Here is a 56,142-nt window from a genome sequence, read left to right as displayed (position 1 = left end):
CCGCACCCCCGGCCTGCTCCGCGACATCGCCTTCCGCGGCGACTCCCAGTCCTGGCGCGACTGGGCCCAGCGCGAGGTGGTGCTGAGGGGGTATTAGGGTACGCCATTAGACCCGTCGCTCGCCGCGTTGACGGAGTCCTGCGAGCAATCCAGCACTCAAGGCAGGCACAGCACCATCCCCGAACCGCGCAACACAACCCCCTCCCGGCCAGCCCGGGAGGGGGCGACGAGAACTGCTCGGGCTGTCAACCCGGAGAGGGGAGCTAGGCGACCCGTGGAAGGAACCGTGAAGCGCCATCGAAGTCGGTCCCGAACACGAAGTTGAAGAACCCCGTCCCAGAAAGGGCTGCCGGGTCGATGAACCGTGTGAACCGTACCCGATCCTGAGCCTCGCCCGCCTCGCACTCGAGCACTCCATGCTCGGCGAGTACCTCTTCGCCTCGTCGGAAGGTCACTGCGAAGAACGCCCGACCACGAGGGCCGACGATCGGCGAGTCGAAGTCTACTTGAAACGTCGCATTGCATTGCTTGGCCTTGAAGGACACTACCGCGAACAGCTCACCGCTCTGGCTGAACAGCTTGCTGAACGCCACTGCATCGAATGGGAACGTGGTCTTCATCGTCATCTCCTTGTGAAGGGCTTGGTGGCTTGCGTGACGGCTGTCACCTCACCAACAAAACCGAGGCTCTCCTCCCGCCTGCACGGCTCTTTCGGATTCCGTGACACTTTCACGATCGAAGGCAGGCTCCTCGTCCTCGTCGCCGCCCTCGCTGCCTGACGAGTCCTCTGTGTCTTCCTGAGAGGTACCGACGAGCGAGTCCTCGAACTCACCGAGAAGCGCAAAGAGCGTGTTGTGACATTTTCTACACCGCGACTGATGCACCTCCACCGCACTCATCTCCGGCTCAGTGAGCCCACCTCGCAGGTAGGCATCGAAGACGGCGCGGCAGCTTCCGATACATCCGGTGTGGTCGAAGACGAAGGCGGAGCCCTCCGCAAGAGGGCGTGACAGGTCGGCTACACGGCGACCCTGCCGCCACATCGAGTGGCCATCGTGATCGTCGTTCTGCATGGACTCGTTCGTGACCATTGTGTGCTCCTGACTCCTTGGTTTCTCGTGCGCTCTCGAATCGCCGTTACGCGTGGCGATGCGCCTCAAGCTTCTCTCTCACTCGCTGACCTATGGCTTGGACGCGACGCCGGCTGCAGCCGATGGCTTCGCCGATGACGTCTTGGCGGCATCCCTCACTCTCCATTCTCCACACCCAGAACTCATCCGGAGTGAGCGCGTGTCGAATCCGTTCCGCGTGATCTCTCGTCTCTACGTCGTCCTCCGGATTCTCGACCGCCGCAGACTCAATCCCGCTTTCCCCTCCGCCGTACTTACGGCTCAGCGCGGTGGATGTCAGCACGGTTCTCATCCTCAGATACTTCATTAGCTGACAGGCTCTAAACGGCGCAAACTGGTTCTTGGAGTCTCGAAGGATGTCCGCAGGCACGACGCGATACTTGCCGTTTTCCGACACCCGCTTCTTACGCGCGATCGTTAGTACCATCGAGCCTCGTACCTGGCACACCATCAAACCACCGCAGACCTCGGCAGTTGTTTCGGCCGGTGGCACTTTGCCACCATGCGTATACGCACCAGCGATTCGGAGGACGTGCTCGATTATCCGTAGTCGGAGATCTTCGAGCCGTTGTCTATTGCCGAGGGCCGATACGATGTCGGTGTCTTCAAAGCTGCTGGTGCGCGGGTTGTTCGTTGGCATTGACGAGCTCCTGGTCAAGACCCCACAAGCTGCGAGATGCGGCTGAGAAAGCGACGATGCAGTGATTGCGACGCCAGACTGCGGGTTGCTTGAGCGACTTCCAGTGCCACTCGAAGACGCAGTACATTGGCAGCGACGATGGATGGTGACGGGCTTGGCTGGCGGTAGACCGCCGCGATTACGGCGGCGCTCTCCAACCTCTCCGACTCCACGGCGACAACCGAGAGCCCAAGACCGCGGCGTACGTTGCGATGAAGGCTCGCCCGAAGCTGGGCCCTCGCCATGCGCTGCAAGAGCGCAGGCGCTCCCGTCCCATTCGACGCGACCAGGTTGCGAAGACCGAACTGTGCCTCCGCACGTGACGCTGCAATGTTGATCTCGGCCGCAAGAAACTCGTCTATCGCCAAGATGGCTTGCCGATTGGCACGCTTCGTGACGAGGCCGCCACTCGGAGTAAGCGGGTGCTGCAGGGCAGCCAACGCGGTCGCTCGATCGAGGAACAGGTGGGCTCTGTTCATTGTCATGCCTCCTTCCCTAGACCGAGCTGGATGGAGTCCATGCACCCAATTCCGGCAAAACGCTCCGAACTTGGCCCCCGACCCGGGCGTGATGTGTTTCTTGCCATCACCTGGTATGGGTTACCGCAAGTCCAGGTATGACAACAGCCTGCGCCGCGCATCGGTGCGCCGCGCAGCGGTTGAATCCGCGAATCCTCGCGACTCGGCGGAGATTCCAGTTGTGCTTGCAGCTATTTGTTACTAGCCTGCGCCCACCTCGTGAGGAACCGCTTTGTGACGGACGTGCTGACTTCGGACCAGTTTGAATTGCTCGTCAGGATCATCGTGAGCGGCCGATTGTGGAACTACGAGTTGGGTAGACAGCTGACCGTTGACGGCAACCACGGCGACGATGCCGGGCTTCCCGGTCACCGACGCGGCATGCCGGTACGTCCAGAGCCGATTCCGTCAGTGATTGTCCGGTCAGGGGGAGCCCGTTCAAGGAAACTCAGACTGCTCCTGGAGAAGAAATACATCGAGATCTGTGGCATCGAACCAAGTGGGAAGGGCAGGGTCTACTACCAGGTGACGCCCGCTGGGAGGCTCGCAGTCGCCCAGCTGATCGCTACAATGAAGGATCGAGTCTTCCGGGGCGAGAATGCACTAGACGCGAGCAGCCACGTCCAAATCGCCTCGAACTCGCGCCTGCTATCGCAGGGGATACGAGACAAATGAACGACACCAACGTGCGCACGGCCAAGCACTCTGTTTCGTCAGCAGGCGAGGGGACAGCCACCGCGTGGGGTGCCGCAATCGACAGCCTTCCGGCCGCCTCGGAGATTGCTCGGTTGCTCTGGCCCCGCAATCGAGTGCTGAGCGAGCACGGACTGAAGCGACTTTCACAGGTGCTACTCGATCCAATCGACCGCGTAGAGTTTGTTGACGACGTCCACTGCATGGTGGAGCACTTCGCGGAGCTCGGCGTCGACGTTCTGCCGCTACGCGAGGCCGATGCAATTCTGGAGAACCTTCGCGAACGGCTCGCGATCAAGAGCTCCCACGACTAACGGCTCTCTTGGGCTTCTCAGGTCGTAACCGTTGTCGTCGGCTCATGATGGCCTGGTTTTCGCTCGCCCGAGCCCAGCGCTGGGTCTGCATTGGAAAGCGCTGTACCCACCTGTCCGTCATGGATCACGAGCACCGTTAGCTGGACCGCGCCCTCCGGCTCCGCACCGCATCCCCCTGACGTTCTTCACCGCCTTCCAACGCCGGAATCGTCTCGCCCTCAACCGCCCAGCGGGCCACGCGTCTTCTGTGGGCTCAATCGGTGGCGAGCGTGGACAAGACGGGAAGCTAATGCCACGGACGTCGCTCCAAGCGTCGACTTCGCCGCGTTTTGCGCCGCCCCCAGCGCAACCTTGCGTATTCCTGCGGGAATCCGTTGACTATTCGAGTCCAGCCAAGCCCATTCTCTCACACCCCGTCACGTCGCATTGAAACGCAAGTCCCCGCGCTGGAGCTACTGCGCGATTCACTCGCTTCGAGATGACGGTTGCTGACTTCGCTTCGCCGGGCGAGAGCCTCCGCGCAATCAACGTGGGCCGAGCCCCGATAGCGGGCGAGCCGCTATTGATGTGGCAGGGCCTTGGTGCTCCCGCTCTGGGTCGCCGCCCTCTTGATTACATCTGCCACTTCGGGCGCGCGAGAGATGTAGACGGAGTGGCTCGCCCCGGCAAGCTCGGTCGTGTCGCTCCCGGCGCGCGCGGCGTACCACCGCTCGAGGTCCGGGTTGATGGTCTTGTCGCTCCCGGCGACGATCATCCAGCTCGGCCTTGTCTTCCACGCGGGTGTTGTGATGATCGCGCCGAAGTTGTCGGCGTGGATCAGCACCTGCGAGTGGGCGTTGAAGGATGCTTCATCCTGCGGCAGGTCCGCCGCGAAGTACTCGTGGAACTGCGCTGGCTCGAGATAGAGAAAGCCGTCGGGGGTCCTCCGGACTGCACCGGACTTGCTCAGCTCGCTTGGGAACTTCTTCCCGGTGAACGCCTCGCTCTCGCCAGTATCGGGCATGTGCGCCGCGACGTACACTAGGCCGACGACATTCTCGTGATTCCCAGCTTCGGTGATCACCGCCCCACCGTAGCTGTGCGCGACAAGAAGACATGGCCCGTCCTGGAGCGCGAGCACGCGCCGAACAGCAGCCACGTCTTCCGTGTAGGATGTGAGCGGCGGTTGCACAATGCTGACGCTGTAGCCATCGGCCACAAGGGCATCTCGCACACCACGCCAGCCGGAGCCGTCGGCCCACGCGCCATGTACCAACACGATGTTCCTGATCGGTGAGAGGCTCCTACTGGTTGACACGTCAGCGGTGTGTGTCGGCTGCGTTTGGCAGGCAGCGAGCAGTGAGGTCAGCGTGACGACGAGTATGGCTGCTGTCCTTCGCACGGTCGAACTCCTTCGTGCCACGGCCGGCCGCAATGTCGAATGGCGCACGCTACCCGATTGTCGACTTCGTCGCCGCTATAGCAGGTTGTTGAAAAAACCGAGCCGACGGGGCGCAACCGATCGACCGCGGCGTGCGCAGATGGTGGTATGCGAGGCACACCCGAGCGTCAAGCGGCGATCTGCCACACGTTCAACGTCGAGGACCTGATCGAGGCGGGGCACCCGCTGCGGCCCACCAAGCGGATGGTGGACAGAACCCTGGCGGGCATATCCCGCACGTTCAAGGCGGCGTACAGAGAGGTGGGCCGGCCGGGCATCCCGCCCGAGACGCTGCTCAAGTCCCTGCTCTTGCTGTGCCTGTACACCATCCTGGTCCGAGCGGGAGCTGTGCCGGCAGCTCAAGACCGACCTGCTCTTCCGCTGGTTCCTCGATCTCCAACCCTCCGACGATGTCTTCGACCATTCGGTCTTTACGCACAACCGGGATCGTCTGGCCGAGCACGGGATCACGCAGAAGTTCTTCGACTCGGTGGTGAGGCAGGCGATCGAGGCGGGTCTGAGCAGCGACGAGCACTTCACGGTGGACGGCTCGCTGATCCACGGGGTGGTGATGAGCGTGCGGGTGGACCAGGCCAGCGGCACGGCCGAGCGTGAGAGCACGCTGAAGATGCTCGACCATCTGGAGCGTCGCCACGGCGTGCGGCCGCGCACGCTGGGAGCGGACAAGGGGTACGACTCGGGGCCGTTCCTAGTGGAGCTGGAGCGTCGCTGGATCGAGCCGCACGTGGCGTCAAGGCCGGGCGCATCGAGCCCCGCGACGACGGCTCATGGGCCCGGCGGTTCGTGCGGAGTGAGCGGCACCGGGCAGCATTCAAGAAGAGCCAACGACGGCGGAAGCTGGTGGAGGAGTTCTTCGGGTGGGCCAAGACGGTGGCCCTGATGCGACGGGCCCGTCACGTTGGACGCGGCACGATCCGGCAGTGCTTCGAGATGGCCGCCGCGGCGTACAACCTGGGTGCGGATGAAGAACCTGCTGGCTGCGTAGCCCACGATCACCACCAAACCCCGAGCCTCCCGAGGGGAGATCCCCACGCGGGTACCGCTCGCGCCTATTCGCCGCCATTCTTCAACGGCCTGCTAGAGCGGGCATCACTTCTTCTCCGGCTGCCACTCGATCAAGCCGGATTGGCCGGGGTGCGACGCTTCATCCTTGTTTCGCCACTCAAACGACACACTTAGCGGCAGATTCATCGCCTTGGCAAGGTTGAACGCCCGCTCGCAGGAATGATTGGAATCGCATCCCTGGATGGACAGATCGGCCTCGGGCAGGTACCGGTAGCCGTCGGACTCGAATCGGCCCTGCTTCAGGTTCGCACCTGATGACTTACGCACCGCCTCGAACGATCCGAGTTGCTTCCGGGCCATGATGTGCATGTCGCGCAGCAGGCTGTTCCAGTCGGGGCGATGAAACTCAGTGCCGCCGACGGTCGCCGAAAGAAGGCGGGTATGGGTGAGGTCTCGCGTGCCGACGGAAAGGCGAACGACCTTGTCGCTCGCTCCAGCATGGCCGTTTCCGAAATGCTTGCCGTTTAGAGAGATGCCTTTCCGTTCGAGCAGCAAGTCCAAGGCACGCGAGGCCACCGAATCCTCCGTGTCCACAAACGGCTCTGCGGCGGCCTTGAGTTTCGCATAGGTCGTGTCGGAAAGCGTGATTGTCGGCACGGGAATGCTCCGGCGTTCGTACAATGCGTACACAACGCACATACCATACCATGCATTCACGGCGATTCAAGTTCGTATCGTCAGTATGCGCATACGTACTGCTATACTTGATCTGTTCGTTATTTGGATGGATATTCGGCACATCTGCTATGCGACAGCGCCGAACCGTGAAGGGCACGCGACGTCCTACCTGCGTAACACAGGCCTTCCGCGTTGCTCCAAGAGCGTGCTGCTTCATACCACGACGGTGCAACACCGCATTGGCGGTTCGTCGGTCGGCCACCCGGCGGGTCGAGCACCTAATCGAGGACGCCGCTGGTCTCGGTGTCCCCCGGGGGAAGGGTCGGGGCGGCGCCCGAGGACGGGCCCGTCCCGTTTCGGCGCTTGATCTTGAGGCCGACGCGCCGGTTCTCGGCGGAGAACCGCAGCGGCGCGACCTGCTCGAGGAGCGCCGATTCGGCCGTGGGGCCGGGGGCCTCGGCGCCGGTGCCGAGGAGGGTTCCCGAGACGGGGGCGAAGACGGCGAGCTTGGAATCGATGCCCTTCTGCAGGTCGTCGGTCGTGAGGACGACGAAGGCGATCGCGACCAGGTCCCGCTTCTTGAGCTGCTCGATCAGTTCGGTGGGGCCGGAGACCTCGACGTCGCGGAGCAGCGGCTCGGTCACCTGGACGTCCCACTCCCGGCCCTCGGTCGGCGGGAGGGTGATCCAGACGGGGACCGGGGGGAGCTGGAGCCGGTCGATGGTCTTGCGGAGGCGGAGGGTGATCCGGACGGTGTCCGGCTCGATTCGCGTGAAGTCTGACTTGTCCAGCGGCGCCGGCGGGCGGACCCGGACCTTGACGGTCTGCTGGCCCTCATCCCGGAGCTGGGCGATGTCGTCCGGGGTGAGCGAGGCGACGGCGAAGGCACCCTCCTCGAGCTTGGCCACATCCGCGGACGAGGCGTGGATCGTGACTTCGGAGGGGACGATGGTGTCGGCGATGGCGGAGCCATCGGCGCCGAGCGCGCTCAGGTCGGCCCGCACGGGCAGCCGGACCGCGGCCAGTTTCGTCACGCCGACGGTGACGGTCGAGGGCTCGACAAAGACAACGCTCACGCCGGTCCTGGCCAGCTCGGAGTTCTGACGCAGCAGGTCCGCGGTGCCCAGCGTGTGGTCTCCCGCCTGGCCGGGGACGCCGCCGACCCCGGGCGTCAGGCGGAGCGAGCGCCCGAGCAGCCGCTCGGCCTCATCGATCGCCGCCGTTGTCCCCTCGAGCCGGACACGGAACGTGTCGGCCGACTGCGGCTCGATCTGCCGGATCGCAACGTCGTCGCCCTGTGCTTCGAAGACAAGGCGGGTGGTGACGGTGGTGATGCGGACGCTCTCGGCCTCGGCCCACATCCAGATGAGGAGGGAGAAGGCGGTGACGACGGCGATCATCTTGACTCGCTGGAGCACGGTCAGGCCCCCTTCTCGCCGGCGGCGACGCCCTCGGCCCTGGACTTGAGGAGTTCCTTGGCGGCGCCGTCCTTGGCCCCGTTCTTGCCGCGGAGGCGGTCGATGCTGTGTCCGATGGCGGAGAGTTCCTGCTGGACGTCGATGCCGTGCCCGCCGCGGACGCGGGCGATGATCTCGTCCTTGAGGGCCGCGGGCGTGAAGCCGCGGTCAAGCCGGCCGCGCTCGGCGATGCTGAGCATGCCGGTCTCCTCGCTCACCACGACGACGAGCGCATCGCACTCCTTGCTGAGCCCCACGGCGGCCCGGTGCCTGGAGCCGAGGGAGGCGTCGGGCATCTCCTCGGGCTCGGCGAGCGGGAGCTGGACACCGGCGGACTCGATCCGATCGGCCTTGATGACGACCGCAAGATCGTGCAGGGCCGAGCCGGGGAAGAAGATGGTCTGGAGCAACCGGGCCGATACCTCGGCCCCGACGGTGGTGCCGCCCTCGATCAGGCCCTTGAGGCCGATCTCCCGCTCGATCACGATCAGGGCGCCGAACTTGGCCTTGCTCAGGAACGCGCAGGCATCGACGATCGCGGAAGCCGTCGCCTCGATCTGCGTCGGGACCCGGCGGAACACCTGGGCCTCGCCGAGGCGGATCAGGCCGCGCCGGAGTTCGGGCTGGAAAACGACGATGAGGGTGATGGCGAGGAGTGTGAGGAAGTTGTCGTAGAGGTACCGCAGCCGCTGGAACGCCTCGGTGCCGCCCAGGACGCGGACCATGACCGTCGCGATAACCAGCAGGAGCAGGACGCCGCGAAGAGCCCCAACGGCGCGCGTCCCCTGGACGAAGCGGACGACCACGTAGACGACGATCCAGATGATGCCCACCTCGATGAGCACCTGCCAGAGCGGGTACGCCCCCAGCCGTTCCGCGAGTTGTGCGATCCGCGCAAACATCACCGCTCCACGCCCGCCCACCCGTCCAGAACCTGTCGGCGCCGCACCTCTTGTACCCGACGCCCCATCGGGCGATCCGCAAACGCGCCCGGCTGGACCCTGATTCCCGTACAACGAGTCTAACACCGTACCTCGCGCGGGGCCGCCGGTATGATCGGCTCCCCGCCGGCCGACCGGCCCGGAGCGATCGTCGCATGCCCTACGCCGTCACCGCCTTTGAACCCACGCCCAACCCGCTCGCGCTCAAGTGCGTGCTGGACCGCACGGTGGCGTCACCCCCGAAGTCGTTCCGCACCCGGCCGGCCGCCGGCGTGGCGGGCGATCCGGTGGCCGAAGCGCTGTTTGCGATCGAGGGGGTCGAGGGGCTGTACCTGTGCGACGACTGGATCACGGTTCGCAAGGCCGAGTCGGCCGCGTGGGACCGGATCCGACCGGCCGTCAGGGCGGCCCTCGCCCGGGTGCCGTAGCCGGCCGCCAAAGGAAAGGGGCCGGTCCTTTCGGAACCGGCCCCGACACGAACTCATGCTGTAAACCGGCACGACTCAGTTCGCGAACCCGGCCTTGAGTCTCAGCAGCAGCGCCCCGATGGTCGGCCCCTGCACGCCGCGACGCATCTGCTTCGCGAGGGCGACATCCGACTCGGAGATCCCAACGCTGGGATCGGGGTAGCCGGAGGTGATGGTCCCGGTCTGGCTGTAGCTGGGCTGGCGGTTGCCCGACCGGGCGAAGGTGCCGCCGCTCCCGGGCCACTGGTAGACACGGGTACCGACGAAGCTGACGCCGGTGACACCCGAGCCCGGGTCGGTGTGCATCTCGACGGCGCACGAATCGGGGTTGCGGGCGAGGGGGCCGCTGGTCGGCCCCTTTCGGGCGATGACCAGGTTCTCCACGGTGCAGCTGCGGACGTTCTCGAGCCAGAAGCCGACGCCGCGGAGATAGGACGGCTGCCCGTCACGGATGTTGGTGCCGTCGAGTACGTAGGTGTTGCGGACGATACCGGTGACACCGCCGGGGTATCCCCCTGGGGTGTCGGTGCCGGTCGCGGAGCCCATGCGGGGGCCGATGGCGCACCGGGTGATGATGCAGTCCTCGATCGTTCCGCCGGCGCGGAGGTCCGGGCCCATGCACCCGCCGTTGGAGACGAGGTTCTTGCGGAAGATGATGCCCGGGGCGGTGTCCTGGCAGTACACCGACTGGCTGCGGATGCCGGGGATCGATCCGGGGCGGATGTCCGGGTGGTCGCCGCAGCGGTCGATGACGCACTCCTCGATCGTGACGGGGGCGTGGGTGAGGGCGATGTAGAAGCCGGAGTTGGCCTCGTTGTCGCCGTTGTTGCCCGGGCCGCCCATGTCGATGATCGAGCGACGGATCACGAACCCGTCGTTCATGTCCTGCAGAACGATGTTGAGCGTGCAGTGGTGGACGTGGCAGTCCTCGATCAGGACGTTGCTGCCACCGCCAACCTGCCACTGGATCGCCGCGGTGTGGCGGCTGGTGTACCCCGAAATCTCCAGTCCGGAGATGATGAGGTTACCGTTGGAGTTGCTCCGCTCGAAGATGCCATCGCGGGTCTTGGAGGTCGGCTGGATCCGGGGGCGGGGGCCGGTCCCGTACGAGCCGATGACCATCCGCTCGCTGGCCGAGCGGCCGGTCTTGCCCCAGCCGGGGAACTCCTCGGTCCAGACGTCGCCGCACTGCAGGAGCATCTGGTCGGGGAACGTGTTCCGCAGCAGAGCGTAGCCCGCGGCGAGGGTTCGCACGGGGCTGGACGGGCTGAGGCCGGAGTTGGAGTTGTTCCCGGCCGACGAACTGACGTAGACGACCCGGGCGCCCGCGGCGGGCGTGAGGTCGGTCCAGCCGACGTTGCCACCACCACCGGTGCCGTTCGCGACCGCGTCGTACCACGCGCTCGAGAAGATGGCAACATCGGTCGGCGTCAGCAGCCCATCCGAGTTGGTGTCGGCCTCAACAGATCCTGTGGATATGCCGGACGTCCACGCGGCGACGTACGTCGCGATATCTCGGACGTCAACGGTCCCATTGTGGTCGAAATCCGGATCGACCGCCCCATTGGTCAGACCGGCCAGACCGGTCACGACGAGCAGCGTTGCCGCCGCTTTCCACACAACTTTCATCTGTGCCTCCATCCGTGAACGGAAAAACGCTGAACGGACTCCATGGTCCTGCGACGGCGCGGTCCAACCACGCCGCCGATCATGCCTGGGACGAACAAACCCCCGAACACAACCCCCGCGAGGATCCCCGGCGGCAAGCCGCCCGAGATGTGTGGGCTTCCCCCCCACCCACCCGCGCCCGGCGTTTCCACCGGAATACGAACCCCGCCCCACTCCCGGCGGGCAGGATCGCCCGCGATGATCACCCGATATTCACAACCGGTTGCACCCCGGTTCCTCGCTAACAGGAAGACGAGAAACAAAATTCTGCAACCGATTGGTAAATGCGTGCGCCGGCGGGAATAGTGGCCGAATTCGGCGCGTTCCTTTGATGTACGATGGCCCGATGAAGCCAGCGAGGCCTCGCGAACGTTCGGCAAAAAACCTCGAGAATCGCAGTGTTTCGCGCGAGGTCGAGTCGTGGTTTTTGCGCGCTGCAAGGCCGCTGCCGTGGAGGCGATCGCCGCGCGATCCGTACCACGCATTCATCTCCGAATCCATGCTCCAGCAGACGCAGGTGTCGCGCGTCGTCGATCGCTTTACCGAGTTCGTTGGCCGCTACCCGACCGTCGAGGATCTTGCCGCGGCGGACGAACAGGACGTGCTGGCCCTCTGGTCTGGTCTGGGGTACTACCGGCGCGCCAGAAACCTGTTGGCGGCAGCCCGCGTCATCGCCCGTGAGCACTCTGGCCGCATCCCCCCCCGGATGCAGGACTTACTGCGACTACCGGGGGTCGGCCGGTACACCGCCGGCGCGATCGCGTCCATCGGACTTGGCCAGCGGGTCCCGATTGTTGATGGGAATGTCTCAAGGGTTCTCCTCAGGCTCCACGGCAAGGCCGCTGACCCATCTAAGCGGGCGACGGTCGAGTGGACGTGGAAAGCCGCGGAGGGCCTGGTCGCGGCGGCGGGGGATCCCGCATTGCTCAATGAGGGGTTGATGGAGCTGGGGGCTACGGTGTGCACGCCGAAGTCGCCCGCGTGCGGCGGTTGTCCGCTCGCGGACTGGTGCGTGGCGAGGCAGCAGGGCGTGACCGGTGAGATCCCTCGACCGAAGCGGCGGCTCGCGGACTCGGAGAAGACCGTGGTGCGGTGCCTCAGCGCGGTGATCGTGGACCCGGAGTCCACGCGGGTCCTTGTGGAACGGCGTGCGACGAGCGGTTTGTGGGCGGGCCTGTGGCAGGTGCCGACCCTGGAGTCGACAGGCGTGCGTCCGACTCGGGTGGCGCTTGCTCGGTCGCTGGGCGTCAGATTGCAGGCGGTGGGTGTCCGCCCGATGGCCAGGTTGGAGCATCACACGAGTCACCGCCTGATCAACGTGGCCGTGTATCGGGTCGATCACAATGCGACGTTCGGGGAACCCAGGCGATGGCTCGGTATCGGCGAGGCTCTGCGGCTTCCGCTGTCGAGCCTGCAGGCGGAGATCCTGCGCATGGCAAACCGCGTCTTGGAGGAGCTGGCTGAAAGGCCCGCGGTGACTTAGAGCGAACGACCAGAGCCACGGCGATGACGCGCTTCGATCGCACGGTCCAGCACCTTTCGGCAGCAGTGCAGCGCCGTGTTCAGATCGGCCTGAGGCCCGCTCAGGAGATCCGAGTAGTCGTGCTCGATCGCCTGGATGTGGTGCGCGAGCCTCTCGACCTGCATGAACAACAGACCCTCGCGGTCGGCAGGGGCTGGCCCTTGCGGAGTTGTCGTGCTGCGTCGGTCAGTGGGCATGAATGGCCCTCGCCGGGAGTGTAGGTGCTACGACTCAGCATCGAGGGGAAGGCCAGCCGCATTGATCAGATCCCGAACCTGGATTGTCTTGCGAACGCCGAGCTTCCTCAGGATGTTGCGGCGGTGGAACTCGACGGTCTTCTCTGTCCGGAAGATTTCCTGGGCGATCTCGCGGGACGACTTGCCGTCCAGCACACGCCGGAGGATGTCCTTTTCGCGTCGCGTGAGCCGGGCCAGCCGTGCGGCGGCGTCGGCGGCGCTGCCCTTGCGACGCCGCGACTCAGCGTCGCGGGCGAGGGCTTCCCGGATCCTCGACAGCAACTGGTCCTGGTTGAACGGCTTCTCGAGGAAATCCAGGGCGCCGGCCTTCATCGCACCGACCGCTGTGGCGACATCGGCATAGCCCGTGATAAAGATGATCGGCAGGTCGTCGCCTCGCTCGGCGAGGGTCTTCTGCAGCGCAAGCCCGCTCTGGCCCGACATGCGCACATCGGTGACAAGACAGCCTGGGCGTGTCCCTTCGAACGCGCCGAGGAACGCCTCGGCCGTTGCAAACCCCGCGCTAGCGATTCCGGCTGATGAGAGCAACGAAGAAAGCGAATCGCGGACTGCGGCGTCGTCGTCCACGATAAACACAGTCGGTCGATCTGCGGGTTCGGGCATCGTCATGGCCTCTCCGAGATGCATGGGAGTGTAAATGAAAACACCGCGCCGCCGGAGGCACCGGGCTCGGCCCAAAGGCGTCCGGCGTGCGACTCGATGATCGTTCTGCTGATCGAGAGCCCCAGGCCCATGCCGTTCGGCTTGGTGGTATAGAACGCGTGGAACAGCCTGCTGGCGTCGACACCCGCCAAACCGACCCCGTAGTCGGTAACGGACACTACGACCGAATCGCCGCTCGCCTCTGCACGAACGATGATCTCGGTATCCGCGGGGGGGCCACCGGGAAGGGCCCTGCAGGAATCCGCCGCGTTGCGCACGAGGTTGAGCACGACCTGCTGGATCTGGACCTTGTCGATCTGGACCCGGGCGAGTAACGGCGCGATGCACATGCGGACCATGATGCCGTCGCCGCCCGCTGCTTCGGCGAGCATCTCGATCTCACCGAGGACCTCGGCGATCGAGACGGGCTCGTGGCGGTGGGATCGGTGCCGGACAAACGCGGTGAGATTGCGGACGACGTCGCCGGCGCGAAGAGCCTGCTGAAGGGCCTTTTCGACGTTCTCCGCGGCGCCGCCGGGGGCATCGCCTGTGCTTGCGAGGTGGTTCTTCGCCGCCTGCAGGTAGGTCGCGATCGCGGCGAGGGGCTGGTTGATCTCGTGGGCGATCTCCGCGGCCATCTCCCCGGCGATCGACAGCCTCGAGACCTGCGTCATCTCGGTCTCGATCGCCCGTGACCGCTGCTCGGCGGCCCGCTGCCGCGTGACGTCCGTCACCATGGCGATCGCTCCGGCAAACCGACCGGAATCGTCGAAGATGGGGCTCGTCGAGCAGCTGGTCCACAGGTCGTCGCCGGCACGTGTAATGAACCGGAAGTCGTGGCGTTCCCGTACTCCTTCCCGTCGATGATCGAAGTGCCTGCGCGCCTCGGCGCACGCGGCATCGTCCATGAACTCCCACAACGGACGGCCGAGCATCGAGTCCGGGGTGTGCCCGAGCATCTCCGCCATGCGCGCGTTGACGAGCGTGGTCCGAGCCTGGTGGTCGATGAGCCAGATCCCCTCGTGCGCCGTATCAACGATCGACCGGTACCTCGTCTCGCTGTTCCGCAGCGCCATCTCGAGACGCTTGTAGCGGGTGATATCGTGGTGCGCGACGAGCACATGGTGATCGCCGAGTCGCCACGCCCTGATCAGGTACCAGCGGTACTCGCCGTCGATCCGGTAGGAGTACTCGGCCTCGGCCTCGGCTCGCCTTCTCTCCAGCACCTCGCGCAGCACGGCGGAAGAGATCTCTCCTGCGGGCTCGCCGTGGGCTGCGGCCGCTTCGCAGAGGGCGAGATAGTTCGTGCCCGGGCGAGCCCGGTCTGCGGTCAGGCCGCATCGCAGGACAAAATCCCGCCACTGACGGTTTGTCGCACGTATCCCGCCTTCGGAATCAAGGATCACCAATCGGATCGGCAGGGCATCGAAGACTGCGGCAGTGAGTCCCTGTGGCGCCGCGGCAAGATCGGCGCATACATCAGCGGCCGGATAAAATCCGGCTACGGCGATGGGGGCGCCGCTCGCTGTGACCACACGTGATGGGCCACTTCTGACGCGGCCAGCGGCCGCGCCGTTCGACATTCCTGGTCGCACTCGATCCACTGGATTTGCTGCCCTATCCGAACGAGATCGCTTGACGCTTCGATCTCGGTCGGATCGCCGAAGACTCATGGCCTAGGGGAAAACTCAGTGATTCCCGCTCCTCGACGGCGACTCCTGGATTCTAACGCGTATCGCGGCAGCATTTCTTTGGTATTTACCCGAGTTTCTCAAAGGAAATCACGTACTCTACGCAAACACCGCATCGTTTAGATGAATTTCGCTGCCTCATCGGTGGGAACGCGGCTCACAGAGGTCATGACAACAGCGGTCGTCGGGACGTCCTGCATGCCGCCACGGGTCGTGGTCTTCACGGCGCGGATCTGGTCGACGACCTCCATCCCCGAGACCACCTTGCCGAAGACGGCATACGCCGCGCCATCGGCCTGGGCCTGGTCAAGGAAGCTGTTGTCAACGACGTTGATGAAGAACTGGCAGGTGGCCGAGTCAGGCTTGCCGCCCAACCGGGCCATGGCGAGCGTGCCGCGGGTGTTCTTGAGGCCGTTGTGCCATTCGTTGATGATTGGGGCGTCAGTGGGCTTCTGCTTCATGTCGGGGGTGAAGCCGCCGCCCTGCACCATGAAGTTGGAGATCACGCGATGGAAGATCGTGCCGTTGTAGTGGCCCTTGTCGACGTATGCGAGGAAGTTCTTGGACGACACCGGGGCCTTGGCGGCGTCAACCCGGACGACGATGTCGCCAAAAGACGTGGTGAACTTGATGAGGTCGGACATGGCTGAGCCTTTCGGGGCGGGGCGAGCCGCGGCTCGCGGTTCTATTCTGGAAAAAGAAGCTGGAACTGGACCCGCAGCGTCCAGTCCGGACCGTTGTCAGGAGTGACTACATTGCCGTACGCCTGGACGGAGGCGTTGATCGGCTGGTCGCCGATGTGGAAGATCTTGCCGAACCCGCCGCCAAGCGGAACGATCCAGCGGTCATCGTCGTCGGCCTGCCAGTTTGCGGTGATGATCGGCGAACTGGTCAGGTACCAGCCGTCGTGCAGGTTGTAGTTGACGAAGGGCTGGAGCGTCATCGAGTTGACGCTGGCGCGATCGCTCTCGCCTGCGAACGACCAGATGTTGTTGACCAGGGCCCCGACTACCCATGGACCGTCCATGTACAGGCCGACAACCGTCGGGCCGGCGCCCCACTTGCCACTTCCCAGCGAATCGGATGTCGCCGAGGGGAAGAGGAACACGGGACCGGCGCCCCAGATGAACTTGCTCGCTTTCGCCGGGGACAGGAACATCGAGAAAACGATGTCGCCCAGGCCGAACTCGTAATCGTCATCGGGCAGCGGCTTGGGCTGGTAGATCACCGGCAGGATCGTCCGCGTGATCAGGTTGAGATCCTCGCTCAGGTGGAACGGGATGACCGGCTGGATGTTCAGGACATTCTGAATGTCGTTGTCCGGTCCGACGCCGAAGTTGATGTTGTTCTGGAAGGGAAGGCTGATCAGGTTGGCGACCGGATTCTGCGCCTGCCGGGCCAGGTTGCTGTTGCTGTCGCGATCCCCGCTGGCGCTCGGGATCGCCTCCGGGGGGGAGCTTGGTTCTGCGGCGCTGGCCGGGGGATCCTGGTCGAACCACGCGGGCAGCAGGTCGGCCAGCCAATCCGTTTCGCCGGCAAAGGCCGGCGAGGCGAGCGACAACGCGGCCACAAGCCCGATACTCCGAAGCATCCGCAACCTCCTTCGTTCATCCCGTTGTGAACGCGAAGCCTCGCCCCCCGGCCGGTATGAAGCCTGTGTCAGAGCTACTTCTTCGTCGCCGCGCCGCCCTTGATGATCTCCGCCGCCTGCTCGGGGGTGAGCCTCGTGACGGAGTTGATCGTGATCGGCTCGACTGGAACGTTGGCGTGCGGTCGCTTGGTGGTGGTCTCGACGGACTTAATGGCGTCGACCACATCCATTCCGGCGACAACCTTGCCGAAGACCGCGTAGGCGGCGCCGTCGTTGGGGGCATCCAGGCCCGGATTGTCCTGGACGTTGATGAAGAACTGGCTCGTCGCTGAGTCGGCCACGTTTGTGCGTGCCATCGCGATCGATCCCCGCACGTTCTTCAGGCCGTTCTTCCACTCGTTCTTGATCGGCTTGTCAGTGGCCTTCTGCTCCATGTCGGGCGTAAACCCGCCTCCCTGGATCATGAAGCCGTCCATCACGCGGTGGAAGATCGTTCCGTTGTAGAAATCCTTGTCGACATACGAGAGGAAGTTCGCGGTGGAGATCGGCGCCTTCTCCTCGTTGAGTTCGATGATGATGTTGCCCTTGGAGGTCGCCATCTTGACGTAGACGACCTTTGCCACCGCAGGCGCCGGGGCCTCCTTTGCCGGGTCCGCGGCCGCGGGCGCGGCGGGCTGCTTCTCGGTGACCTGCGCCTGTTCAGGGCGATCCACCGTGGGCGTTCCGAGAGCGATCGCGCCGGCCGTGGCGCAGAGCGAGGCGATGAGAACTGCGGCGTGACGGGTGAGCATTTCGATCTCCTGTTGCTGATCTGCTGGACGGGGCTGCCGGGCGACGATCGGCGTGCACATCGGTCAACGCCCTCGTGCCCGACTGTATTCTCTGTGCCGAAGCGGTGCGTCGCGGGTCACGATTCGTCGTCACCCCTGAGTTTCGCGAGGATCGAGTAGTCCTCCAGCGTGGTCGTATCCTGCCGGATGTTCTCGACGCCGGACGCAATATCGCGCAGCAGCCGCCGCATGATCTTGCCGGACCGCGTCTTCGGCAGGGCGTCGGTGAAACGGATCGAATCGGGCCGGGCGATTGGGCCGATCTCGCGGCTGACGTGCTCGAGCAGGGCAGCGCGAAGGTCCTCCCCGGCCCTCTGCCCGGATCCGAGCGTCACAAACGCCGCGATGCCGGTGCCCTTGATGTCGTGGGGCATCCCGACGACCGCGGCCTCGACCACAGCCGGATGCGACACCAGCGCCGATTCGATCTCCATCGTCCCAAGCCGATGGCCCGCGACGTTGATGACGTCGTCGATACGGCCCATGACCCAGAAGTAGCCGTCGGCGTCGCGCCGCGCCCCATCGCCTGTGAAGTAGTACGCCTGGCCGGTCGCCGGATCGCGGACTCGCGAGAAGTAGGTCTGCACGAACCGGTCGCGGTCGCCGTGGACGCCGCGGATAATCCCCGGCCACGGCCGGCGGATGACCAGCAGGCCGCCCTTGTTTGCGCCGACCTCGTGGCCCTGTTCGTTGACGACCGCGGCGTCGACGCCGAAGAACGGGAGCGTGCACGAGCCGGGCTTGGTGGGCATCGCGCCGGGCAGCGGCGCGATCATGAATCCGCCTGTCTCGGTCTGCCACCACGTATCGACGATCGGGCAGCGGTCCGCGCCGATGTGCTCCCGGTACCACATCCAGGCCTCGGGATTGATCGGCTCGCCGACCGTTCCGAGGATGCGGAGCGAGGACAGGTCGTGCTTCTTCGGGTGCTTCTCGCCCCACTTCATGAACGCGCGGATCGCGGTCGGCGCGGTATAGAAATGCGTCACCCGGTGCCGCTCGACGATGTCCCAGAAGCGATCCTCGGCGGGGAAGTTCGGCGCCCCCTCGAACATCAACGAAGTCACGCGGTTGGGGAGGATGCCGTAAAGGATGTAGGAGTGGCCGGTGACCCAGCCGATATCGGCGGTGCACCAGTACAGCGGTGCATCGCCACCGGCTCCGGCCGGATCGCCGAAGTTCCATGCGTACTTCGCTGTCGCGTACACGTGCACCATGTACCCGCCCGTGGTGTGCACGATCCCCTTGGGCTTGCCGGTCGAACCGGATGTGTACAGAAGGAACAGCATGTCCTCGCTGTTCATCCGCTCGGCAGGGCATTGATCGGACGCCTTGTCCACCACGTCGTGCCACCAGCGGTCTCGGCCGGCGTTCCACTCCACGGTGTTGCCGCACCGCTTCAGGCAGATCACGTGGTCCACCGCGGCGGCGCCGGGCTTGGCCTTCTCGAGTTGCGAGACCGCCGCGTCGACGTTCTCCTTCAGCGGGACCACCTTGCCGCGGCGCCACGCCCCGTCGCACGTGATCACGGTCCTCGATGAGGCATCGGTCAGCCGGTCGGCGATCGCGTGCGCGCTGAACCCGCCGAAGATGACCGAATGCGGCGCCCCGATGCGCGCACAGGCGAGCAGCGCGATCGGCAGTTCCGGCACCATGCCCATATAGATTGTGACGACCTGACCCTTTCGGACTCCCATCGCCTTGAGCGCGTTCGCCAGCTTCGATGATTCGCACAGCAAATCTCGGTACGAGAGGCGTCGAACCTCGGGCCCGGAGGGCCCCACGGGCTCGCCTTCCCACAGGATCGCCGTCCGGTCGCCGAGACCCGCTTGGATCTGTCGCTCGAGGCAGTTGTACGCGATGTTGGTTGTCGCGCCGTCGAACCAGCGGGCATCCGGCGGGCTCCACGAAACAACCGACGTCCACGGCGTGAACCAGTGCAGTTCCTTCGCGATCGACCCCCAGAACTCGCCCGGCTGCTCGATCGACCGGCGGTGCATCTCTCGGTAGGCGCCGATCGATGGGACGAGCCACTGGGCACCGCCGGGAAGGCCGAGTTCCGCCGCGGAGGGCGGCTGAAAGAGACGTGTCTCGTTCAGCACCGAATCGATGTCGCCGGAGGGACCCGGCTGTGATGGGCTTGTGGTCATCCGTACTCCCCTGAATCTGGCTCTGAGCAGTGTACCGAGTCCCGGGAGGCACCCGTTACGGGGCGGCGGGCGGCCGCTTCCGCGCGATCTTGTCGCCGGAGTCCGTCACGATGACGACGGAGTCCGAACCGCCGTCGGATGGCGCCAGGACAAGCCGAATCGTCGACCACGTCCCTGCATTGAGCGAGGCGATCGAGGACTCCGATTCGGGCACCAGTGTCAGCGACGGCCCGCCCGCCTGTGAGAGCGAGAACAGGCCGATCCCGTAGATGCTGCCGTCGCGCCAGAACAACCGGATGATCTCGGGGCGGCGCTCGTAGTCCAGCCGCACAAACGTCTGGATCGGGTACCCGACCCGGGCGTCTCCCCGCGTCGATCCGAGCACCGTCATGGACTTGATCGGGTCGCCCTCACGGTTGGCCGATGCCCAACGCGTTGCCCAGTTTCTCGCGGCCGACTGCGGGACCCGCTCGTGGACCGCGTTGAAGAACCGGGTCATGTGGGCGGCTTCACCCGTCATCCAGCCTTGCAGCACCTCCGCCGTCGCCGCGGTGCGCTCGGCGAGTTCCTCCGCGTCCCCCTCGGCCGGGAGGATGAGCGTGTTCATCATGTCTTGACCGATCGCGACGGCGCGTACGCCCTCATCGATCTCCGTGAGTTCGAGGGCGCCGCCGCCCTCAATCTCGTACACGCCCATCCGGCTCTGCAACTGCTCTCGCTGGGCATCTGTCAGGTCAACGGGCGTCGGCGGCAGAACGACCGGCTTGCCCAGCAGGATATCGATGATCCGTGACCGGACGGGCACCGCCGCGCCCCGCCGCCGGTTGTACAGCCCGATGATCGCGGTTCCTGCCGGGAGGTCCGGCGGCGCCAGGTAGTCAAAGTCATCGTCCTCGGGCATGGGGGATCGCAGCGGCATCCACAGCGCCACATCCGCTTCAAACCCGAGGGTCGTACCCGCGTGCTGCGCGAGCGACACGTCCTCCGACGACGGAAGAACGTACCAGCCGAGCGCGTATCCCTCGAGGCCCGGGGCGAACATCGCGGCCCGTGACGCCGCATCCAGGAATCCATCGGCGCTGAGCACGGTGCGCCATGTGAGCAGGTCGTGGGTCGTCGTGAGCACACCCGTCGCGCCGCGGTGGCCCCAGGCAAAGGGCCGCTCGTCCGCCGGCCCGATGTCGCCGACGGTCGGATCGCGCGAGCCCGCATCCTCGTAGCCGTGCGCCACCGGCCCCGCCGCGGGATCAGGCTTCTCGCCGCAGAACATGGTGTGCGAGAGCCCTGCCGGCTCGAACACCAGTTCCCGGACCGCCTCTTCGAAGGGCTTGCCGGCCACCTTCTCAATCACCGCGGCGATGAGGAAGTAGTTGAGGTTCGAATACAGGAACGCCTCTCCCGGTTCGCCGCGGCGAAACGGCGGCGCGGAGAGGATGTGGTCCATGACCTGGTCGCGGTCCTTGAAGTCCAGGTTGCGGAAGTTCGCGTCCCGCGGCAGCAGCGAAGTGTGCGTCAGCAGGTGCCGCAGCGTCAGGTCCTCACGCAGGTGCTCGGGATCGAGCACAACCTCCGGGAAGAACGTCACGACGGGATCGTCGATGGACAGCTTCCCCTGCATCTGCAGCCGCAGCACCGCCGCGGCCGCGAACTGCTTGGAGACCGAGCCGATATCGAACCGGGTTGCCGTGGTGTTCCGGATCGGCGGTTCCGCGGCTCCGTCGGCGTTCCCGAGCGCCACATCAGCCAGGACCCGATCGCCCTGCACAACCAGCACCGCGCCCCAAAGCCCGCTGTGCTCGGCCGCCGCCAGGAACTCTCGAAGGAGTTCCGCCTGCTCATCGGGAGTTGCCGCTGACCGGGCGGACGGCCGAGAGGCCGCGGGCGGGGTCGACGTCCCAGCGGCACTCGGGGCCATGCCCGTTAGCACTGCAAGAACGACGCACGTTGCAGGTGCCCGCCAGACCATTGGGACGAAACTCCTGTTGCTTTACCCTGGCGTGTCTTGACTGGGGGCCGCGTTGAGCCCCGTGCGCAACTGGGCTTCCATTCGCTCCAGCACCAGCCGCGAGATTTCCTCGTCCCCGAAGTACCCGACCTGGATCGAGACGTCCGTGAGCATGTCGGCCCGGTAGTCGAGCACGACGAGCACCTCGACGCCGTTCATTCGCGACGCCCGCAGGCGCCCCCCCACTGCGTCCTTGTTCGCCTCAAGCACCGCAAACTCGAGTTCATTGACGGCGGTGCGTGCGGCCGCCCACACCTTGTTGATCGAGGCGGCTTCCTTCCCGCTGAGCTTGCCGCCCGAGTAGGAGTATTGCCCCGGAGCCTCCTGGCCCTTTGACGGTCCGCCGGCGCACGCGGCGAGGGCACCGGCCACGATCGCGGCCGCGACACCCCGCGTGCTGAACCATCTCGCAAACGCCATGCGGCAACTCCTCGACCACCGGTCGGTGAGTTGTAGCCGGTTGCCGTTCGGCCCGCAAGCCGTCCCCGGGATGTGTCAGGCGCTGACGACTCCGGGGAACGTGGGCGTATAGCCCGGAAAGACCGTCGCGAGATTGGAGTTATTCAGCCTGTTCTGGGTGATCTCCGCGAGGACGTCGCGGTAGTCGGTCGCCACCTGCAGGTCGAGGTTCTGGTACAGGTTCGACAGCGTCGGCCAGCCGGGGCCGGGGCCGCCCTGGCCCGCGGGCAAGCCATTGAAGACCTGGTTGCCGTTGACGTGACCGCCCATCACGATCATGCAGTTGCCGTGCCCGTGATCGGTACCGGCCGAGGCGTTTTCAAGAACTCGCCGCCCGAACTCGGACATCACCACCACCGTGACGTTCGACGTGCTCACCAGCACATCGCGCCGGAACGCGGCCAGCGCGTTGCCGAGATCCGTGAGGTTCGCCGACATCGTGCCCGTGCCGAAGTTGCCCTGAGCCGAGTGGGTATCCCAGCCGCCCTTGTCGATGCAGACAGCCTCGACGCCGACATTGGCGCGGATCAGCGCCGCGGTTGACTTGAGCGCTCGTCCGAAGGACGTCGCCGGGTACACCGCGCCGCCATTGGGCGTGTACGTCGAGAAGTTGATCCCAGCGAGCATGTTGATCGTGGCCTGCGTGTTGCTCGCGGCGGTGCGGACCGGGTCCGCCACCAGGTTGTACGCCGTGTTCAGTGCCGCGAGCCGGGCCGCCCGAGTGTCGCCGGGTCCGGTGATGTTGTAGGTGACGGTCGTGTTGGCGAGCGTCGGAACCGGCACGGCCTTGGGAGCGCCCAGCAGCGCGATCTCGAGGTTGGATGCGATACCGATCGCCCGTGCCGCCGCGTTGGGCTGGAGGGGCGGCGTCGTCATCAGGTGCCTCGCCAGCCACCCGGTGCTGATCGACGCGTCGCCGGGTTTCCCGACTTCCATGAACCGCTGGGCATCAAAGTGCGAGCGGGACGGGTCGTTCGAGCCGGTCGCCTGGATGAACGCCACCGTTGAATCGTCGTAAAACGGCTTGAGCGCACCAAGCGACGGGTGGAGGCCCATATAGCCGTTGAGGTCGATGCACCGGTTCACGGTGTCCGGATCTGTTGGAGGGGGGATCTTCAGCGTCGGCCGCTTGATGGCGTACTGGGGATCCGCGTAGGGGACCACCATCGACAGTCCGTCCGACGCCCCGCGCAGGAAAACCGCGACGATGACGTCCCTTGCCCCACCTCGATAGTCCTTGGCGAACGCCACCCGCGGCAGCCACGCCGGGGCGGAGGTCGCCAGCAGGCCCATCATCCCCGCCGCGCCGATGAACTGACGCCGCGAAAGGACCTGGTACTCGTTGCAGCCGATGCACTCGTGCTCGCTCATGGCCTCACCTGCCTCCCGCTCCACCCGCGTTTGCCTGTTGCACCCCGACGAACGACCCCGTCCCGCGTGGACCGCCCCGCTCGCCGCCTAGTACCACTGGAACGCCGGGCAGCCGATCGCCAGCCCGATCGACTCCCTGATCTTCGTGTTGCTCGGGTTCGAGACGCCGATGTACTGCGACAACCCGGCCAGGTCCTGCGGGGGCATCTTCCCGCCGAAGATGACCTTGTTGATCTGCTTGAGCACCGAGGCCGGCGAGACCGCGCCCGCCATCAGCGGGACGCTGTCGACCGTGGAGCCCAGTTGCGTCGTGGAGTTCCAGTATTCGTTGTTCATCAACGAGGCGCCGAAGCTCCACCGGGGCAGCAGCAGGTCCACCCAGGCCTCGACCTTGTCGGGATAGCCATCCGGCGTCAGCCACGCGAACGGCATGTGCCCGGCCGCGCCGATCGCGGTCTGCACCGAGTTGGTCTGCGTGATCGTCGCGCTTGTCGCCCTGAGGGCCGACGCGGCCAGATGCAGCGGCCGCTTGAACTTCCACGGCGCCGAGGAAATCCTCGCCGGATCGAGTGTCCACCGCACCATCTGCTTGATATCGCCGCCGGTAGCGAGGTACACCTGCGCCAGAGCACTAACCAGCGACTGCGGCGGGTTCTGCCCCCACAGGTGCGTCAGGATCTTGCCCGCGATGTACGCGGCCGTGTTCGGGTGCACCGAGAGGATGTTGAGCACATCGATCGCGTCCTGGATTCCCGCGGCCGCGGTGCGGGCCGGGATGACCACCGGGTTCTGGTAGCCGCCGGCGATATCGAAGATCGGCGAGAGGGTCTTGGAGTTCACGTCGTGCGTGCCCGTGTTGTACAGGAAGGTGTGCACGTTCGGCGTCGTTGCGCCGCCGGTGACATACCTCCAGCCGGTGAAGCACCGGGCGACTGCCAGCACGTCCGCCTGCGTGTACCCGCCGTTGACGCCCAGCGTGTGGAGCTCCATCAGTTCGCGGGCGTAGTTCTCGTTCGGGGCGGTCCTCGAGTTCGTGTCGTTGTTCAGATACTCAAGCATCGCAGGCGAGTGCGCCGAGGCCCACAGCAACGCCGGGAAACTCCCCAGGGCATTGGGCCTGATCACGCTCCGGTCGTCCACCACCTTCATGCTGTCGGTGGGAGCCGATCCGTTGTAGATGTTGAAGTGATCCGTCCACATCTCCACCATGACCTCGAGCAGCTGCCGCTTGCTCTTGACGGCGCGGTAGATGCGGGCTCGACGGAGCTGGTTGGTCGCGTCGCCGCCGGTCAGCGTCAGCAGCTGATTCGGGCTCATCTTGATCGCGGGATACGACGCCTGGACGAAGTTCTCGCACGCCGTGTCGTCGATCATGTCCCAGGCGAGCTGGTATTCCAGGTAGCCCCAGTAGCCCAGCGAGCGGGCGAGCGACATCTCGGCTTCTGTGACGCCGAAGGTGCACCGCGACACCAGCGCGGCCAGAAGGTCATCCCCCGGGCCACCGCCGATGACACCCAGGTTCGAGCGACTGAAACGGCTCATGTGGTCTCTCTCCGACGACCCCTCCCGGGCCGCACCGGCGCACACACATCAACGCGCATGTCTCGTGCGCGTCCGCCGGGAACGAAGTTACCACAACATCTGGGGCTGGGGAAGTAGTGGATTCCCTAAATCACGCAGATTGCCATCCGAGACTGCGTGTTCGGCTCTCGTTCAACATGCCACTACATCGACGCCTCGGTCACCCTCAGCACCTCTTCCACTGTGGTCAGGCCGCGAGCGACCTTCCGCATGCCGTCGTCGCGGAGCGTGACCATGCCCCGCTCGATGCAGAGCCGGCGGAACTCCGCCACATTCGGGTTGCGGGCGATGATGTCGCGGAGCTGGTCGTCAACGGACAGCAACTCGTAGATGCCCACCCGGCCGGTGTACCCGGTGCTGCGGCACCGGTCGCACCCCACGGAGACGAATACTCCGTCGGGGTCCATCCCCTGCATCCGCAGAAACTCGGCCCGCTCGTCCGTCGGCAGTGATTGAGACTTGCAGTGAGCGCACAGCCGCCGCACGAGCCGCTGCGCCAGCACGCCGTTGATGGCGGCGCCCACGAGGAATGGCTCGATTCCGATGTTGACCAGCCGCGTGATGGACGACGGAGCATCGTTGGTGTGCAGCGTCGAGAGCACCAGGTGGCCGGTGAGCGACGCCTGGATCGCCGTGTGCGCCGTCTCCTGGTCGCGGATCTCGCCCAGCATGATCACGTCCGGGTCCTGCCGCAGGAGCGCCCGCAGCGCCTCGGCGAAGGTCATCCCGATCTTCTCGTGGGTCTGGGTCTGCGTGATCCCGTCGAGGTGATACTCGATGGGATCCTCGACCGTGGAGATGTTCAGCGAGTTCTTGTCCAGTTGCCGGATCGAGGCGTACAGGGTGGTTGTCTTGCCCGACCCCGTCGGACCGGTGACGAGGATGATCCCGTGCGGCAGGTCGATCTGGTTCTTCCAGATCTCCATCGTGTTCTCATCGAAGCCCAAGTCGGAGAGTTCGACGTTGATCGCGCTCGTGCGCAGCAGGCGCATCACGGTCTTCTCGCCGCACGCGGTTGGGAGCGTCGACACGCGGAGATCCAGCTTCTGACCGCCGACCGTGCAGCGGATTCGCCCGTTCTGCGGAATGCGGCGTTCGGCGATGTCCATGTTGGACATGATCTTGATACGCGAGGTGATGGCCGCAGCGTACGACGCCGGGGGCTGCAGCATCTCGAACAGCTCGCCGTCGATGCGGAACCTCACCTTGAGCTTCTTCTCGGTGGGCTCGATGTGGATATCCGACGCGTTGTTCGTGATCGCTGTCTGGATGATGTAGTTCACGTAGCGGATGACCGGCCCGTCCCCCGCCTGCTGCTCGAGATTCAGTTCGGAGCTGGTCTCCTGCCGCTCCAGTTCGACGTCGGTCTCCGAGACGTCGCCGAGCAGGTCGGAGATGTTCACATCCTGCTGCTGGGTGACGCCGACGAGTTCCAGCGCTCCGCGGATGTCGTACGCCGTCACCACCACCAGCTTGACCGCCGGCACCTTGAGCCGCCGGCGCACCTCGTCGGCGAGGAAGACATCGTCGGTGCTCGTAGCACCGATCACCACCCGGCCGCCCTCGCCGATGCGCAGCGGCACGACCATGTGCTGCTTGCAGAAATCCAGGCTCAGCCGCTGAAGGAGTTTTCCGTCGAACCCGCCCTCGAGCCCTTTCTCCAGGTCGATCCGCTCGAAGGCGACACCGGCGAACTCCGCCACCGCCCGCTGCACGCCGACCTCGTCCGCGCCCTGCTCGATCGCGATCTCCGCCAAGCGCCGGCCCGGCGTCTGACGCATAATCGTCTGGGCCGCCGTCAGTTGCTGCGCTGTCACCGCCCCGCTCGAGAGCAGGAACTGCCCGAGGTCCGTCCGCGGCCTTGACTCCTCGTGCGCCTCGGGCTGGTAGATGTCGCTCAGCGTGTCGTTAGCAGGTGTAAGCAGCACCGGCCTTGGCGGCGTATTCACTGGCCGCGGCGGCAGGGGCTTGGCGGCCGGCGCTTCGAGCGTGGAGGCCTGCAGGATCGGCGGCAGGCGATTGAAGGGCGATGGACGCGCCGCCTCATCCGGCCGCGGGCTTGCCGGCGCAGGGGGCTGCTCAGTTCGCTCGGGCCCCTTGGGAGTCCGCACCGGGGCCGGCGCCGCCGGGTCGACGCCCAGCTCGTTCAGAAGGTGATCGATGTCGACTCGCGGCATGGGCTTACTTCTTCGGGCGGCCCTTGCCGCCGGTGTGATGCATCGACTCGGGGACCTCGAGGGTGAACGACTTGCCGTCCACCTCGAGCACAACGCCGCGTCCGTGGATGTCCTTGACCGTGAAGACCTCCTCGATCGTGTCCCCAACGCGGACCAACTCGCCGTTCACCCGCGCTGCGGGCACCGATCCGGTCATCACCGAGTTCACCTGGAGCGTTGCAAGGGCGCGCATGATCTTCTGCTCCCGCGCTTCGCGCTCCTTGCGCTCGCGCTCCGCCTGCTCGCGGGCCGCCCGGTCCACGGCTGCGGTGTCCGGACCCGACTCGGCGGGTCCGGTGTTCAGCGGCGCCAGCGTGCCCGCCATCTTGAACGGGTTCCGCTGCACCTGCTCGGGGGGCACCTGGCCGGAGATCCGGCTCGCCGAAAGGTCCGCGAGCACCACGCGGTGGTCGGTCGCCATAACAGACGACGGCTTGTCGACGTTGTACGTGAAGGCCGGGTTCGGATCAGCCAGCGCGGACCGCGGCCCCATGCCCAGGAACCTCATCGCGAATAGCGCGCCCGACGCCGCGAACAGCACCAGGAACAGCACCAGGTTCTGCGACGACACGATCGACCGCTTCGGCGCGTCCAGCCCTTCGTCGCCCGAGGCGACGCCGAGCATGTCCATCCGGAGGTTCGCCGCGGCGGCATCCGCCTCGTTCTCGCCGCCGGCCTCTGCCACGATCGCGTCACCCGAGTCCACGGCCTCGAGCCCCGCATCGAACGAATCGTCCGGACCGGATCCCGAGGAGCCCGGCCGGTTGCTTGGGGGCTTGGTCATTTGATCTGGCCCTCGTCGCGCTGGTAATAGATGCTCAACACACACTTCGCCTTCATGTTCCCGTCCACATCCGGCGCTCTCGCGATCTCCACGTTGAGCAGCCTCGTGATCCGCGGCAGCTGCTCGAGCGCCAGGAGGAACTGGTAGAACCCGTCGAAATCGCCCGTGATCTCCACGTCCAGCGGCTGCTCCATCGCCATCCCGGCCTGCAGCGGCTTGTCCGACTTCTTGAAGTTGGGGACCTTCAGCCCGTTCTGATCCGCGATCTCCGCCAGCTGGCGGAGCACGTTGTCCATCTCCTTGGTCGACGGCAGTCTGGCCTCGATCGACTGGATGGACTCACGGATCTGCGCGTTCTGCCGCTCCAGATCGGCCGCCATCGCGGTCGCCTGGCGCAGCTTGTCGAGCATCGCCTGCTTGTGCTCGATCTCCTTCTTGGCCCGCGCGATCTCGATGTTCTGCGGCCGGAACACCATGAAGAACGACGCCACCGGCACGGCCACCAGGACCGCGAAGAAGAAGGCCTGCCTCAATCCGTTCGCTGCGTGACTCATGGCATGGGCTCCTCGGGCTGATCCTGCGGCGCCGTAGCGCTCGCCGGCGCAGCGGGCTGGTCCGCCTGCGCATGCTCCTCACCCTCCGCGTCGGGGGCCTTTGGCTCCAGCTTGCTTCCGGTGAGGCCGAACCGCCGAACCCACGAGGGCGAGTTGGGCATCGGCTTGCCGTCCGGACCCATCTGCGGCTGCTTGCCCGCGAACGCTCCGCCACGCGGCACCTGCAGCGGCTGGATGTTCCTCGCGTCGGCCGTCGCCTTGATCCGCGCCTCGATCCTGAACTTGCGACGCTCCACGTCGTCCACCTTCACGGCACCGGTATACACCAGGTCCACCCCGTCCAGGAGGGGGCACTGCTTGAGCGATGCCTGGTAGTCCGCCACCTTGTCGTCCGCCGCCGCGAGGCCCACCAGCTCGATCGTGAAGTCAAACTTGGGCGCCGTCGGCTTGGGCCGCTCCGGCTCCTTGTCCTTCGCCGCGGCGCCGGCCAGCGACTTGGGCTTCGCGGCCTGCTTGAGCTTCTCCTTCGTGTCCATCGCGGGCGCCTCCTTGAGGCGCTTGCCCATCAGCTTCAGGTCCGTCAGCGTCAACTGCTCGGGCATCCGGTTGATGATCTCGGCCATGAGGATCGATCGCGGCACGCGCTCCAGTAGTGCCGCTGTAATGTCGGCCTTCTCCAGCATCTCCTGCTTCTGCGCCTCCAGCACCTTGAGCTGGTCGATCTTCCGCCCCTCCGCCGTGTACTGGGCATTGATGTCCTGCTGCAGCGACTTCACCGAGTTCCACTGGCGGTGGGTGACGAAGAACGCCGCCACGACGCCGAACATCACGATGCAGAACAGCACCAGAGCGATGAAGTTGCTCCGCCGTTCCCTCTTGCGCCGCACAAACTCCTCGGGGAGGAACGAGCCCGCGCCGAGGTCGGGTCGGCTCTGCGGCGCCAACGGTGAGTTCTTGAAAGAGAGATTCATGTCATTCGCTCCCGAACCGTGCCGTTCACCCTGCCCTTGCCGACCCGGCCCGCCTGCTCGACGAACCATTCCATCCAGCACCGCCGCCTGCTACAGGTCCGTCGGGGCCACGCACAGCCCGAACGGCACAGCCCACCCGGGCTGCGGAGATGTCAAGTCCACTCCAGGCGTCTTCTCCTGACCAGTCCGGGCCAGGCGGGCAAATGGGTCCGCCACCTGCGCCGGGACGCGGAGCGTCCTGGCGATGTGCTGGCACAACCCGCGGTGCCTCGACTCGCCGCCCACAAAGATCGTCCGGTTCACCCGCCGCCCCGGGAACAGAGCCTCGTGGTACCTCAGGCACATCGCGACCTCGTCCGTGAGCGCCTCGAGCGGCTGCGACAGGTCGATGTCCGTCGGCGCCCGCGGGCCCTTGCTCGCAGGCTCACTCGTTAGATCGTGCGTGAGGCCCGGCGCGATGCGCGCCGTTCGGCGCTCCTCCGCCAGCGCCGCCGCGGCCATCTCCGCGGGACGCTGCCGGCCCTCTGTTGCCGCCTCCTCCCTCGCCATCACCATCCCCGCCGCGAGCACGGCCATCCCGTCTCCCGGCTCCCCGGCCGGCGCCGCGTTGACCGCCTTGGCCGAAGGGATCAGCTGCTGCGAGTTGATCCGCCTCGCCCTCGCCACGGCGGCTCCCACCTGCTGACGCTTGGCGACCGCCGCGTCCAACTGGGCTCCCGCGAGGTTGATGGCCTTGGCGAACACCAGATCACGACCGTGGGCGATCATCACCTTCGTCGCGCCCATCCCGATATCGAGGTACAGGGTCGTGAGCGCGGTGTCCTCGGCGCGGCGAGTAATCTGGTCAAACCCCCGCAGCGTCGCCAGACACTCCGGGTGCATCGCCACCGGCTCAAGACGGGCATCGCGCACGGCCTTCATGAACTGCGCGATCAGTTTCCGCGACGCCGCGAGGCAGATCACCTCGTTCTTGCCCGAGTTCGCCTGCGGGTTCCCCGACGAGGCGTCCACCTCGATGTGCCGGTAGATCAGCGCATCGGGGTGGCAGCCGATCTGGGCGGGCACCGCCGCCTTGACCAGCGACGCCACGGTCAGTCCGTCGGTCCTTGGAAACTGCATGTGCTTGCAGAATGTCTGGCCCGCCGGGATCGAGCACACGGCCCGCTTGCCACGGAACTCGCCCGAGCGGATCAGCTTCGGCAGGTTCTCGGTCTGAAACGCGATCCGCTTGGCGTGGTCCGTCAGCAGATCCTCCGGCGTCTCGAGCGCGGCCGCGGCCACGAGTACCAGCGGATCCTCGTCCTTCGCGCCGGGCGCAACCTGCAAGACCTTCAGCGACGCCACGCCGAAGTCGACGCCGATCGGATAACCCGAGTGCTTCAGCAGCCCAAACGGGCGCCGTCGATCAAATGATGCGAACAGCATGGTGTCGGCCTCGTCCTTCGCAACACCCCTTGGGAGCAAATGCGGGCAGCCTCGTGCCCACGGAAGGAATCGGCCCCCCCGGGGACGGGGTTGACCCCCGCAGGGGCGAGAAAAATCTCGCAGACTGGTGAGACTGCGCAGGTCGCGTAACCCGCAGAGCTTCCGCCCAGAACCCGCCCTCGCCGCCCAGTCCGAGAACCCTCTCCCTCAGCCCCTGCTCATGGCCTCCACGAGCCTGCCTGCCGTGGTTGCTAAACGCTCCAACGCCAACGACAAATCCCACCGCTGCGTAGACCGCGCCCCGGTCGTGTTCGACACCACGCGAACCTCAATAAACGGCGCCCCAAGACGGGCACAAGCCAGTCCCACGGCCGCGCCTTCCATGGCCTCGACCGCCGCTCCCGTCCGCCGGACAACCTCTCCCGCCAAAGCATCGGTGCCCGAGCAGGTGGAGACCGTGGCAATGGCACACACCTGATCAGCCACTGGCTCAAACCGAGCCAGAAGCTCGGCGTCGGCCATGACCCGGGACCCCACCACTCCGGGCGGAGGCCCCAACGGAAACCCCATTGCCGCGCAGTCAACAAAGCCACGCCCCGTCTCCAGCCCCTCATCCGCAAAGACGCTGAACTCCCCCACGACAACACCCCCCAGTTCAAGCCCCGCGCCGGGGAGCACCCCCCCGACCCCCAGCGACACGACAGCCCTGTGACGCCGCAGATCGAGGACTCGCGCTACAGCTGCCGCCGCATTGGCCTTGCCAATCCCAGTCTCGGCCACCTCGCAGCCGCCAACCACCGTGAGCCGAGGCCACGATCCCGAGGCCTGATCGGGATCGTCCCGGCTTCCCAAACCCCGCAGAACGGCGCGAACCTCGGCCGAGGCGGCCACAGCAACCAGAATGACGCCCTTTTCTGTCAAATTGGCCCTCAATCCCCGATGCTCACTCCCACTGCCCGTAGCATCATAAAGGAGGCGGGGACGTTTGGCGTCTGGGCGCATTGGGGAACTCCTCCTCGCCCCGCCGGTACCACCAGCCGTACACGCCGTCTGACCACACTGAACCCATGGCAAAAACGATCCTTACATCCGAATTCAGACGCCCCCGTCCCCGACAGGAGGGCCGGCTCATGGTCAAAGTGCTCATCCCAGTCGTAGTTCTCGCCGGGCTTGCGGTCGGAGCGACCGCCCTGATTCGGTCCCAGGGGGATGCCGGGGTGGCAGCCGCATCAGGCACTTTGGACATGTACTCGGTGCAGCGCACCTCCTTTGACATCACCACAACGTCGAGCGGCGAGCTGGAGGCGAAGAACTCCACCGAGATCCGTAACAAGCTTGAAGGTGGCCAGGCCACGATCCTGGAGATCGTTGAAGAAGGAAAGTTCGTCAAGGCCGGCGACCTGCTGATCAAGCTGAACGACGAGGACATCAAGAACAAGATCAGCGAGGCTGATTCGCAGCTGGAATCGGCCAAGGCCGAGGAGATCTCCGCCCGCGAGAACTACGAGATCCAGATCAGCCAGAACGACTCCGCGTACCGCGCTGCCGAACTCAAGCTTGACCTGGCTCGCCTGGAACTCCGCCAGTGGCTGGAGGGAGAGGTCAAGCAGAAGCGTCAGGACAACGCCCTCGCCATCGACCGCGGCCGGCGCGAGCGAGACCGCACCAAGGACAAGCACGACCAGAGCGTCAACCTCGAGAAGGAAGGCTTCCTCAGCAAGGACCAGCTCAAGCTCGACGAGCTGGCCTATCTCCAAGCCGAGGCGGATCTCGACAAGGCCGAGCTCGCGCAGAGGGTCTACGAAGAGTTCCAGTACCCCAAGGACGAGAAGACCAAGCAGAGCGCCGTCGACGAGGCCGCCGCGGAGCTCGAACGCGTCAAGAAGAAGAACAACTCCGAACTGGCTTCAAAGAAGGCCGCGCTCGAAAACCGTACACGCCAGACCGTGCTCCGCGATGAGGCCCTCGCCAAACTCAAGGCCCAACTCGCTGCTACCACCATCACGGCGCCGAAAGAGGGGCTCGTTGTCTACGGCACCACGGCGGAAATGTCCCGCAACGGCTGGTTCCGCGGTGACGGTCCCCTGGCCATCGGCTCGCAGGTCTATCCCAACCAACTCCTGATCGTCCTTCCCGACACCACCGAGATGGTCGCCACCGTCAAGGTCCACGAGAGCCTCGCCGGCAAGGTCCGCGAGGGACTCCCCGCCACGATCAAGGTCGAGGCCCTTGGCGGTCGCACATTCGAAGGCAAGGTGCAGAACATCTCCGTCCTCGCCGAGCAGACTGGCCGCTGGATGGACCCCAACCTGCGCGAGTACACCGTCAAGATCGCAATCACGAGCGGCACCCAGTCCGGCCTCAAGCCCTCGATGCGATGCGAGTCCGAGCTTCGCCTTGGTCGCGTCGATGACGCACTTGCCGTGCCAGTCCAGGCTGTTTTCAACGAGGGCCCGCTGCGGTACGCCTTCGTCCCTGCCTCTGGCGGCAAGTTCGTGAAGCGGCCGATCAAGATCGGCCGCCGCTCCGATCGGTTCATCGAAGTTGCAGCGGGCATCGAAGCGGACGAGCAGGTACTCCTCCGCCAACCCGTGGCAGGCGAGATCCTCGGTACACCATGGTCCGAAGCGCAACTCGCCGCGGTCGGCTTTCACCTGAACGCCGAGGGCAAGGTCGAAGCCATCGCGGGAGCTGCACCCGACGGCCCCGGCGGACGCGAAGGACGCGGGCCCAAGGGACGCGGACCTGCGACCGCCTCGGCTGCTCCAGCGACCACAACCGCCGAGAACACCGCGGCCCCGCCTCCCGTCGCTACACCGGAATCATCCGATCCCCCTGCCGAGTCCACGGCTGAAACGCCCGCTGCGACCCCGGCCGTGGCGCCGACGGAGGCGTCAACCGCCGCGGTCGCCAAGCCCGCAACCTGATCTACTCACCGGGCAGTCGGCTGTCATGCCGCCGACCGCCCGCTCGCATCATCACCGGCGCCGGGCGCGGATGCCGCCGATTCGTCCTTCACAGCCAGTTTTTCGGCCGTGGGTTGAGTTCGCAACGAGGGAAGTGGCCCAAAGTTATCCAACGCGGTTTCCACCCCATCAATGGCGACGATGTGCAGGTCTCGCCGCTGCCTGAGATCGATCTCCGGGCCAAGCGACGACTCGTCGCCCGCTTGACAATCCAGCCGCGACACGTGCCGCACCGTCGGCCGACATGGATCCGACGCGTCCCATCCGGTCACCACGGCCACGTCCCCATCGCTCAACTGAACCATCGACCCCGGCGAGTACGCCGGGATGACCGTCAGCAGCGCCCGGTACACCACCGGATCGATCTCGAGCCGCCGGGCCATCTCCAGCATCCGCCGCAGCACCCGCACGGCAGGTACCGACAGCATCGCCGCCCCCGGTGGCGAGCGCAGGCGGCTGAATGTCTCCGCCACGGCCACGATCCTCGCAAAGACGTGAATCTGCCGTCCCGCGAGCGGCGCCGCCGTCCCATCCAACCGGCGGATCTGCGGGAACCCCGTCCCGTCGTACCGCTGGTGGTGGTGCAACGCCACCGCAGCCGCCGTCGGCGGCACCTGCCCCCGCAGCAGGTCGAACCCCAGCGTCACGTGCTTGCGCACGTCCGGATCCGACAGGTCCTGCGTTGCGATCCACCTCGCCTGCGCCTCGGGCGACAGCCTGAGCATGCCCACATCGTGCAGCAGCGCCCCAAGACCCAGGCTCTCGGTCCGCTTCGCCCGCGCCGGTGAGATCAGCGTGCGCTGGTCGACGAGGTACCCATCCAGCCGCAGACCCAGCAGCAGCGAAATGAAGCAGACGTTGCTGCTGTGGGCCAGCAGCGGCCGGTCGTGGTCGATCATGTCCTGCAGGAACAGCGCCGCGCCGGGAGACTCGATCAGTTTCTGCAGCATCCCGTGCACCGCATCCGCAAAGGGCGCAAAGTCCATCGGGCCGTGCGACTCCTTCACCGCTTCCTCGAACCCGGTTGCCAGCGTCGACGTCAGTTTGGCGTGCTCCGCGGCGATCTGCGGGCTCACGTACCGTGCCAGAAAGTCCAGAGCCGGATACCGGATCCAAAGCACCGGAACTCGGTATTCGCGCAGCTTGTCCAGCGCCGCCTGGTCCAGCACCGCGTTGGGCTTGAGCAGAACATGCCCGAGCTGCTTCGGGTGGAGCACCGGCTGGGCCAGCGCCATTCCCGGGCGAGCATTCGCAGTGAGCACTCTGAGCATCAACCACTCCGCCCGCGTCCGGCCGCGGCCCCGGTCTCGTTGTGGCGTCTTCCACCGATCCGGTCTCGTCACCATTTATCGGCACGGCGGGACTCCCTGTTCCGGCGGGTCCACAGACTTGTGCAGCGTCGGCCGGGGGTATCGGACCACCCCGCCGTCTGGTCGTACCCCCCCTCCCTGGCACCTCCTTGACCCGCCCCACCTCCCACGGACCCAACCGGTCCTCCGCAGCCCTGTACTAGAGCGTCGTGGCAGTTCACTTGTGGCCTGTGTGGCGTATACTTCCGACCCAAAGCCGGTGGCTTCCCGCCGGACGCGGGCTTGTAGCTCAGTTGGTTAGAGCGCACGCTTGATAAGCGTGAGGTCGCTGGTTCGAGTCCAGCCAGGCCCATTCCTGTGGCCGGGTCCGTCACCGTCCACACCGGGTGGTTGTTCGCCAGCGGCGTCCCCACGCCCCCGCCGCCTCCGCTCATCCCCCCGCCCGGCGACGCCGGCCCGGTGATCTGGCAGACCAGGTCGTCCACCCCGGCCTCGCCGGCGCCGTCCGCCGCGGCCGACCAGACGTACTCCCGCTCTGTCCGCTGCTGCTGCAGCACCAGTTCGGGGTCGGTGATCTCCTTCGGGCTCAGGCCCGGCACCGGCGCCAGCACGATCTCCTGGACCCGGCGGACCCCGTCGTAGTAGTAGTGCTCGACGTGGACGATCTTGCCCTCATCGTCCCACGGCTTCTGCGAGAGGATCAACCGGCCCAGCGCGTCGTACGTGTGGTGCAGCACCCACACGCCAGGTGTCCCGCTATCCACCTTGCCGTCGGAGTCGAACGTCAGCTGTCACAACTCAAACAAACGTCCTATTCATCTACAATGGGCGGGCGCCCATGCCACCCCTCAATAATGCCCTGTTCTAATCTAATTGCGAATGCCTCCGTTCCATACAAAGAATAATCAGCACACTGAGACGCCTCTTCAGCTGTGATCCTGATCCTCTCTCGATAACAATCTTCCTGCAAGGTGTGCTCGTCATGCGGAACGAGTAGCCATCGACGAAAAGTGGGGTGGTAGTACGAGAACAACGGCACCGGCCACTCACCAGGCAAAAACTCCTTAATACTACCCGCCAGCGGCCAATCCCCAGATGCGATTTGATTGTCGCCAGTAAGCACTACGAGCGTCGCATTATTGGCACTCAATGTGGCGATCTGATCGTTACGAGGCATCTCAAGATACCGCGGGCCGAATCCGTACAAGAGCGTAGTTCGATTCCCAGGCCGAACCCTCGGCATTCTCCTTGCAACAACCCCCAAACCATACCCGCCACCAACGGGCAACGGAATGGCGACAATTGCACCCGGCTCTGCGTCATGGCACGCCTTTTTTCTAACTCTCAAGTCTGCACCTGTTGTCTATTTCTTCTTTCTCAAGACATCCCTGGCATCATTCATATAATTTGAGACAAGCGTTACCTGCGACACCAACGCCGCAAAGACCCGACCGGTCGCATCTCCACCTGCAGCATGCGCACCCTCTTCCCTCCTACGCCGTGCTCCCGTCCGGTAGGTGATAGCAGCTCGCCGACAAAGCGACTTTGTCCGCCGGTTTGTTGGTGACAAATCGCGCACCGTACGCGATATTCGCCCAAACGCTCCGATCACGCCAGCGCAGATTGTACGCGATGGAGCGACTTGGAAGCAACGCTAAGGCGATGCCGACATGCCGCATGAGGCACCTCCTTGTTGGCCCTCGGCCTCCGGCGAGCAGCGTACCCGCCTCGGGTCAGGCTTCCTCATGGAATCAGGACGCGGTTCTATACATATATCTCGCGGCCATCTCCAACGATGCCAAACGACTCGAACTGCTCGTTTGTGCATTCCATTGTTATCGCTCCGACGTCGAGTGTTATCGTGATGCCGTACGGATTGAACTGCTCCACCGCGATGATCGTGCCGCCAATGAATCCGATGAGTGCTATCCCGGCATCTGGCAAGTGTGTTGGTTCGAGAACGCTACCATCCGCAAGCGTGACGCGAACGCGCGATCGCAGGCTGATTACCACATCTGGCGGTTTGGACAAGTACAAGTCTACGGGCCATGACGACACACGGACCGCGGTGAGCTGATACCCAATAAGAAACATGAGGTCGTCGATGGGGGGCCAAGGGCGAGCGCGCATCACGACCCTCTCTCCGGAGATTTGTACCCCGGTGGCAATGGGGTGTCGGATAGTTGCAAGCCCTCGCCGCATTGAATAACAGGAAGCCGAGGCGTTGCAGCGATCCATTGAGGCAGAATACCATATCTGTTGTCGCCCCGAAACAGATTACGGATCGCCCGGTCGACAACCACTCCGTTGCTTGCGTATAGATTGCGCTCGCAGCCCCGGTGCCCAGATCCCGGAACGGGAACATATAATGAATAATGCGCTGTGTTCATTGCCAGTACTCTATTGTCAGATTCCAGGAAACTGGCTGGCCTGTGGCGGGGACGCGCGAATCGGCGGCGGAGGCGAGGCCCGCGTCGCTCCACATTCCGTGACCCGGGCGAGACCGCCCCTACCAATCGTCACCCGCTGCCCATTGCTTGATTGCGTCGCACAAATGCCCACCGCCGCTGAATTCGTGCTCTCGAACCAAGAGCCTCCTTCCATCCCGCCACTCTAGCAGCAGAGCTCCCTTGCCATCGCGCTGAATCCGTGCGCACTCCGTGCGTAGCCGCACGTATTCGTTTATCATAGAACGAACAATCATTTGATTACCACAGATACTCACGAACGTTATTCTTCTGATCAGCATGCGCCATGACAAATACATCAATGCCAGCACTATTGATGCCGCCAGTACTTGATACGCCGCCTGAACATACAGATTCGGCCACCGTCGACCGTATTCTGTGATTCCTAGGGCAAATGCGATAGTCCACAAGAAGGCTGCAACGATGCATGTTTGCCGAATACCACCGGTTCTTGCCCTCCATTCAATCGAATTCATGCCGTCACCTGCCGAAGAAAAGCCACTGTAGCTTTCGGGTCTCCTCGGAAGAGCCCGCTGAGACCAACCCTGAGAGTACCACTGCCAGCCACAGTAGGGATGCCGCTGTTTGGCTGTGTGCCTCTCCCGGGACCGGCGCCACCCATGTGGGCGGGCCAACAGTCATTGTCAGGGGTCCTACAGATCAGTCGGCATGCCGCCGCGCGGCTGGACTAGGCCGGTACGGGCTGCACGCGGCGGAACCGGCGGGACAGCCACTCGGATGCCGCGGTGATTGCTACGTACAGAACCGGCGTGAAGACGAGGCCCAGGAACGTGTTGCCGATCATGCCGAAGAACACGGCGGTGCCGATGGCCTGGCGGCTGGCGGCGCCGGCGCCGGTCGCGTTCACCAGCGGGAGCACGCCCAGGATGAACGCCAGGGCCGTCATCAGGATGGGCCGGAGCCGCTGCCGAGCCGCCTCGACGACCGAATCGATGATCGGCTGACCGTTGGCGCGGTTGGTCTTGGCGAACTCGACGATGAGGATCGCGTTCTTGGCGCCCAGGCCGACGAGGAGCACGAGGCCGACCTGCGTGTAGATGTTGTTGTCCATGCCACGCCAGAGCAAGCCCAGCATCGCGCCCAGGACGGCCAGCGGAATGGACAGGATGACCGCCAGAGGAATCGTCCAGCTCTCATAGAGCGCGGCGAGGATGAGGTACACGACCGTCAGGGCAAGCACAAAGACCAGCCCCGCGGTGCCAGCGGCGCGGCTCTCCTGGAAGGACAGGGCCGTCCATTCGTAATCGATGCCCTGCGGCGCCTTCTGGCGGATCATGTCCTCGACTACGGCCATGGTCTCGCCCGTGCTCACGCCCGGGGCCCCAGCGCCATTGACGGCCGCCGCGGGATAGAGGTTGTACCGGATGACCCGATCCGGTCCCATCGATTCATCGATCTTGAGGAGCGAGCTCAGAGGGATCATCTGACCCGAGGCGTTGCGCACCTGGAGGAGCTTGACCTGATCCGCCCGGTAGCGGAAGGCGCTGTCGGCCTGCACGTCCACCTGCCAGGTGCGTCCGAACTTGTTGAAGTCGTTGACATACGCGGAGCCGAGGTTGACGCTCAGCGTGCTGAACACATCGGCCAGCGAGAGGCCGAGCTTCTTGCACTTCTCGCGGTCGATGTCGGCCATGAGCTGCGGGACGGCGGCCTTGTACGGGGAGGAGACCCGCCGCAGTTTCGACTGCGTGTTGGCGTCGTTGACGAACTCCTGCACGAACTGCTGCATCTGCTGGCGCCCGACGCCCGCGCGGTCTTCCAGGCGCAGGTCAAACCCCGAAGCGTTGCCGATCCCGTCGACGGCGGGCCGGTAGAACGCGATGACGGTGCCCTCCTGGATCTGGGCGAACTTCTGCCGCACCTCGGCGAGCATCGTGTACATGTCGCGGTGGCGGGGGACGCGGTAGGACCAAGGCTTCAGGCCGGCGAAGACAACTCCGTAGTTGGAGCCGTTGCCCGCGATGAGGGAAAAGCCCTGGAACCCGCCGCGGTGGGCCACACCGTCGGTTTCCCCGAAGATCTGCTCGACTCGCTTCAGGACGTTCAGGGTGCGCTCCTGGCTGGCGCTGTCGGGCATCCAGATTTCGGCGATCAGGAGGCCCTTGTCCTCGTCGGGAACGAAGCCCGTGGGCACGCGCGCCAGGCTCCAGAGGATGAGCGCACCCAGCGCTGCGAACGCCGCGAGCGATACACCGATCATGGAGGGGCGCACGACAAACCGGATAGCCCTGGCGTACCGGTCGGCCACAACGTCGAACACGCGGTCGAATGTTCGCTTGAAGATGTTGTGCTTCTGCCCCGCCCGGTGCTCCCGCAGGATCACCCCGGAGAGCGCGGGGCTGAGCGTGAGAGCGCACAGGGCGCTGAAGAACGTGCTGGCCGCGATCGTGAGCGCAAACTGCCGGTAGAGCTGACCGCTGATGCCAGGCAGCGCGGCGGTAGGCAGAAACACGGCCATGAGCACGAGCGAGATGCCGACGACAGGGCCGAACACCTCAAGCATGGCACGGGACGTCGCCTCCTTTGGCGGCAGGTGATGCTCGGAGAGGTTCCGCTCGACGTTCTCAACGACGACGATGGCGTCATCGACGACAATCCCGATGGCGAGGATCAGCCCAAACAGCGTCGGGAGATTGAGCGAGAACCCGAACACCTTCATCGCGAAGAAGGTCCCCACGAGCGACACAGGAATCGCTGCAATCGGAATGATCGTGGAGCGGACGCTCCCCAGGAAGACGAGCACCACGAGGATGACCAGGCCCGAGGCCTCGAAGATCGTGCGGTACACCTCGTCGATCGCCGAGGCCACGAACTCTGAAGTGTCGTAGATCGTGCGGAACTCGAGTCCCTTGGGAAGGTCCTTCGACAGGCGGTCGAGCAGGTCGCGCAGGCTCGCCGCGACCTGCACGGAGTTGCCGCCCGGCGACTGGTAGACCACCATGAGTGCCGACGGGACGCCATCGACGCGTCCGAGCGTGTCGTAGGACTTCGCGCCCAGTTCCACGCGGGCCACGTCCCTGACCCTGACGATGCGGTTCCCGTCGGCACGGATGATGATGTCCTCGAACTGCTCGGGCGTCTGCAGCCGGCCGAGGGTCGTGATGGAATACTGGAATCCCTGCCCCTCCGGAACCGGCGGCTGCCCGATGTTGCCCGCGGCGACCTGGACGTTCTGCTCCCGCAGGGCGCCCAGCACATCCGTGGTGGTCAGGGCACGACCCCGGAGTTTGTCCGGGTCCAGCCAGATGCGCATGCCGTAGTCCTTGCCGGGACGGATCAGCGTATCGCCCACGCCCGGGATGCGTTTCACCTGGTCGTTGACGCTGATGAGCAGGTAGTTGGCAAGGTACAGGTCGGTGTACTCGGGAGTGGCCGCCGGGTCGACCGGCGTCAGGGCGAGCACCGACACGATGCTCGTGGAGACCTTGGTCGTCGTCACCCCCTGGCGGCGCACCTCATCGGGCAGCTGCGCCAGGGCGATGGACACACGGTTCTGCACGAGCACAGAGGCGATGTCGACGTCCGTGCCGACCTCGAACGAAACGTTAAGCGTGTAGGAGCCGTCGCTGGCCGACGTGCTCTCCATGTAGATCATGCGGTCAACGCCGTTGACCTGCTGCTCGATCGGGGCGGCAACCGTGTCGGCGACGACCTGGGCGCTCGCGCCGGGATACACCGTCGTCACCCGGATGATCGGGGGCGCAATCTCGGGATATTGGGCGACCGGCAGCGTCGGGAACGAGACCGCGCCGGCGATCATGATCAGAATCGCGATCACGCACGCGACGATGGGCCGGCGGATGAAGAACTGGCTGAACATGCGTCGGGTGCTTTTCTACTTGTTCGCGGCGTCGGCCGCCGGCGCGTCTTGCGCTGCCGCGTCCTGTTCCTTCGCGGTCACGGTGATCCCCGGGCGGGCCCGCTGCAGCCCGTTGACGATGACCCGGTCAGTCGGGCTCAGCCCCTCCGTGACGACGCGCAGCGCCCCATCGAGCGATCCGATCTTCACCCGACGAACCTCGACAACGCCTTGGTCGTTGACCACGAACGCGAATCGCCCGGACTGGTCGGTCAGGAGGGCGATGTCCGGAACGACCGTCTGCTCGGCCTCATCCAGCAGCAGCCTCATCCGCACGAACAGACCCGGCAGCAGGACGCCGTCCTCGTTCTCGAAGCGGCAGCGCACCCTGAGCGTGCCCGACTGCGCGTTGAGTGCAGGGTCCACATAGTCGATGCGGCCGTGAACGTTGTACTCCGTCGAATCCGCTGTTGCCAGCTCGACGCGGCGCCACTCGCCGGGGGTGACCTGGCCCGGCTCCGCATCCGGCTGCTGGGCCATCCGCGCCCGCCGGATGAGCAGGACGTCGCTCTCGCCGACGTCGACCGACACGTACAGCGGCCGGTTGCTCTCGATCACCGCGAGGGCCGTCGGCTGCCCGCCGGCCCCGACAAGGTTCCCGACATCGACAAGGTTCTTCGTGATGCGGCCATCGATGGGCGCCCGAACCTGCGTGAACTCCACGTTCAGGTGCGCCTTCGCCAGCGCCGCGCGGGCCAGCTCCAGCTGCGCCTTCGCCTTGTCGCGGTCGGCGACAGCCTGGTCGGTCTCCTGCGGCGTTCCCGCCGCCGCCTTGTCCACCACGTTGACACGATGTAGCGTGACTTCGGCCAGGCGCAGCGCCGCCTCGCGGTCCGCGACATCGGCCTCCGCCTTCCTGGCCTCGGCCTCGTACTCACGGGGATCAATGACGAAGAGCAAATCGCCCTTCTTGACCTCCGCTCCGGGCTTGAAGCTCACCTTTTCCAGGAACCCCGGCACACGGGCCCGCAGTTCGACAACCTCGTACGCCTCGGTCGTGCCGGTGTAGTCCAGATAGCGGGTGACCGTTTTTCGCACGGGATGCGCCACGGTGACCTCGGGCGGCGGCGGCGGCTTGTACTCGTTCATCCGCGGCTTGCAGCCCGTGACCCCGGAGAGCGCGATCAGGACTGCCGCGAGCCACATCGATTCGCTGGCGAGGCCCGACCTGACAACGGATCCTGTTGATGTCTTCCTCATGGGCAGACTTCCACGTCCGGAACAACTCTGATCCATCGAGTGCCGCGAGCCGATGCCGGCAAGGGTAGCGCCGCCGCTCGGACCGCGGCCCACGGCGATCCTGGGGCGGCGCAGGGAGCCACGACCCCACATCATCGTCCCTGCGAGAGCATCACCGGCGGTCTCCCCTGCCAGCCCTCGCAAATCGCTCGGTCGAGCTTGCCGGCAAACGCACCGGGAGTATTGAAGCCGTAATCGGCACACGATCGCGCATCTTCGATAGTGATCGTGTTTCGTTCTCCAAACTCTTCGTCTAACGTGTCCTCGACGTGTCGGATCTCCAGCCACCGACGGAGGGTGTCATGGTAATACGAAAACCTCGGCATCGGCCACTCGCCGCGGCTGAACTCCTGCACCTTGCCTACGATCTTCCAGCTGCCAGAGGCTATCTCATCATCATAGGTTACAAGGACTATGTTCGCATGTCTCGGATCTAATCTGCCAATCTCCACGGCAAGGGGGAGCTCGGGCAGCCGCGGCCCGAAACCGTAACCCAGAATCCGGCGGCTGCCATACAACACCTTCGTCGCCCACCTCGACACGACGGCAATGCCATACCCGCCGGACGACGGAAGCGGCACCGCAACGACCGTGCCCTCCTCCGCAGGCGGGCGTCGAACACCTCGTCGCTTCACGTCTCATACTCCTGGCACGATCGCCGACGCCTCGCAGCGACACCTCATGGTCTAGGCTGCCGCACAACGGCTTGTGCGAACCGCACGCTCGCTACCCATGGGACTTGCCCGCCGGTTTCGTGCCGCTGCTCCTGAACCACTCGTCGAACGTCGTCGCCCCATGGCGAGCGCCTTTTCCCGGGGTGATGGTGTGATCATCCAGCTTGGTACCAAAATAACGAGCCGCCGCGTCCGTCGTCACCCTTCGAACGTCCTTCTTCGCAGCCAGGTACCGACGGACGATCTCATCCATGCCAACCGCCTCCGGGCCCCCCAGTTCGACGGTACCATTCTGCGGGTCGGCTAAGGCCACATCGGCCAGCGCCGCGGCGACGTCCTCCGCGGCAATCGGCTGCACCAGGGCGGGTGGCAGCCGCACCACGGCACCCTCGGTGCTCGAATCCGCGATGCTCCCCAGGAACTCGAAGAACTGCGTGGCCCGGAGGATCGTGTAGGGCACGCCGGACGCCTTGATCAGGTCCTCCTGAGCCACCTTGGCGCGCATGTACCCGCTGTCCGGCGCGCGGTCGGCCCCTACAACCGAGAGCGCCACGTGGTGCCCCACGCCAGCCTGCCGCTCAGCCGCCGCGAGATTGCGGGCTGAGACCGTAAAAAACTCCATCACCGCCGAGTCCTCGAACGACGGCGAGTTCGTCACATCAACGACGACCCGAGCCCCCGCCAGGGCACCCGCCAGACCCACGCCGGTAACCGCGTTCACCCCCGAGGACGGCGACGCCGCGACTACATCGTGGCCCAGTCGGCGGAGCTTCCCAACCAGATTGGCGCCGATGAGCCCACTCCCGCCAATGACGACGATCTTCATGGGTGTTCCTTTATAAAGTGCCCACGAGTGGAGAACGGTAGCCACTCGACGGGCTAGAGCACGGAGCCGTCTGCCGCCACCAAGAAAACCTCCAGTACTCCCGAAGGAGGCGACCGGGATCGGTGATGAGTCTTACCCCCTCACACTATCAGTGCACGCCGCATAGCGCACTAAAGTCCCCACATTGCGCTACAAAGCAGCAGCAAGAACGCCACCCCGGCGACGATCCCCGCCGCGACCTCGCCGAGAAGGCGCCAGCCGCCCTCGAGCTTGTCCCCCATCATGATCAGGGCGACGCCGCACGCTGCCGTCGCCACACAGACCGACACAAGTGTTCCAAGCACAACCGACGCGCCGCTCGGCGCCCGGGTTATGTACACGAGAGCGGCCAGAGCAGCAGCCGGAACCGCGGCGAACAGCGTGTCGAACGCATCCAGGTCTGCGCCGAATGGCTCGCCATAGATGCCAGTGTCTTGAACAGGCTTTTCCTTTTCGTACTCAGTGCTATCGACGATGCTCCAATCGCACTCTGGACACCGTCCGGATCGAATGCCGGACAGGTCATACCCGCATCGACCGCACATTCCAGACGTCTTGTTGTGCATCGCCTGGCTCTTCCAACAGACACCGAGTGTCCCCCGGTCTCCAGGACTCTTCCATGTATTCGGACGCGTCCATCGTACTCCGCATTGTTGCACCGCCAAGGCGCGGTTGATGTCAGTGCCGCCGCCGAGGTCGCCTGGCATAACCCCCGCAACCAACCTGGCGCCAGCCGCATATGGACTCGTCGCAGCCTACTGCTCACACCCAGTAATCACCCGCAACCCCGCTTCGCGGCTGTCGTGTACAGTCACGTACCCGCCCGAGGCACCACGATGAACGACATCTCCTCCGAACTCGCCATCAGCGCCCTCCTGCTCTTTGGCCTCTTCGGCTCGGTCGAACTCGGCCTCTGGCTCGGACGACTCCGTTACGACCGAGAGGGGGACGCCGTGGGCCGGGCCGGTTCCCAGTTCGGCGCCGTCCAGGGAGCCCTGCTCGGCCTGCTCGGGCTTCTTCTGGGCTTCAGTTTCGCTGGCTCGGCCTCCCGCTTCATCGATCGTCAGGACTACATCACCCGCGAAGCCAACGCGATCGGCACGGCGTACCTGCGGGCCGATGTTCTGGATCCGCTGAACCGCGCCGAACTGCAGAACTCCCTCAGGGAATACTGGCGCAACCGGACAACCCTCCTCACCACCCCCATCTCCCAGGCGCCCCCGGTGATGGACGAAATGGAGCGCCTCCACAACCGCATGTGGGCCGCTGCGATCGATGGCGTCGAGCGCAAGCCCAGCGTAACCATGGCCGTCCTCCCCGCGATCAACGAGATCATCGATCTCCACGCCGCCCGCAACGCCGCGGCGATCCGCCACCTGCCCATCCCCGTGCTCACGCTGCTGGTGACGAGCGCCGTGATCTGCCTCGCGATCGTCGGCTACTCCGACTCCGCCCAAGGCGGACGGCACCGTCTCGCGCACTGGGCCTTTGCACTGCTTATCGCCGGCACCCTCTGGGTCATCATCGACCTGGACTACCCGCGCCACGGCCTGATCCGCCTCGACGCGACACCGCTCACATCGATGAAGTCGCTCGGTGGAGGCGCTCCGTCCCAGTAGCCGCCCGGCCCAGCCCCCGCCTCCACCACACAGGCACCAGCGCCAGGCCAACACCCAGCACCGCAGCCGGCACCCACCACGACCGATCCGGATGAGGCACCAGCAGCCGCCCAGCGCCGTACAGGCACGCGTACAGCGACACCGCGCACACCGCCGTCGTCACCAGCGCCGTCCTCAGCCCCTCGCGCGATCGGCCCGCCGACTCCCCAGCCAGCCTCGATGCACGCCCCCAGAATCCCACCGGCCGCACCCGCTCGTAGAACCCCGCCAGCGTCTTATCCCCCGTCCGCGGCGTCACCCACGTCACGCCGATGGCCGCGGCCGTCGACACCGCGGCCATCACACCCAGCCGCAGCCACTCCTGGCTCGGATCCCCCGCGACCATCAGCAGCACCGGCGCCAGCACCAGCGACACCGCCATCGCCGCGAACTCGGACCACAGGTTGATCCGCTCCCACAGCCACCGCAGCACCAGCACCGAGCCCACACCGGCGCCGAACAGCAGCGAGATCTTCCACGCCTGCTGGATCGAGTCGAGCGCCGGCACCAGCGCGAGCGCCATCGCGATCAGCAGCAGGTTCGACATCCGCGCCACCAACACCAGTTCCCGCGGGCCCGACCGGCGACCGAGCCACGCCCCGCACAGCAGCCGCTTGTAGAGATCGTTCGCCCAGTACCCCGCGCCCCAGTTCATGTGTGTGTCCAGCGTCGACGCCAGAGCCGCGAGCATGCCGACGAGCATCAGCCCGCGAGCACCCGCCGGGAGCAGATCGTTGATCCCCGTGATGAACGAGAACTCCCGGACCGCCTGGAACGTCGCCCCGTCCCGCGCGAGCGACCCCCGCGGGTACACCACCAGCAGCGCCACCGCGATCAGCAGCCACGGCAGGCTCCGCAGCAGGATCTGCAGCCACGCGAACGTCACCCCGGCCGACCTCGCCTCCCGCTCGTCGCGGCAACTCATCGTGCGCTGCGCCAAATACCCCGTCCCGTCGCTGCTGACCTGAAACACCCATTGCAGGCTGATGATCACCAGGAACGGCGCCATCGCAGCCCCGACCGGGGGCGCAAACCCCAGCAGCGCGGACGCCCGCTCCGCGCCCCAAGCCTCGCTCACGCGCCCAACCAGCCCGTCGAGTCCACCCGCCGCCCGCACCGCGACGAACGCATAGATGAGCGTGCCGGCGATCGACAGCGCGAACTGGAACACATCGGTGAACACCACGCCGCGGAGCCCGCCCGTCATCGAGTACATCGCGACAAACGCCATGATCGCGACCACGCTGAGCAGGTTGTTCGCCGACGCGACCTCCGGATCAAGATCCGTCAGCCCCGACGCGACCACCACCCCACTCGCGCTCACCATCCGCACCAGCCACCCATGCATCCCCGCCGGCAGCCACTCGTTCCACGGCAGGAACACCTCCGTGATGGCGACGGTCGCCTTGAGCACCATCGCCAGCACCACGCAGTTGATCACCGTCCCGTAGTAGATCGCCTTGATCGTCCGCAGCGCCAGCACCCCGCGCCCGTCGTAGCGGGCCTCGACCAGTTCCGCATCGGTCAGCACACCCGCCCGTTGCCACCGAGCGCCGAACACAAACGCCAGCAACAGGAACGCTATCCCGTAGATCCACAACTGCCAGAGCGCGAAGATGCCCGCCGTGGCCACCAGCCCCGTGACCACAAGCGGCGTGTCCGCGGCGAACTGCGTCGCCGCCATGCTCGTGCCCGCCTGCCACCCGCGCATCGTCCGCCCGGCAAGGAAGAACTCGCCGAGGTTGCGCGACGCACTCCGCCGCATCCACAACCCCGCCCCCACCGAGACGACGACAAACACCGCGAGGATCGCCAGGTCGATCATTGATCACGATAGACACGCCCCCCTCCCACTCCACCCCTCAGCACCCCTCGCTCAACGCCTCGAACCACAGCCGCACGTACGCGGCGACATCCGCTCCATCCACCACCCCGTCGCCGTTGAGATCCTCGAACCGCCGCTCGTTGCTCTGGATCTCCTCCACCCATCGCTGCGTAAACGCCGCGAGGTCCGCCGGCGTCACCGCCCCATCGCGATCGACATCCGCCTCACACGGTGTCGCGCTGTCGTTCCGCCAGACGCTCAGCACCGCTTCCCCGGATCGGCCCACCGGATACGCCAGCAACGCCAGGTCAGCGAAACTCGACCCCGCCAGATCCGTGCTCACCGCCGCCGCGATCCGCTGATCCGTCGCCGGAAACGGCAGCCGAACCGCGAACCGCCACAGCCCCTCGTTGATCATCACCTCCCCGTTCCCCATCCCGGGCGCCGGGATCTTGACGATGTCCAGGTCGCGATCCCCATCCACATCCATCACCACGATCGACTGCGTCCGCGACGAGTCCTCCGACCGCGTCTCGTGGAACACCACGTCGAACCGGTACCCGCCCGTCGCGCTCAGCACGTACAGCCCGCCGTTGTCCTCGTCGGCCCCCGATTCCCCGAACAGCACCAGGTCCGGCGCCCCGCTCTCGGTCATCGGCACCAGGAACGCCCCCGCCCGGACACCATCCACATCCGCAAACCGCATGTCCACGTGCCGCGTCGATGCGTACCCGAACGTCCCATCCCCGCGCCCCACGTTCACGTCGATCGTCGTCTCGGCGACCGTCGACATCCCCGAGTCCGAGATCGTCACCACATCCACCGCCCCGTCGAAGTTCAGGTCCCCCACCAGCAACGCCCCGTACGTCATCCCGATCCCCGACAGAATCGGCGCCCCGAACCCACCGTGTCCGTCCCCGAGCACCACGCTGATCTGAGCCGAAGTCGTCGTCGAGATGATGTCCAGGTGCCCGTCACCGTTGACATCCGCCGCCGCCACCGCACGACCCTTGAGCGCCATCGTCGTCGCCGGCGGATTGATGCAGTTCGCCCACGGCGTCTCGCGCACCAGCCGCCCCTCCGGCGTGCCGATCAGAATCGTCATGTTCTCGTACGCCCCACCCCCCTCCGGGAACGCCCGCGAGGTCACCACGTCCGCCGTCCCGTCCTCGTTGAAGTCCCCCACCGCCAGCGCCGCGTAGTCCAGCCCCCGCGACCCCACCGGCGACGACTTGAACGCCGGCGCAAACTCCCCCCCTGACCGGTTCAGGTACACGCTGAACTGGTGCCGATCCGCGCCGTTGACCGTGGTCGTGTCCGAGACCAGCAGATCCGCCCGCCCATCCGTATTGAAGTCCGCCAGCACCGCAATCGGCCCCCGGCGGTCCATCCCCAGCACCCGAGGCGATCCCAGCGGTGCGAACATGGGCTTTCCAGACAACTGCGCGAACGCAGGGGAGCTGGTCAGAATGGCCCCCCCACTCAACAGAATCACTGGTCCCAGCACAGAGATGCGCATCGGTAAAAAGCCCTGAGACAAGGAGTTGTGGATAGCAGCCCCGCGGCGCGCCGTGGCGCTCGCACACGACCCCACAGTGCATCCATCCCAGGGCCGCCACCCCGGGATCCGGGGAGCCTACCAGATCTCGCGCCCCCGATCCAACGCCCCTCGCCGACTTGTCCAGGTTTTACGAACCACGCTTACCCCACCAGCCGCTCCAACACTCGCCCCGGCTCAAACGGCAACCACTCCGCACCCCCAGCCGCGGCCCCCGCCAGCAACTCCATGAACTTCCCGCGGCTGACCTCCACCACCCCGAACCGCGCCGTATGCGGATTCACGATCTGTACATCCAGCAGCGTGTACCCGCGATGTCGCAGGTGCGACACCAGGTGCGCCAGACACACCTTTGACGCATCCGTCCCCCCCTCCTCCGGCCGCGAGAACATTGACTCGGCGATGAACGCCCGCCCGATCGCGATGCCGTAGATCCCCCCCACCAGCGTGCGCCGCCGCGTCGGCGCCCACGCCTCGATCGAGTGCGCGCACCCCGCCCGATGCAGCGCCCCGTAGTACCCCAGGATCGTCTCGTTGATCCACGTCTCGTTCCGGCGTGACCCCGTCGTCGCGCACCGGCGCGTCACCTCCTCGAACGCCTCATCGGTCGAAACCCGGAGCCCGGTCCGCCGCAACTTCTTCTCCAGCGAGCGCGGGCAGTGAAATCCCCCGGCCTCCAATGGCAGGATCGCCCGCTTCACCGGGTTGTACCACGGCACCTCGCCCTCGGGATCGTCCGGGTCCGCCATCGGGAAGTACCCCGACCGGTACGCCTCCAGCAGGGCCGACACCACTCCCCGTTCCGCGGTGCTCATCGCCGCACAACTCCCCAATCCCTCCAGCCCCCCAATTATCCGCACCCGCCGCCCAACCTCCCGGTCCCCGGTAGAATTCCACGCGGGCCCAATGAAACCCGCCGTCCCGAGATCCCAACCACCTTCCACGACGGGGGTCGGGAGAACACGGCCCCGCGCCCCTCTCCCGAGCCCCCTACACGGGAGCCGCCGATGGACGTCAGCATTCTCGCCGAACGCGTCCTCCGCGAGGACATCCTCATCCCCGCCCTCATCGCCGGGGCGATCGTTCTCTCCATCCTCATCAAGACCGTCGGCTCCACCATCAAGTCCGTAGCCCAGGAGCGGACCCGCCGCGAGATCGCCGCCTACATCGCCGAGGGCTCTATGTCCTCCGAGCAGGGCGAGCGGCTCCTTCGCGCCGGCGCCAAGCCGCCGGAGTCCTGCTCCTGATTCTTCTGGCAGCGCGGCCGGCGCGCGGCTGCACCACCCCCGCACCGACAAAGGGCGACTTATGAGCGGCATCCTCACACTCGGCGCCTTGGATTCCTGGGTCTTCGCGATGATGATCGGAGGCGTCGTCGCCGTCGTCCTGGTCGGCATCATCACCGACGCGATCACCAAGGTCACCCGCACACGCACCCGCGAAGAGTCCCGGCGCGAGATCGCCGCCTACGTCGCCGAGGGCAGCATCTCCGCCGACGAGGGCGCCAAACTCCTCTCCGCCGGCGAATCGATCAAGGACAAACTCGGCGTCAAGTCATAGGAGCACCACCATGCTGGCCCTCGCCTGCTCCCTCTCCGAGCTGCTGAACTCGCCCATCAACGACGACTGGATCCGCTTCACCGCGATCTCCGGCGGCCTGTTCATCGCCGGCCTCTGGATCGTCGGCTCCACCATCCGCTCGATCGCCCGCACCCGCGCCCGCGAGCAGTCCCGGCGCGAGATCGCCGCCTACGTCGCCGAGGGCTCTATGTCCGCCGAGGACGCCGAACGCATCCTCTACGCCGGCAGCCCCTCCTGGGAACGCCCGGGCTCCTGCCGCAGCGCCTGAGCCGCCTGCCCGGTTCCCGCCGCAACCCGCCGCCCACCCCGCCCGCGCGGGGTCGTTGTTGACTCCCCGTCCCGGTCTGTCTACTCATATCCATGGACGGCAAGCCGAAAACGACACGGGCCAGGCGGGGCGGATCTTCCAACGGAACCACGCGGCCTCAGGGCTCCACCGCCCAGGACGCCTCGCCGACCAACTGGGGCGACCCCGAGACCTCCAAGATCGTCGCCGAGGGCGTCACCTTTGACGACGTCCTCCTCCTCCCCATGGCCAGCAGCGTCATGCCCGCCGACGCCGACCTCTCCACCCGCTTCAGCCGCAACATCCGCATCAACATCCCCGTCGTCTCCGCGCCGATGGACACCGTCACCGAGTCCGCCCTCGCCATCGCCCTAGCCCAGGAGGGCGGCATCGGCATCATCCACCGCAACCTCCCCGTCGAGGCCCAGGCCCGCGAGGTCTCCAAGGTCAAGCGTTCCGCCAACGGCGTGATCCTCGATCCCATCACCCTCGGCCCCGACGACACCGTCGGCCGCGCCCGCGAACTGATGCGCCAGTTCAACGTCTCCGGCTTCCCCGTCACCGCCGACGGCCACCAGACCCTCCGCTCCAAGGGCCGGGTCATCGGCATCCTCACCCGCCGCGACCTCAAGTTCGTCGAGGATGAGAAGACCCCCATCGGCAAGGTCCTGACCTCCTCCGACCTCATCACCGCGCCCCCCGGCACCACCCTCGAAGAGGCCGAGCGCATCCTCTACAAGAACAAGGTCGAGAAACTCCTCCTCGTCGACAGGCACGGCAACCTCGCCGGCATGATCACCCAGCGAGACATCGACCGCCTCAGCCAGTTCCCCCGTGCCAACCTCGATTCCCGCGGCCGGCTCGTCTGCGGCGGCGCCTGCGGCGTCGACCAGTACGACCGCGTCGAGGCCCTCCTCGCCGCCGAGGCCGACGTCATCGTCATCGACACCTCCCACGGCCACTCCGAGAACGTCATCCGCACCGTCCGCGAGATCAAGAAGCGCTACGGCGGCAAGGACGGCTCCAAGGTCGAGGTCGTCGCCGGCAACGTCGCCACCGCCGAGGCCGCCCGCGCCCTCGCCGAGGCCGGCGCCGACGGCGTCAAGGCCGGAATCGGCCCCGGCTCCATCTGCACCACCCGCATCGTCACCGGCGTCGGCGTCCCCCAGATCACCGCCGTCTTCAACGCCGTCCGCGGCGTCCACCTCTCCCGCCGCGGCATCCCCGTCATCGCCGACGGCGGGATCCGCCAGTCCGGCGACATCGCCAAGGCCATCGCCGCCGGCGCCGAGAGTGTCATGCTCGGCTCCCTCTTCGCCGGGCTCGACGAATCGCCCGGCGAACTGGTCATCTCCCACGGCCGCCGCTACAAGTCGTACCGCGGCATGGGGTCCGAGGGCGCCATGAACGCCGGCTCCGCCGACCGCTACGGCCAGGGCCTCGACGGCAAGAAGTCCCTGAAGTTCGTCCCCGAGGGCGTCGAGGGACTCGTCCCCTACCGCGGCCCGCTCGCCGAGTTCCTCTACCAACTCGTCGGCGGCCTGCGCGCCTCCATGGGCTACTGCGGCTGCCGCACCATCGCCGACTTCCGCGAGCGAACCCGCTTCTGCCGCGTCACCGCCGCCGCCATCGTCGAGAGCCACCCCCACGACATCCGCATCACCCGCGAGGCGCCGAACTACACCGTCGAGACCAAGGGCGAATAGCCCCTACGCGTCCTTCTTGTACGGCCCCCACGTCGCCGTGTAGATCTGCCGCCCCTCCTTCGGCGTCTCCAGTTGCAGCGCCGGCCGCCCCCGCTTCGACTCGCACGTCACCCACCCATTGGTCGCCATCACCTCCAGGCACATCAGGCACTGCTGGTAGGTATTCCCCGTCAGTTCCGCCGGCCCCTGCTGCGCCACCGCCAGCAGCCTCTGCGTCACCTTCTCCGCATCCGACGCCGTCCGCAGCACGTCGAACACCACGCCGTACCCGCCCGCCAGCGCCAGCGTCCGGTCCCCCCGCACGTACGCCGGCAGCGGAACGATCCGCCCGCCGCGCAGGTCCGCGATCATCACCTTGCTCGCCCCCGCCAGGTTCAGCCGGAACGTCGTCTTCCCGTCGATCAGGTACGTCACCGCCGCGTCCGCCGCCTTGCCCGTCCCCTGGCTCAGCCGCCACTGCACCTGCTTGATCCCCGCCAAGTCCAGCCCGCCGATCGCGAACTGCCCCAACATGTCATCGATCCCGCCGTTGCTCAGCCACCGGAAGGCATCCGCCGGGTTCAGCGTCAGCCCAGCCTCCTTCGCGATCTTCGTGCAGTTCTCCTGGATCGCCGAGAACAGCCCGTTCCCCGAGTACCAGTAATCCGCAAACTTGATGTGCTGCCCCACGCGCTTGCGCTGGATCGTGTCGTACTGCCCCAGCAGCCACGCCCGGTCGTGCTCCCCGCGGTCCAGTTCGATGATCGTGTACGCCAGCTGCCTCGCGCACGTGTGCGTCAGCGCCAGCCCCGCCGACAGGATCGGGTCCGCGAACCCCAGCGACTCGCCGCACAGAAACCAGTTGGCCCCGTACGCCCGGTCCGCGATGAACGACCAGTCCGTCGTGCTCTCCACCTGCCCGCGAGCCCGCCCCTCGCCGATGAGTTTCAGCACCAGCGGATCGGACGCGATCGCCTCGCGGTACAACTCCTCCGGCCTCTTCCCCGAAGCCTTGTAGTAGTCCGCGTTGCACACCAGCCCCACGCTCGTCCGGTCCATCCCCAGCGCGATGTACCAGATCCACCCGTACGCCGTGCTCCGGATGTGAATCCGCGTCGCCCCGCCCTCCCAGATCGGCCCGTTCATCCCCTCCGCCGACCAGTAATCCCAGAACGCCACGTTCTTCAGCAGCGTCGGCACCTCGACCTTCACCCCCATCGCCCGCCGCAGCACCGCCGCGTTCCCCGATGCGTCCACGTAGTACCGCGCCGTCACCCTCGTGCCGTCCCCCAGCACCAGCCCCGTCACCGTGTCCCCCTCCCGCTCGACCTGCGCCACCCTCGTCCGCTCCCGCACCTCGCACCCGACCGACGCCGCGTGGTCCAGCAGCACCTTGTCGTACTCCGACCGCTCCACCTGCAGGGCCACCCGCGTCCGCCACCCCTCGTACTTCCCCGGCCGCACGTAGTCCTTCGGGATCTCCTCCACCGGGATGAACCCGAACGTCCACGGCTCGGTCGTCTTCCCCCACGTGTAGGTCGCGCCGAACTTGATCGGGAACCCCGCCGATTCCACCTTGTCCCACACCCCCGCCTCGTCCAACACCCGGCTCACCGGCGGCAGCAGGCTCTCCCCGATGTGCTCCCGCGGGAACTGCTCCCGCTCCACGATCAGCACCCGCAGCCCCGGCGCGTACTTCTTCAGCAGCATCCCCGTCGTCGAGCCCCCGGGGCCGCCGCCGATGATCGCCACGTCGTACGCCGGCTCGCTCTGGTTCGTCATCCGCTTCTCCCTCAGCCGCCGATCGCCGGCACATCCACGCCCGCGGCGGGCAGCCGCCCGCTCTTCCGCTGATGCCGCCCGTACACCAGCTCGAACACCGGTGTCGCCATCAGTGTCGTCACGATCGCCATGATCACCATGACGCTGAACAGCCCCTGCGTGATCAGGCCCCGCTCGTAAGCGATGTTAAGCAGGATCAACTCCATCAGCCCCCGCGCGTTCATCAGCGCCCCGATCGCCATCGCCTCCCGCCCCGGCACCCCGCACAGCCGCGCCGCCCCCCAGCACGCCAGCCCCTTCCCCGCGCACGCCATCACCAGCACCAGCGCCGCCACCCCCCACATCGCCGGCGTGTCCACCAGCCCGATCCGCGTGTTCAGCCCCGAGTACACGAAGAACATCGGCAGCAGCAGCGTCGTCGTCAGCGGCTCCACGTACCGCGTCACCCGATCCGCGAACACGCCCCGCGGCATCGCCACCCCGAGTATGAACGCCCCGAAGACCGAGTAGATCCCGATGGCGTCCGCGAACCAGCTCACCAGCATCACCATCGCGAGCACCAGCGCCAGCATCCACGCCCGCACATCCCCGTCCCGCTCCGCCCGCAGCCCCAGACCCCGGAGCGCCGGCCTCGCCGCGGCAATGCACACCACCGCATACGCCACGCCCCCGCCGATCGTCAGCGCCGCCGCCCCCGCGCTCCCCCCGAAACTCGCCAGCACGATCGCCAGCAGGCACCACGCCGCCGCATCGTCCGACGATCCCGCGGCGAGCGCCAGCGTCCCCAGCGGCGTCCCCGACAGCCCGCGCTCGTACAGGATCCGCGCCAGCATCGGAAACGCGGTGATCGACATCGCCGCACCCATGAACAGCACCGCCTCCCACACACGGATCTGCGGCGCGAACAGCGCCTCGTTCCGGTACAGTGCCAGCGCCATCACCCCGCCCAGCAGGAACGGCGCCGCGATCCCCGAGATCGAGACCGCCGCCGCGCTCCGCCACCGCCCAGCGATCAGCCCGATGTTGAACTCCAGCCCGATCAGGAACATGTACAGCGACAGCCCCACCTGCGCCACCACGTAGACCAGCCGCATCCCCTCCGGCGGGAACAGCGCCGAGAACGCTCCGGGCGCCACCGCCCCGAGCAGCGACGGCCCGAGCACCACCCCCGCAATCATCTCGCCGACCACCTGCGGCTGCCCCAGCCACCGCGCTGCGAAACCCACCACCCGGCACGCCAGCAGGATCACCGCCGCCTGCAGCAGGAAGAGCGTCGCGGACTCGTGATTCGTAGTGGCGAGCAGGTGCATCCGACAACCCGTTGA

At 66.1% G+C, this 56,142-nt stretch carries 50 protein-coding genes, 1 tRNA gene and 1 pseudogene; 13 read left to right on the top strand and 39 right to left on the bottom strand.

The genetic code is table 11. From position 1 onward, the window contains the following. Positions 1 to 263: 263 nt before the first annotated feature. Genes KF745_12890 through KF745_12875 form a run of 4 tightly spaced genes read right to left on the bottom strand, consistent with a single transcriptional unit; the run spans position 264 to position 2,288 of the window. Positions 264 to 620: a hypothetical protein gene (locus tag KF745_12890; GenBank protein ID MBX3359309.1), complete on the bottom strand. Its 357-nt coding sequence runs from the start codon at positions 618 to 620 to the stop codon at positions 264 to 266. Between the two features lie 48 nt (positions 621 to 668). Further along, on the bottom strand, positions 669 to 1,091 hold the full coding sequence (locus KF745_12885; GenBank protein ID MBX3359308.1) for a hypothetical protein: 423 nt from the start codon (positions 1,089 to 1,091) through the stop codon (positions 669 to 671). A gap of 46 nt (positions 1,092 to 1,137) precedes the next feature. After that, entirely contained in the window at positions 1,138 to 1,770 is a 633-nt protein-coding gene (locus KF745_12880; GenBank protein MBX3359307.1) for a hypothetical protein, read from the bottom strand. A 14-nt stretch (positions 1,771 to 1,784) separates the two neighbouring features. Further along, a complete protein-coding gene (locus KF745_12875; protein ID MBX3359306.1) occupies positions 1,785 to 2,288 on the bottom strand; it encodes a hypothetical protein in 504 nt (167 codons plus the stop codon). A gap of 273 nt (positions 2,289 to 2,561) precedes the next feature. On the opposite strand from KF745_12875, the gene KF745_12870 reads away from it, so the two are divergent. Both KF745_12870 and KF745_12865 read left to right on the top strand, forming a co-directional pair. Beyond that, the gene (locus KF745_12870; GenBank protein ID MBX3359305.1) at positions 2,562 to 3,002 is read left to right on the top strand and encodes a hypothetical protein; all 441 of its coding nucleotides are present in this window, start codon (positions 2,562 to 2,564) and stop codon (positions 3,000 to 3,002) included. After that, on the top strand, positions 2,999 to 3,334 hold the full coding sequence (locus tag KF745_12865; protein MBX3359304.1) for a hypothetical protein: 336 nt from the start codon (positions 2,999 to 3,001) through the stop codon (positions 3,332 to 3,334). The genes KF745_12870 and KF745_12865 overlap by 4 nt, the downstream gene beginning before the upstream one ends. 559 nt (positions 3,335 to 3,893) lie before the next feature. Here the strand turns inward: KF745_12865 and KF745_12860 are convergent. Further along, entirely contained in the window at positions 3,894 to 4,715 is an 822-nt protein-coding gene (locus KF745_12860; protein MBX3359303.1) for an alpha/beta hydrolase, read from the bottom strand. A 147-nt stretch (positions 4,716 to 4,862) separates the two neighbouring features. Here KF745_12860 and KF745_12855 point away from each other — a divergent pair. Next, positions 4,863 to 5,760: pseudogene (locus KF745_12855) on the top strand (transposase). Between the two features lie 104 nt (positions 5,761 to 5,864). Here KF745_12855 and KF745_12850 read toward each other — a convergent pair. From KF745_12850 to cdaA, 3 genes are all read right to left on the bottom strand, one after another. Then, positions 5,865 to 6,437 carry a hypothetical protein gene (locus KF745_12850; protein ID MBX3359302.1) on the bottom strand — a complete coding sequence of 191 codons (573 nt, stop codon included), beginning with the start codon at positions 6,435 to 6,437 and terminating at the stop codon, positions 5,865 to 5,867. Positions 6,438 to 6,736: 299 nt separating this feature from the next. Continuing rightward, positions 6,737 to 7,876 carry a hypothetical protein gene (locus tag KF745_12845; protein MBX3359301.1) on the bottom strand — a complete coding sequence of 380 codons (1,140 nt, stop codon included), beginning with the start codon at positions 7,874 to 7,876 and terminating at the stop codon, positions 6,737 to 6,739. A 2-nt stretch (positions 7,877 to 7,878) separates the two neighbouring features. Next, the gene (gene cdaA / locus KF745_12840) at positions 7,879 to 8,817 is read right to left on the bottom strand and encodes a diadenylate cyclase CdaA (protein MBX3359300.1); all 939 of its coding nucleotides are present in this window, start codon (positions 8,815 to 8,817) and stop codon (positions 7,879 to 7,881) included. A 194-nt stretch (positions 8,818 to 9,011) separates the two neighbouring features. On the opposite strand from cdaA, the gene KF745_12835 reads away from it, so the two are divergent. Continuing rightward, on the top strand, positions 9,012 to 9,284 hold the full coding sequence (locus KF745_12835) for a NifU N-terminal domain-containing protein (GenBank protein MBX3359299.1): 273 nt from the start codon (positions 9,012 to 9,014) through the stop codon (positions 9,282 to 9,284). Positions 9,285 to 9,359: 75 nt separating this feature from the next. Here KF745_12835 and KF745_12830 read toward each other — a convergent pair whose 3' ends face one another. After that, positions 9,360 to 10,952, bottom strand: coding sequence for a right-handed parallel beta-helix repeat-containing protein (locus KF745_12830; GenBank protein ID MBX3359298.1), 1,593 nt, complete (start codon positions 10,950 to 10,952; stop codon positions 9,360 to 9,362). Positions 10,953 to 11,337: 385 nt separating this feature from the next. Here KF745_12830 and mutY point away from each other — a divergent pair, with 385 nt between their 5' ends. Then, positions 11,338 to 12,474: an A/G-specific adenine glycosylase gene (gene mutY, locus KF745_12825; GenBank protein MBX3359297.1), complete on the top strand. Its 1,137-nt coding sequence runs from the start codon at positions 11,338 to 11,340 to the stop codon at positions 12,472 to 12,474. Here mutY and KF745_12820 read toward each other — a convergent pair. The 17 genes from KF745_12820 to mqnB form a co-directional block, all read right to left on the bottom strand. Next, positions 12,471 to 12,710, bottom strand: coding sequence for a hypothetical protein (locus KF745_12820; GenBank protein ID MBX3359296.1), 240 nt, complete (start codon positions 12,708 to 12,710; stop codon positions 12,471 to 12,473). The two genes, mutY and KF745_12820, sit on opposite strands and share 4 nt — an antisense overlap. Before the next feature lie 27 nt (positions 12,711 to 12,737). Next, positions 12,738 to 13,379 carry a response regulator transcription factor gene (locus KF745_12815; protein ID MBX3359295.1) on the bottom strand — a complete coding sequence of 214 codons (642 nt, stop codon included), beginning with the start codon at positions 13,377 to 13,379 and terminating at the stop codon, positions 12,738 to 12,740. Then, positions 13,376 to 14,650: a PAS domain S-box protein gene (locus KF745_12810; protein ID MBX3359294.1), complete on the bottom strand. Its 1,275-nt coding sequence runs from the start codon at positions 14,648 to 14,650 to the stop codon at positions 13,376 to 13,378. Before KF745_12810 ends, KF745_12815 begins: the two co-directional genes overlap by 4 nt. A 572-nt stretch (positions 14,651 to 15,222) precedes the next feature. Then, positions 15,223 to 15,747 carry a peptidyl-prolyl cis-trans isomerase gene (locus KF745_12805; protein ID MBX3359293.1) on the bottom strand — a complete coding sequence of 175 codons (525 nt, stop codon included), beginning with the start codon at positions 15,745 to 15,747 and terminating at the stop codon, positions 15,223 to 15,225. Between the two features lie 41 nt (positions 15,748 to 15,788). Further along, positions 15,789 to 16,694, bottom strand: coding sequence for a hypothetical protein (locus KF745_12800; GenBank protein MBX3359292.1), 906 nt, complete (start codon positions 16,692 to 16,694; stop codon positions 15,789 to 15,791). A 74-nt stretch (positions 16,695 to 16,768) separates the two neighbouring features. Beyond that, positions 16,769 to 17,293, bottom strand: a complete 525-nt coding sequence (locus KF745_12795; GenBank protein MBX3359291.1) for a peptidyl-prolyl cis-trans isomerase — start codon at positions 17,291 to 17,293, stop codon at positions 16,769 to 16,771. A gap of 308 nt (positions 17,294 to 17,601) precedes the next feature. Further along, positions 17,602 to 19,674: an acetate--CoA ligase gene (gene acs / locus KF745_12790; GenBank protein ID MBX3359290.1), complete on the bottom strand. Its 2,073-nt coding sequence runs from the start codon at positions 19,672 to 19,674 to the stop codon at positions 17,602 to 17,604. Positions 19,675 to 19,729: 55 nt separating this feature from the next. Continuing rightward, positions 19,730 to 21,589 (bottom strand): beta-lactamase family protein, encoded by a 1,860-nt coding sequence (locus tag KF745_12785; protein ID MBX3359289.1) that lies wholly within the window; start codon positions 21,587 to 21,589, stop codon positions 19,730 to 19,732. Positions 21,590 to 21,661: 72 nt separating this feature from the next. Continuing rightward, on the bottom strand, positions 21,662 to 22,099 hold the full coding sequence (locus tag KF745_12780) for a DUF3568 family protein (protein MBX3359288.1): 438 nt from the start codon (positions 22,097 to 22,099) through the stop codon (positions 21,662 to 21,664). Between the two features lie 75 nt (positions 22,100 to 22,174). Further along, positions 22,175 to 23,509, bottom strand: coding sequence for a DUF1501 domain-containing protein (locus KF745_12775; GenBank protein MBX3359287.1), 1,335 nt, complete (start codon positions 23,507 to 23,509; stop codon positions 22,175 to 22,177). 87 nt (positions 23,510 to 23,596) lie between these two features. After that, a complete protein-coding gene (locus KF745_12770) occupies positions 23,597 to 25,051 on the bottom strand; it encodes a DUF1800 domain-containing protein (GenBank protein MBX3359286.1) in 1,455 nt (484 codons plus the stop codon). Positions 25,052 to 25,233: 182 nt separating this feature from the next. Further along, on the bottom strand, positions 25,234 to 27,267 hold the full coding sequence (tadA, locus tag KF745_12765) for a Flp pilus assembly complex ATPase component TadA (GenBank protein ID MBX3359285.1): 2,034 nt from the start codon (positions 27,265 to 27,267) through the stop codon (positions 25,234 to 25,236). A 4-nt stretch (positions 27,268 to 27,271) separates the two neighbouring features. Then, positions 27,272 to 28,090 carry a general secretion pathway protein GspB gene (locus KF745_12760; GenBank protein MBX3359284.1) on the bottom strand — a complete coding sequence of 273 codons (819 nt, stop codon included), beginning with the start codon at positions 28,088 to 28,090 and terminating at the stop codon, positions 27,272 to 27,274. Continuing rightward, positions 28,087 to 28,644, bottom strand: coding sequence for a type 4a pilus biogenesis protein PilO (pilO, locus tag KF745_12755; protein MBX3359283.1), 558 nt, complete (start codon positions 28,642 to 28,644; stop codon positions 28,087 to 28,089). Before pilO ends, KF745_12760 begins: the two co-directional genes overlap by 4 nt. Beyond that, positions 28,641 to 29,615, bottom strand: a complete 975-nt coding sequence (locus KF745_12750; GenBank protein MBX3359282.1) for a PilN domain-containing protein — start codon at positions 29,613 to 29,615, stop codon at positions 28,641 to 28,643. The genes pilO and KF745_12750 overlap by 4 nt, the downstream gene beginning before the upstream one ends. 90 nt (positions 29,616 to 29,705) lie before the next feature. Further along, positions 29,706 to 31,040 (bottom strand): pilus assembly protein PilM, encoded by a 1,335-nt coding sequence (gene pilM, locus KF745_12745; protein MBX3359281.1) that lies wholly within the window; start codon positions 31,038 to 31,040, stop codon positions 29,706 to 29,708. A gap of 207 nt (positions 31,041 to 31,247) precedes the next feature. Next, complete coding sequence (gene mqnB / locus KF745_12740; GenBank protein MBX3359280.1) at positions 31,248 to 31,973, bottom strand: futalosine hydrolase; 726 nt, start codon at positions 31,971 to 31,973, stop codon at positions 31,248 to 31,250. A 197-nt stretch (positions 31,974 to 32,170) separates the two neighbouring features. On the opposite strand from mqnB, the gene KF745_12735 reads away from it, so the two are divergent. Further along, positions 32,171 to 33,967, top strand: a complete 1,797-nt coding sequence (locus tag KF745_12735; protein ID MBX3359279.1) for an HlyD family efflux transporter periplasmic adaptor subunit — start codon at positions 32,171 to 32,173, stop codon at positions 33,965 to 33,967. Between the two features lie 23 nt (positions 33,968 to 33,990). Here KF745_12735 and KF745_12730 read toward each other — a convergent pair whose 3' ends face one another. Then, positions 33,991 to 35,277: an HD domain-containing protein gene (locus tag KF745_12730; GenBank protein MBX3359278.1), complete on the bottom strand. Its 1,287-nt coding sequence runs from the start codon at positions 35,275 to 35,277 to the stop codon at positions 33,991 to 33,993. Positions 35,278 to 35,594: 317 nt separating this feature from the next. Between KF745_12730 and KF745_12725 the strand changes: the two genes are divergently transcribed. Both KF745_12725 and KF745_12720 read left to right on the top strand, forming a co-directional pair. Next, positions 35,595 to 35,668 (top strand) — tRNA-Ile (locus KF745_12725). Positions 35,669 to 35,673: 5 nt separating this feature from the next. Next, positions 35,674 to 35,958, top strand: a complete 285-nt coding sequence (locus KF745_12720; protein MBX3359277.1) for a hypothetical protein — start codon at positions 35,674 to 35,676, stop codon at positions 35,956 to 35,958. Positions 35,959 to 36,127: 169 nt separating this feature from the next. Here KF745_12720 and KF745_12715 read toward each other — a convergent pair whose 3' ends face one another. From KF745_12715 to KF745_12685, 7 genes are all read right to left on the bottom strand, one after another. After that, positions 36,128 to 36,664: a hypothetical protein gene (locus KF745_12715; protein ID MBX3359276.1), complete on the bottom strand. Its 537-nt coding sequence runs from the start codon at positions 36,662 to 36,664 to the stop codon at positions 36,128 to 36,130. A gap of 416 nt (positions 36,665 to 37,080) precedes the next feature. After that, the gene (locus KF745_12710) at positions 37,081 to 37,347 is read right to left on the bottom strand and encodes a hypothetical protein (protein ID MBX3359275.1); all 267 of its coding nucleotides are present in this window, start codon (positions 37,345 to 37,347) and stop codon (positions 37,081 to 37,083) included. 1,125 nt (positions 37,348 to 38,472) lie between these two features. Further along, complete coding sequence (locus KF745_12705; GenBank protein ID MBX3359274.1) at positions 38,473 to 41,625, bottom strand: multidrug efflux RND transporter permease subunit; 3,153 nt, start codon at positions 41,623 to 41,625, stop codon at positions 38,473 to 38,475. A 15-nt stretch (positions 41,626 to 41,640) separates the two neighbouring features. After that, positions 41,641 to 42,864, bottom strand: a complete 1,224-nt coding sequence (locus KF745_12700; GenBank protein ID MBX3359273.1) for an efflux RND transporter periplasmic adaptor subunit — start codon at positions 42,862 to 42,864, stop codon at positions 41,641 to 41,643. 131 nt (positions 42,865 to 42,995) lie between these two features. Then, positions 42,996 to 43,538: a hypothetical protein gene (locus KF745_12695; protein MBX3359272.1), complete on the bottom strand. Its 543-nt coding sequence runs from the start codon at positions 43,536 to 43,538 to the stop codon at positions 42,996 to 42,998. 91 nt (positions 43,539 to 43,629) lie between these two features. Beyond that, positions 43,630 to 44,403, bottom strand: a complete 774-nt coding sequence (locus tag KF745_12690; protein MBX3359271.1) for an SDR family oxidoreductase — start codon at positions 44,401 to 44,403, stop codon at positions 43,630 to 43,632. Positions 44,404 to 44,573: 170 nt separating this feature from the next. After that, on the bottom strand, positions 44,574 to 45,008 hold the full coding sequence (locus KF745_12685) for a hypothetical protein (GenBank protein ID MBX3359270.1): 435 nt from the start codon (positions 45,006 to 45,008) through the stop codon (positions 44,574 to 44,576). Positions 45,009 to 45,278: 270 nt separating this feature from the next. Between KF745_12685 and KF745_12680 the strand changes: the two genes are divergently transcribed. Continuing rightward, positions 45,279 to 46,061, top strand: coding sequence for a hypothetical protein (locus KF745_12680; protein MBX3359269.1), 783 nt, complete (start codon positions 45,279 to 45,281; stop codon positions 46,059 to 46,061). Here the strand turns inward: KF745_12680 and KF745_12675 are convergent. The 3 genes from KF745_12675 to aat form a co-directional block, all read right to left on the bottom strand. Further along, on the bottom strand, positions 46,018 to 47,925 hold the full coding sequence (locus KF745_12675; protein MBX3359268.1) for a Na+:solute symporter: 1,908 nt from the start codon (positions 47,923 to 47,925) through the stop codon (positions 46,018 to 46,020). The genes KF745_12680 and KF745_12675 overlap by 44 nt on opposite strands. 37 nt (positions 47,926 to 47,962) lie before the next feature. Then, positions 47,963 to 49,351, bottom strand: a complete 1,389-nt coding sequence (locus KF745_12670; protein ID MBX3359267.1) for a VCBS repeat-containing protein — start codon at positions 49,349 to 49,351, stop codon at positions 47,963 to 47,965. 275 nt (positions 49,352 to 49,626) lie between these two features. Beyond that, positions 49,627 to 50,298, bottom strand: a complete 672-nt coding sequence (gene aat, locus KF745_12665; GenBank protein MBX3359266.1) for a leucyl/phenylalanyl-tRNA--protein transferase — start codon at positions 50,296 to 50,298, stop codon at positions 49,627 to 49,629. 192 nt (positions 50,299 to 50,490) lie between these two features. On the opposite strand from aat, the gene KF745_12660 reads away from it, so the two are divergent. The 4 genes from KF745_12660 to guaB all read left to right on the top strand — a co-directional run bounded on the left by KF745_12660 (position 50,491) and on the right by guaB (position 53,056). Next, the gene (locus tag KF745_12660; GenBank protein ID MBX3359265.1) at positions 50,491 to 50,730 is read left to right on the top strand and encodes a hypothetical protein; all 240 of its coding nucleotides are present in this window, start codon (positions 50,491 to 50,493) and stop codon (positions 50,728 to 50,730) included. A gap of 61 nt (positions 50,731 to 50,791) precedes the next feature. Then, positions 50,792 to 51,043: a hypothetical protein gene (locus tag KF745_12655; protein ID MBX3359264.1), complete on the top strand. Its 252-nt coding sequence runs from the start codon at positions 50,792 to 50,794 to the stop codon at positions 51,041 to 51,043. A gap of 10 nt (positions 51,044 to 51,053) precedes the next feature. Then, the gene (locus tag KF745_12650; protein MBX3359263.1) at positions 51,054 to 51,332 is read left to right on the top strand and encodes a hypothetical protein; all 279 of its coding nucleotides are present in this window, start codon (positions 51,054 to 51,056) and stop codon (positions 51,330 to 51,332) included. 92 nt (positions 51,333 to 51,424) lie between these two features. After that, positions 51,425 to 53,056, top strand: coding sequence for an IMP dehydrogenase (guaB, locus tag KF745_12645; GenBank protein MBX3359262.1), 1,632 nt, complete (start codon positions 51,425 to 51,427; stop codon positions 53,054 to 53,056). A 3-nt stretch (positions 53,057 to 53,059) separates the two neighbouring features. On the opposite strand, the gene KF745_12640 is transcribed toward guaB, so the two are convergent. Together KF745_12640 and KF745_12635 are read right to left on the bottom strand one after the other, a co-directional pair. Next, complete coding sequence (locus tag KF745_12640; GenBank protein ID MBX3359261.1) at positions 53,060 to 54,817, bottom strand: tryptophan 7-halogenase; 1,758 nt, start codon at positions 54,815 to 54,817, stop codon at positions 53,060 to 53,062. 11 nt (positions 54,818 to 54,828) lie between these two features. After that, the gene (locus KF745_12635) at positions 54,829 to 56,127 is read right to left on the bottom strand and encodes a cation:proton antiporter (protein MBX3359260.1); all 1,299 of its coding nucleotides are present in this window, start codon (positions 56,125 to 56,127) and stop codon (positions 54,829 to 54,831) included. Positions 56,128 to 56,142 lie beyond the last annotated feature (15 nt).

It is taken from the genome of Phycisphaeraceae bacterium, from assembly GCA_019636655.1.
Classification (GTDB): domain Bacteria; phylum Planctomycetota; class Phycisphaerae; order Phycisphaerales; family UBA1924; genus JAHBXB01.
This window is presented reverse-complemented; position numbering and strand designations above follow the sequence as displayed.

Bases quoted from the DNA above. Each gene is read 5' to 3' on its own strand.
- KF745_12890 (MBX3359309.1), bottom strand. From the start codon at position 620: ATGAAGACCACGTTCCCATTCGATGCAGTGGCGTTCAGCAAGCTGTTC.
- KF745_12885 (MBX3359308.1), bottom strand. From the start codon at position 1,091: ATGGTCACGAACGAGTCCATGCAGAACGACGATCACGATGGCCACTCG.
- KF745_12880 (MBX3359307.1), bottom strand. From the start codon at position 1,770: ATGCCAACGAACAACCCGCGCACCAGCAGCTTTGAAGACACCGACATC.
- KF745_12875 (MBX3359306.1), bottom strand. From the start codon at position 2,288: ATGAACAGAGCCCACCTGTTCCTCGATCGAGCGACCGCGTTGGCTGCC.
- KF745_12865 (MBX3359304.1), top strand. From the start codon at position 2,999: ATGAACGACACCAACGTGCGCACGGCCAAGCACTCTGTTTCGTCAGCA.
- cdaA (MBX3359300.1), bottom strand. From the start codon at position 8,817: ATGTTTGCGCGGATCGCACAACTCGCGGAACGGCTGGGGGCGTACCCG.
- KF745_12835 (MBX3359299.1), top strand. From the start codon at position 9,012: ATGCCCTACGCCGTCACCGCCTTTGAACCCACGCCCAACCCGCTCGCG.
- KF745_12830 (MBX3359298.1), bottom strand. From the start codon at position 10,952: ATGAAAGTTGTGTGGAAAGCGGCGGCAACGCTGCTCGTCGTGACCGGT.
- mutY (MBX3359297.1), top strand. From the start codon at position 11,338: ATGAAGCCAGCGAGGCCTCGCGAACGTTCGGCAAAAAACCTCGAGAAT.
- KF745_12820 (MBX3359296.1), bottom strand. From the start codon at position 12,710: ATGCCCACTGACCGACGCAGCACGACAACTCCGCAAGGGCCAGCCCCT.
- KF745_12815 (MBX3359295.1), bottom strand. From the start codon at position 13,379: ATGACGATGCCCGAACCCGCAGATCGACCGACTGTGTTTATCGTGGAC.
- KF745_12805 (MBX3359293.1), bottom strand. From the start codon at position 15,747: ATGTCCGACCTCATCAAGTTCACCACGTCTTTTGGCGACATCGTCGTC.
- KF745_12800 (MBX3359292.1), bottom strand. From the start codon at position 16,694: ATGCTTCGGAGTATCGGGCTTGTGGCCGCGTTGTCGCTCGCCTCGCCG.
- KF745_12795 (MBX3359291.1), bottom strand. From the start codon at position 17,293: ATGGCGACCTCCAAGGGCAACATCATCATCGAACTCAACGAGGAGAAG.
- acs (MBX3359290.1), bottom strand. From the start codon at position 19,674: ATGACCACAAGCCCATCACAGCCGGGTCCCTCCGGCGACATCGATTCG.
- KF745_12785 (MBX3359289.1), bottom strand. From the start codon at position 21,589: ATGGCCCCGAGTGCCGCTGGGACGTCGACCCCGCCCGCGGCCTCTCGG.
- KF745_12780 (MBX3359288.1), bottom strand. From the start codon at position 22,099: ATGGCGTTTGCGAGATGGTTCAGCACGCGGGGTGTCGCGGCCGCGATC.
- KF745_12775 (MBX3359287.1), bottom strand. From the start codon at position 23,509: ATGAGCGAGCACGAGTGCATCGGCTGCAACGAGTACCAGGTCCTTTCG.
- KF745_12770 (MBX3359286.1), bottom strand. From the start codon at position 25,051: ATGAGCCGTTTCAGTCGCTCGAACCTGGGTGTCATCGGCGGTGGCCCG.
- tadA (MBX3359285.1), bottom strand. From the start codon at position 27,267: ATGCCGCGAGTCGACATCGATCACCTTCTGAACGAGCTGGGCGTCGAC.
- KF745_12760 (MBX3359284.1), bottom strand. From the start codon at position 28,090: ATGACCAAGCCCCCAAGCAACCGGCCGGGCTCCTCGGGATCCGGTCCG.
- pilO (MBX3359283.1), bottom strand. From the start codon at position 28,644: ATGAGTCACGCAGCGAACGGATTGAGGCAGGCCTTCTTCTTCGCGGTC.
- KF745_12750 (MBX3359282.1), bottom strand. From the start codon at position 29,615: ATGAATCTCTCTTTCAAGAACTCACCGTTGGCGCCGCAGAGCCGACCC.
- pilM (MBX3359281.1), bottom strand. From the start codon at position 31,040: ATGCTGTTCGCATCATTTGATCGACGGCGCCCGTTTGGGCTGCTGAAG.
- KF745_12735 (MBX3359279.1), top strand. From the start codon at position 32,171: ATGGTCAAAGTGCTCATCCCAGTCGTAGTTCTCGCCGGGCTTGCGGTC.
- KF745_12730 (MBX3359278.1), bottom strand. From the start codon at position 35,277: ATGCTCAGAGTGCTCACTGCGAATGCTCGCCCGGGAATGGCGCTGGCC.
- KF745_12705 (MBX3359274.1), bottom strand. From the start codon at position 41,625: ATGTTCAGCCAGTTCTTCATCCGCCGGCCCATCGTCGCGTGCGTGATC.
- KF745_12700 (MBX3359273.1), bottom strand. From the start codon at position 42,864: ATGAGGAAGACATCAACAGGATCCGTTGTCAGGTCGGGCCTCGCCAGC.
- KF745_12690 (MBX3359271.1), bottom strand. From the start codon at position 44,403: ATGAAGATCGTCGTCATTGGCGGGAGTGGGCTCATCGGCGCCAATCTG.
- KF745_12685 (MBX3359270.1), bottom strand. From the start codon at position 45,008: ATGCACAACAAGACGTCTGGAATGTGCGGTCGATGCGGGTATGACCTG.
- KF745_12680 (MBX3359269.1), top strand. From the start codon at position 45,279: ATGAACGACATCTCCTCCGAACTCGCCATCAGCGCCCTCCTGCTCTTT.
- KF745_12675 (MBX3359268.1), bottom strand. From the start codon at position 47,925: ATGATCGACCTGGCGATCCTCGCGGTGTTTGTCGTCGTCTCGGTGGGG.
- KF745_12670 (MBX3359267.1), bottom strand. From the start codon at position 49,351: ATGTTCGCACCGCTGGGATCGCCTCGGGTGCTGGGGATGGACCGCCGG.
- aat (MBX3359266.1), bottom strand. From the start codon at position 50,298: ATGAGCACCGCGGAACGGGGAGTGGTGTCGGCCCTGCTGGAGGCGTAC.
- KF745_12660 (MBX3359265.1), top strand. From the start codon at position 50,491: ATGGACGTCAGCATTCTCGCCGAACGCGTCCTCCGCGAGGACATCCTC.
- KF745_12655 (MBX3359264.1), top strand. From the start codon at position 50,792: ATGAGCGGCATCCTCACACTCGGCGCCTTGGATTCCTGGGTCTTCGCG.
- KF745_12650 (MBX3359263.1), top strand. From the start codon at position 51,054: ATGCTGGCCCTCGCCTGCTCCCTCTCCGAGCTGCTGAACTCGCCCATC.
- guaB (MBX3359262.1), top strand. From the start codon at position 51,425: ATGGACGGCAAGCCGAAAACGACACGGGCCAGGCGGGGCGGATCTTCC.
- KF745_12640 (MBX3359261.1), bottom strand. From the start codon at position 54,817: ATGACGAACCAGAGCGAGCCGGCGTACGACGTGGCGATCATCGGCGGC.
- KF745_12635 (MBX3359260.1), bottom strand. From the start codon at position 56,127: ATGCACCTGCTCGCCACTACGAATCACGAGTCCGCGACGCTCTTCCTG.